The organism is Cohnella nanjingensis (genome assembly GCF_014212125.1).
In the GTDB taxonomy this organism is placed as follows: domain Bacteria; phylum Bacillota; class Bacilli; order Paenibacillales; family Paenibacillaceae; genus Cohnella; species Cohnella nanjingensis.
The window spans coordinates 115,344-173,014 of the sequence record NZ_JACJVP010000006.1; the positions used below are offsets into that span (position 1 = coordinate 115,344).

Here is a 57,671-nt window from a genome sequence, read left to right on the forward strand (position 1 = left end):
CCGCAGCATAAAGACGATTTTCCGAGAGGATCGGGGATAGGTCGCCCCTTCTACCGTTTTATTGGCATTTCGCCAAAGCTCCGAAGCATCTTCGTCCAGTTTACTCATATCCAGCTTCTTCACGTTGCCGAGCGTGATCTGGAGAAGCTGTATAAGAACTTGCCGGAACGAGCTGTTGCTGCCTTGGATTCTGGGTAAGATTTTCTGCAGCAACTGAAAATCAAACGCTTCTTCACGCGTCATCAGCTCCGCTTGCTCATTGTAGATCAGATAGAAGCAGATCGTATCTCGAATCCGAAACCCGACATGGGAATGGATAGACTCTAGGATATTGTTGATCGAGACAAGCTGATTCGTCGTCTCTTCGATAAGAGACTTGTAAGTCGAATCGTAAGCATCAACGAGCTGGAGATAGGCGGATCGTAGAAAAGCATTCGGCGCAGGCTGGGCGCTTGCGATTCCTGTACTGCCAGCTGGATATTGATCCAATTGAATGTAATTGAATTCAATCGTGTTCGCGCGGTCAAGTACTTTTTTGCTGAAAGGATGGGTAGTCTCGTCCATATTCACCGTACCGATCAAATACACGTTGTCGGGAATCGGAAGATTGCCAAACTTCTGAAGATCAGGCTCGTGAATGAGGCTCGACTTCCTTATCATTGCATCAGTGACAATACGTTCGTCCTGTCGCGCTTGCGATTCTAGCAGACTAAGGACATCACTAAAATAATGCTCAACCCGGGCTAGGTTCATCTCATCCAAACAGATGAAATACGGCTTCTGCTGATTGGCCGGTTTAATCGCCTCGAGGATTACTTCCGTCAGTGGACCTGGTCGGAAATGCTGATTGAGATCCTTGTAGCCAATCAGATCAGAAGGATCACTCCAATCAGGGCGAACAGGAATAAGTGCGAATTGCCCGTTCTCGCTCGTTGCGCCTAACGCCTCGGCGAACAGCTTTACGAGCTTGGTTTTTCCGGTGCCGGACACGCCGGCCAGAATGACAAACGGCTTCGACTTCAAGGAGAGATAGAAATTCTCGATGATAAGATCGGGGTAGGCAAAACCTTTCTGCGTGATGTAGGTCTTGACTTCAATAAGACGTTCTTGTGTGGTGAGATTGAGCACGGGTTGTTGCTCCTGTTCAGGGATTGAATTTAGGGCCAGATCCACATATTGATTGTAATTGATCACGAGATTCTCAAGATCCTGAAGCAGTGTTTCCTCACTTGGGAGATTATCTCGTTCGTATTTGTAGTATGCGACCGTGGATACTTGATAATCACGGCCAAGTCCACCCGAAGTTAGGGAAATATCCTCATCTTTACGAAGACCATCTAGCGGGAGGAGATTCCTGATTTCTTGTACTTTTTGGCGTAGATAACGATGCCCTACGACGCGCCCATTCTTATTGGCATCCGTTACACCTTGGGCTAACGTTAAATAGACGGTACTCATATCCTCCGAGAACAGATAGACAATGTATTCTCCACTCTGTGTAGACTCTGTAATTCGACGGTCCATAATAGCGATCCATGGGATCGTAGCCCATACCCCCATCCCAACTGAAGCTAGAACTTTCAGGTTGGGATTTTCCTCAATGAAGGAGAAGCCGCGAACTCCTGTCGGGATCTGATTCCGTACATAGTTGCCTAACGAGTTGTTCTTAAGTGGCTCGCTTTTCGCAGTTAAGTACCGCGACATAAGGGAATGCAAAGCATTCCTCAACGAAAAATCAGTTGTCTGTCGCATATGATATCTTTCAAGCTCTTGCGAAGCGAGATCATATAATTTGGTAAGGACATTACTGTCCCAAGAATTATAGAGATTTTCTCTAAAACCAAGGGTCTGCTGTTCATCGTTAAGAGCCAGGATTTTATCCAAAGCTTGGATAGGTGTCGCAATAGTTGATGAAAGCTGATTCGTGGTTATATCGTTCCAACTCATTGCTTGATTTATTGGCGGGTCAACGGGTAATCCGCGTGATTCCCTGTCCCGAAGGAGAAATAAAAAACGTGACTTGATGTTTTGGAGCCCGATCTCTCGTTGTCCTGATTCGTTCATTTCATGCAATAACGCAAGAATGAGGATCATTTTGTAGGACCTTTGTTTATGATTGAAGATGTTGGTTAGAACAGCAGGTAAACTCATGAAGAACCACCTTATTTGTAAAAAATTTCACGCTATTAATCAAAACTTCGACGACAATAGAAGATTCTCCTGCGCTTCCACTATTACCGCAACAAAATGTCATTTCAAGTTGTTCTCGATCATATTTCCCTAATCTTCACAAAAAAAGCGACACCTCAATCGAATCGAGGAATCGCAAAGCTCTCTAAATATTTGACGTAGATAGTCTCGCTAGTCTTTCTTTAAAATACTCCTCTAAGCCTTTATCCGTACAATAGATGAAGCAACCCTTCTGGCCACGAGTCATAAGGGTACGGTAGGTGTTTCGAATGATTTCGTCTGCCAATCTCTCACCTTTCAGTTTATCTTCCTTTATTAGCTTGGAAATTCCTTTAAGTGATTGATCCGTTTTTGCTCTCTGTTTGAAATCCGTGATGAGTTGCCCATCATTAAACCTAAGATCATTGCCTATAATTACTCCTACATAATCAAACTCAAGACCTTGACAGGTATGGATACAACCAGCTTCATGGACGGAGTTGCCATCAATAGCCCAGGTCGCCGTGTTATTGAGATTCCAGCTCATTCCAAAGCCATATTCTTTTATATAAATATCATGATAAGAGGCATCATCTCGATAAGCGCTAGACCAATCCCAACAATATCCGGCCACGATTCTTGATTTATTTTTCCCAGTATTCAACTCCTCAATCTTAGCCTTCATCTCATGAGGGTCAGAAAACACTCGAAAATCATAGTCTATCCCCATGTCATTGGAGTTAGCCGTATCTCGAATACCCAGCACATCTTCCAGCCAACTAATATATCCATCCGAACCATCACAACGGAATTGTGAAGTAAGCTCAGTTCTCGTAACCGATGCTCCAAGCTCCGCTGCGAATTTCTCAATCAGGTCGATACTTCCGATATCCTTTAATGTCACACGTTGTCTCTCATCAATGAAGAATACTGCAAACTTGGATGCTTGAATGACTTCCTTTATTTGATTTTCTCCCAAGTTCTGAAACATACCGGACTTTTCATTTAATCGATGAGCCTCGTCCACTAGAAGAGCGTCAAACTCATTTGCTGGAGATTCATAGTAGCTGCCTGATCCTTTAAAGAGGTTATCGATTCGCGTTTTGCGGAAATCTCCAGACAACTTTGCCGCATAGATGTTCCTAGGGGCGGAATTGCGAGTCACATACTGTGCTACTAGCCCCTTTTGCGTTAATTGAACCAACAGATTAACAGCAAGAACTGATTTTCCCGTGCCCGGTCCTCCTTCTACAATGAGCACTTGTTTCAGTCCCGTGCGTTGAGCCTTGTTGGCGAGTACCAATGCCTCTTCATATACTACTTTTTGTTCGTCAATCATTCTGAACTCGCGATTACCTTTTAACATGCTGTTCAGTGAATCCTGCAACGATTTGGAGGGACGAATTCTTCCCCTTTCAATACGATAGAGATTTTCCTTATCGTCACCATATTTAATATGCGACTTGATAAAGTCTCTTAGTTTTTCCGCATCACCTTTTGCAAAGATGGGGGCCTGATCTATGTAATAGCTATAAATTGGATCTAGTATGGGGTCATCATTTTGTGAAATAGGATAGTTATGAAGATAGGCACAGGGATAAAGCTCTATTTTCTCGCTCTGAACATTTTCGTTGTAATCTTCAATTAAAGTTGAGTAGGACCACACCTGATACGATGGGTGCGGTGTTTCCCTTATTCCTTTATTTAAGAAAGTTTTGACGATAGCTTCCTTCCCGTCCACCTTCTCTATGGAATCCCACTGTTTAAGTTCAATTACCATGACCGAATCCGAGCGATCGTTTTTGCCTGAGATGAGAAAATCGATTCGCTTCGACGTATATGGAACTTTAAACTCGATGGCCACTCCTGCATTCTCCGGAATTTCCGGATCGACAAGTACCCGATACATGTACTGCAACGAATTGTCCCAAGCCCGCACTTCTCCTTCATTTACTTTACCAATTTTCTCTTTGAAATTTGTACTAATATGCTCAACCACATTATCCATAAATACATCCGTAATAAATTCAAGTTTTGTTGCTTCATATACGATCACTACGGTGCCCCACCTTGTTAAAAGTGTTATCAAGATTGCAACTCTCTGGTTCCTACCCTTTCTTCATTACTAACTGGAGAATTGAACCAGAGGAGCTTTATTAATTCCACAGGGAAAAGAAGAGAAGTAAAGCAAATTTGTCTTGTTTATGTCGCAATCGTAGATCGTCATCAACATTGAGCAACCCAATTCTTTAGAATATAGATATGATTAATTCACATTTTAAGGTAACGGCGATGTCGCACAATTAAAGGATTCTTATAGGTTCCAATTGAAATAGCATATTTATTTTTTGGAACTCTAATTTGTAGAGAGGAACATTAAGGTCGCGTGCTATGCCGCATAAACGTTCAATGTAAAATGGCGAACATTTTTCTCCAGCAAAAATTGCCGAGGGAATTGCTTTCATAAAAGGCATTCCTATGGATGTTCGGCCGGCAACACATCTAAATTCTTGTTCATATTGCCAGCTAGTTTGTTTAATATTCTGTAAAAACACTATTATATAAACTAACGTTAAGTCATTTAAAATTATCTTTTTTCTTCCTTCGCTGATTTGTTTACGTTTTTCTTTCAAAACCAGATCAACATAATTTACTAGGATATTAGTAATATCTATCCTTTGATCTGTATATTGAATCGGCAGGGTAGATCCAGCCAATTCAATATTGCCACTGTCTTGCAAATTGTATGATACGCAGAAACCCCGATGATTATTTGCGTAATGAGCCCACATCGGCATCGAGTTGAATCCTGTTTTTGTGAATGAAGCTGCTCTTGAGGAAAACATTATTTCATCACCAATTTGACCATCAAATGGACCCAGCTCTTCAAATTGACTTAAATCTTCGTTTCTATAATAAAATGCCTTATTATCAAATGGATCATTAAAATCTTTACTATCAGCAAGAAAGATTTTTTTCTCGGAAAGTGTGTTTAGTTTCAAGTTATTTAAATTTTCGTCATCGGTGAAGCTGAAGTATTTATATAAAACATCTGGGATATGCCATCTGGTAATCTGGTATATCCAGTGAAATACTTCATCTTTATTTGAAGAGATATTCAATAAATCGATAGCTTTGATATAATCCATTTGATGCTCCATCCGGTATTGTTCAATATCAAATTCATTATTTGTCATCTCATCACCCCGATCGGTCGGAGATATTGTCGTATCGAATTTGATTAGCACTTCTCATGCCAGTTCCTGTTTTCGAATGCCCAATTCATGGATTTAACTCCACCACGAGCTCTGATCACCAAGTTAATAAGTGAGTAGCTCTGTTAACGTCATAGTTACAAGCAAAAGGGCTGAACCTCTCCTACTCCTACAGATTGATTAGTCTCTGTCCAATTAGCCCTCAATCCATGGAAGTTATTAAGCTAAACCCATAGAAATTGAGGAAGCAACAGTCTCCATATGCATCGAATAAGGGAACATATTATCCTCTGTTATATTATTTTTGCCAAAGGGATTTTCGAGATTCATCGAATGCTACTTCGAATACCAACGCTGAATCAAGATAAATATTTGGAGTAGTTATTCTCGATTCTCCATCTTAATTCGTTCAACATGCAAAATCTATCCAAGTATATTTAGGACACTTACAAAAGGTTCTGTTTCTATATTGAACCGTTCAATTTTTCTCCGTAATAGATCAATTAGTGAAATATCCTGAGTTAGCACCATTCTGAAATCAAAACCATCCATTAGAAAAATTGATTTGTCCGGTTGTTGTTTCATCAAAGGAACTACATGTGGCGACCATCCACCAATTGATAAAAACAGTCCCATTGTTTGTTTGCCAGAACGCGAAACTTTCCCGTATAATGAATCTAATTGTTTCATATCTGTTATTTGACTTGTCCATTTCATTTCAACGAGGTAATGCCATCCATCCAGTTTGAATGCTCCATCGATTTGTTCTCCACCTTCATTGCGGCGAAAACTGTGCATAAGAGCAATATCATAGACATTAAAAAGCATATTCATTAGTTGTTCTAACATTAATCCTCTTTTCTGAGGATTATCCTTCATCATAACAAGTTCGTCATACATCATTAACAGAAGCTTCGATTGGTTTTGAATTTCACGTTCCAACTCTACCTTTGCTGCACGTTTTTCTTCCTCTAATCTCTTTCTTTCCTTCTCCTTTTCTTCTCTCAGAAGTTGTTTCTCCTTTTCTTCCATTATTTCCATAACATTTAGAACTTCCCTAGCTTTTTGGACGGTAGCTCTTGCAAGCATCTCATTTTCCGTTAAGTGAAATTGATTCCAGTTAGCGGCGATTTTTATCATCTCAATTATATTCATCTTGTACTGAGGATTCATATCTAATTCTTGAACGATTATAGCCCCTATGTCTCGTTTAGTAAGTGGCTTCCCTTCAACGTTACGTTTCTTCATTAAACTCGAGAAAAACTTATCACTTACCCCTGCTGGTCGAAGTATCAACTCATACATCTGTGTTTTCTTGTATACTAAAGATGCTATTATTTCTATAGCTAACTTTTTAATCTCAGGATTGTTATACATGATAATTCTCCTTGACTATGCTACTTTGAAACTTACCTCAATAATGTTATATAGTTACGCTCTCTTGTTCGATTCTACGCTAAAATAAAATATTATTAGTCTGAATACGTTCAAGTATAATTAATTCCAAATCTCACGAAAACAAGATATAGGTTATCGTAAACCTAAAAATCTAATATTACTTCTTGAGCTTTTTTGATATCATCTGTCCATCTACTACTTACATTTTTAGCTTTACATCGGAAGTATGCATCTCTCCCCAATAATAACCTGGTCTTTTCAAGATTTTTGGGAGTGACTTTGTTATCATTGGCTTTATTGTCTAGCCAACCCATAAAAAATATTTTGTCGGATTCTTCCACATCTTTTCGATAAACTGCTAGTTCATGTGGTCTGGGAATATTCTTCTTAATAACTTTTTGTGTTATGTTCTTATTAAATTCTAAGAAGAAATAAATTGGCTTAAACTTATTTATTGGATCGTATTGCAAACCGAGTATTCGGCATAATTCAGAATACTTTTCGCGTTCAAGAGTTGGGTCAATAACAAACCCTTTTTTAACATCCTTTTCAAAATAGAAGTTTTCCGCCTTTACACCGAACATTAATTTATAGGGACTTTCATCAAGAAAGAAAAACACATCGAAGGAAACGTTATTGTAAATGAAACCAAATCTGTACCTGTCTAGGTTTAATAGCCGCATATTATTATATAATGGTATAATCCCATCTAATTTCATGTTTCACCTACCGCATTTTCGATTCTTTTCATTGTTTTCGCGCATATTTCAACGTGAAATGACATAGGTCTATCATACCATGTATATGGACAGATTTGGAAACAAATAAAGGCTACCCTAAATGGCAGCCTATAGGCACTAAAAATGTTTGGCAAGTTGCTTCATCGCCCAATGGAAGCAAGAAAAAAACTGTCCAGCTTCAGAGGTATTCCTAGTGTAATATATGCTATGCGAACCCCTGTCGACTTTAGATTCTCAATAGAATTTCTTAGCCCAAATCAAACAGTAATTTTAGTCATTTAGGTTTTTGTTCTATTTGCAATCCCCCTAACGAAATTATCCAATGTACTTTCTTCATCCAACTTGCTGATTGCTTCACCGATGACTTTCGCACTATTATTTTTCCAGTTGAATATTACTTCTGGATCATCACTCTTCGGAGTAGGGTAAGCGTCAAATATTTTAATCACGTCGGAATATCCAAATGCTTCGCCAAGTACAATTGCGTATTGCTTCTCTAGTCCCGGAATAATACTCAAGAGATTTTGATTATTTGTACTTAGGATTTTATTAATAACATCGAAGTCTTTCTTATTAGTGATCCTATGTACTATAAAGGAATTACATTGTGATACTACTGTCGGCGACAATTCAGATGGTCTTTGACTTGAAATAATTAAACTTATACCAAATTTACGTCCTTCTCTTGCTAGTCGCTCTATGTAATAATTGCCCAGTTTATATTCTTCTGCGTCATCCTCATTTATATATCGATGGGCTTCTTCGAAAAGAATAAGAACATGATTTTTATGTTCATTATCTCTGTTCTTTGTTGACCACTCATAAATAAGCTTACTGAATAAAAACATAACAATATCTAATTCGTCTTTATTAAAATCGGCTTGAATTAATATAACCTCATCGTCACTCCGCAAGACTTCTTCAACTGTATTTTGATCAGTTTCAATCATAGAAATCAAATCTTCATCTTCAATTAGCCGCTCTATCCTGTTTATCATGGTTGCATTCCATCCATACCATTGCGAAAAGCTAAAGGTCTTGTTTCTCTCGTTATCCGCCCCTTTTTCCGCTTGAGTCATTAAGTATTTCCTTATTTCTGTGGGAACATCGGATAATTTAAACTTCTTTTCATCATTATTTTTGGCTCTTAACTGCTTTATTGATGCCTTGAGAACAGGAGCCTGTACGCCTTGACTTGCACCCAAAAACTTATAATATTCTGAAAAGTTTAGGTGGTAATGGGGTAATTTAAGTTCTTGCTTTGTGATAATCCTTACTTTGAATTCTTCGCTCGCAAAAGCTCGATCATATTCACTATTAGAGTCGAAAATAATAATTTTGGGATTTATCTCACTTTTAGAACCATCAGAGTTATTATAGATTCTGCGTTTAATCCCTTGAATTACCGAAGCAAGTGTACACGTCTTACCTGTACCGGTGTTACCAAATACCCCTAAATGTTTCCCAAATAAAATATCTGGGTTAGCTGAGATATAAATATTAGGGTCATTAAAACTATTACCCACTTCTATTCTCCACTTTGAACCAATATCCAGTACCGATTTTTGTATTCGTTCATTCACAGCATAAACTTCGCTACCGATAATAGGAAAATGGTTAATTCCAGAATCAAATTTTTTTAAATAATCATCATGAATACCAATCAAATCAGCTTCAATTAAAAACCGATCCGATGCATTAATGAAAATAGAGTTTTGGTCAAACATGTTTCTATCAAATATCTTTGTTATCCTTCCTACAACCTTTTTCCCACTGGGTAAAACTGAAAATAACAATTTATTTATAGATACAGCAAAATCTCCACTTCCCATAAATAACGAAATCTTATTTGCAATGTCTTTCTCTGTAATTTCAATTAGGACATGGATTCCTTCTATTTTGACAATTTTACCAATTACTTTGTCATTATTTAACATGAGAATGATCGCCCTTTAGATTCTTATATGTATTGAACAAGACGGCGTCGAAGTTTGTATCATCTGCATAAGGAATCAGAAACTTTACGATGTATTCAAAATTCCCAAGTATGTTTCCAGAAAAAATAATTATTCTTGAGTCTTCTCTACTTCTTTCAAATAAGCGCTTCTGGTACTCCGATATATATGGGCTATTTTCATCAAGATAAGAAAAGACTATCATATTAAAACTTGGATTTGTAAGTGCGTTCGTTAATATATCATTGACGTGTTCGTCTAAGAAACTATACCCCATAATTAGTAAGGTCGAGCTAGGCTTGTTGACAAATTCAATAAATTGCCTAAACATCTCACTATAGGGCAGATCCAACGAATGTTTCTTTTTACTCTGAACAGGATATATTATGCATTCAGGTAGAATGGTTTTCATATCTCCGTTTTCCGCAAAATCATACTGCTGTTCAGTAATCCCATATGGAGGTTTTGAATCATCAAACCTCCAAGATAACGATCCATGAAGCTTGAATAAATTCATGCTTTTTGTTTGAGATTTGTTCCCATCTGAATTATTAATGTGGAAGTCTTGATGGAAAATAGATGGCATGAATACTCTATAGTGGAAACCTGAAAATCCGTTATTTAAAGATATCCCCATCTCTTCAGCACTTTTCTCTATTAACAAGTCATAATTCAATGTAAATAGATTAACTCTTTTCAGCTTGATACTTCGAGCTAGTAATCTTTTCAAGAACAATTTATGTAAATGGTTCTTTCGATAATCAATCGTATTAACAAATTCTTCAATGAAACTATTTTTATATTGAATAATTAAATCATCTATCCAATGACTAGATTGTTCTTTTTTCAAGACATTAGCACAATACATCTTAATTTCGTATAATCTATCCAAAGCTACTTCAGGTTTTTCATCAACCAACTTCTGGATAATATCTGTGATTTGAGGCTCATCTTGAAACTGTGCATTGCGTAAAAGTGTTTTGCATTTTGACTCATCTGTTTGATTAATCGCCTTTGAGCCAGCATATATGGAACAACCGTTGCTCATTAATACATGTAAGTTTTCACTCAAAAGATACTTTGATAAAATTTCACTTCTAATAACTTCAGTTTTTTGGATAAGAAATTGTTCGAGCGCTTCTAATCCAATTTGTTTAACAGTCGGATAATTACGATGAAACCTCTCCCATGTATTATTAAGGAGTTCAGAAAAATTTTCTGTAAAATCCTTTACTAATTCATCACCGTTTATTGCCATTTCATCTGTTATTTCAAATAATTTATACACTTCTTCTTTTGGGAAAGATATATTATTTTCCATTTGATTATGAATATATTTCAAGATGACCCCTCCAAAGACTCATGCCTTCGTTGACATAACTTCGCAGCATCATTCATAATTTCCCATTATTTTATTCTATCATGGGTAAGGTCGGTTTTGGAAATAAATAAACTGCCGTGAGGGGCAGTTTATTTTTACTGTCGCTCAAAATAATTTTCTTTTTAACGATCAATGCAGAAGACATCCTTATCTTTCATGGCTCTAACTTTACGTGCTTCGCTCACGGTGCCCAGTAATTTGGTATTTGTTGTCGTGGTGAAGTGTCCCCGTTTACCTAGCATAATCGCAAATGTCTATGGCATCAAATGTTTAAATTGACGATGAATAGCATTTTGATTAAAAGCTTGATTAATGCAAAACGAATATTTTCAATATTAATATGTGCCACTGAATAGCCCGGTAGATATTCCGGTGCTTTTTGATTTACTCCGTTATTGAGGTCATAGTGTTTAATTTCAGTAGAAAGTTTGTATTTTGTTCAATGCGGTTCTATAGCCGTAAATATCAAATAATCTATAACGATAATGAAGTTGTATCTATATAACCATCTCCTAACGATTTAGGTATCGACTCACAGGGTCATTAATGATGCCAAAGGAGTTCATTTCGAGATGAAATGAAGCATACGTTCTCTTTAACGCTTATAGACAATTTGATATCTTAGAATAAGGGTCCTTATCTAATAGGAGATGAGGTGATTAAAGTGACTAGAATCTTTACATTATGTATTGTAAGAGATAATAATAAGATACTTGTTCAAAAAAGACATAAAAGTCCATTTAAAGGTTACTGGAACGCTCCTGGAGGTAAGGTAGAAATACAAGAATCCCCTAAGGAAGCCTGTATTCGTGAAGTAATGGAAGAAACAGGCCTTCATTTGGCCGAAATTAGGTTTCGAGGCGTTATGACCGTTTCGAACTCAATTAAAAAATTTGAAACTGGGGTCTTAATGCTGTTTGATTCTAGCAACTTTTATGGAGAATTGATTTCTTCTGACGAGGGAGAAGTTGATTGGATTGAGTTGGACAAAATATATGGCAGTAAACATGTTCCAGAGAGCATGATGTATCTGTTACCATACATAGTAGACTATGAGGGTATTATTACCGGAAAGTTAGTTTACAATAAACATATGCTAGAAGAGTGCGATATATCATTACAAGCTTAGAGGGTTGCTATCAGCAACACCTCTATTTTTTTGATATTTCAGGAAGGAATTTGTATTTATCTGTCTAATATTATGAGCATTAGTAATTAAGGGGGATATATATGGGAAGCTCAGGAATAGGTTCATTTGGTGATTTGAAGACGCCGAGTAACAATGAATTGTGTTTAAGAACCATGAAAGAAGTTCTGCTCGAAGAAGTGTCTCTATCCCAATATTTTGGTAATCATACAGATGTTCCACCAAAGAATCATCCTGTTGAAGTGAGCAGTTCTACTATCAATGGAAGAATTGTAGTAATTAGTTCGAATAATCTGGAGATAATCGGATATATGCCAAGCAGATTTAGTTATTTATTAGGGTGTATGAAAAAGGGGCACAATTATGTTGGAAATGTCATATTCAGCACGAATGTACCTATTCCGAAGGTGATGGTAAACTTGGATGCAAACTAATTTGAAATTTCTAGTAATAGGAGAAGTTTATACAGATGTTCACTTGCAGGCAAAAATTGAAGAAAAAAACATTGTACGATTAGGTGGTATATTTCATAGTGCAAGAGCATTACACGCCCATAAAATTGATTATTCCCTAGCGTATATATCTCCAAGTTACTTATCCAATAGCATCTCTTACTGGGCGGCACATTTATGCGCAACATCATATCATCAAGTAGGGGAAATACTTGACTGTCCAAATGTTATATTTATAGCTGATTCTGTAGAGGCAGGAGATCAAGGTTATAATGATATTTTAAAAGATCAACATAGAGTTGAGCTTTCGTTAGATGCATTAAGGAATGTAATCCAAACAGAATTACCAACAGATATTATTCTTTATCCAGGAAAATTCCCCTTGGACGTTGTTGTTCAGATAATCAGAGAATTTTCATGTAGATTCCATATTGACTGTCAATATGGAAAAGATCAGATATTAGAGTTACTGGATATTGAGTCAGGAATAGAAACGTTTATAATATCAACTTCATCTAGTTATTTTAACGAAGATTGTTTAGGTGAGATCCAAAGAGTGTCACCTCTTGTTGATTCCGGAAAGGTGAAATCAATCTTACTGAAGGAGAACAGAGGAGGGTCTCGGTATTATAAAGACTCTGTTTGGGTAGGAGCCCCTGCTTATCCAGTTGAAACAGCACATTCTGTAGGTGTTGGTGACTGTTTTAATGTAGTATTCCTTTCAAACTACTATAGAGGGAATGCTGTTAACTCCTCTTTAAGACTTGCTTCATACTCATCTGCTTGGTATGCAAGTACATGGAGACATGAAGAATTTTGTAGTCTAATAGATAATCTCCCTAGCGTTTCTGAAATTATGGAACTGAAAGGGAACCAGTTACATTGGGAAGAAAGAAAGTTACAACACATATATATAGCCGCTCCTGATTTCCCAGATATTGATGTTTCATGGATTGAAAAGCTTTATGATGCCCTTCAATATCACAATTTCACACCTCATAGGCCGGTGAGGGAAAACGGGTTAATCAGAGGAGATGAACCTGATTCTCAACAATTAGAATCTTATCATAATGATTTGCTGCTTCTTAATCAGTGTTCTATCTTAATAGCAGTATTATTAAATGATGATCCTGGTACATATGTTGAAATTGGTTGGATGGCGGCCAAAGGTAAGCCCGCTATACTTTTTGATCCAACAAAGTCAGCACGGAATCTGTTTTTAAGAAAAACAGCAAATAGAATTTGTTACACCTTAGGAGAAGTGATTGATGCAGTGTATGAATACACTTCCAGCAAGATAGAAGGTGCCATAACAAATGTATAATTATGACTCTTTATTAATGGCCTCAGGTGGTCTCGATTCTACTGTTATGGCTTATTGGTTGAAACAACAGGGGAAGCGAGTGCTTCCTTTATTTATCGACTATGGCCAACATTTCAAGAATGAAGAATTTAACACTCTAATTAAAGTTATTCCTCAAGAATACAAAGATTCAATTCGAGTTATACGAATAGGGGATGTCTACCGTTCCTCCACTTCACGAATGATTAAAGAACCAGATTTATGGAACGATGATGTAACTGCAGATGACCTGTACTTACCTTATAGAAACCTACTTTTCTTATCAGTGGCAGCTTCAGTTGCACAATCTGAGAACATTTCTGATGTCTATTCTGCTTTTATTAATTCGAATCATGCTAAAGAAATTGATTGCTCTAAAGATTTCTTTGATAGGTTAGGAACAATACTTGAGGACTTTGGAACAATTAAAATAAATATGCCGTTCCGAGATTATTCTAAAACAGAAGTTGCGGAATTGGGAGTTAAGTTAGGCGTCCCAATTGCAATGACATACTCTTGTCAGGCAAACAGTAAAATGCATTGTGGCGTATGCCCTAATTGCGTTGACAGATTAGCTGCACTTAATAGCTTATGATTATTTAAACCCTACGAGCTAATTAGGATAGACTTGACGCATGGATGGACGTATAGGGCTTTAGACGGAGATCCCTAGATGCATTTGATGTAAAGTAACATATTTCACTTCGGGAGTAATAGATTAGTAGCTGTTCAGCTCATTAAGGAAATCAAAAGGTAGAAAGTTAACAAAAAGCCTTTTCCGGATGAACTGCACCCCGTCAAGTAGACAGTACAAATAAGTAAAGTATTAGGCGGCCTTCGTCCTGTATTCCATGGGACTGAGGCCGTTTAATTTCGCCTGCAAACGCTCATTGTTGTAGAAGTGGATGTAGGCTTCAATGTCTTTCTTTAGTTCTTCAAACGTGCTGTATGTATTCAGGTAGTATCGTTCGCATTTCAGGGTCCCCCAGAAGGCTTCCATGGGGCCATTGTCAATGCACCGGCCAACGCGGGACATACTCTGGGTCATTTTCGCTCTTTTCAGCTTCCGCTTGAATTTCTTCGACGTGTACTGAAATCCCCGGTCGCTGTGAAGCAGGGGGGCAGCGCCCGGTTCAACCCTGCGTGCCTTGGCCAGTGTATTAAATACGAGTTTGTTGTTGTTTGAATGTCCCAGCACGGCGACAATAATCGTGTTGTCATGGAGGTCCAGGATCGTGCTGAGGTAGGCCTTCTTCCCGTTGCATACTTAAATTCGGTTACGTCCGTCAGCCACTTCTCATTTGGTACATCTGCCTGAAACTTGCGATTCAACAGGTTTTCGGCGACATGCTGGGGGATGGAGCGCTTGTAGGGCTTTCTCTTCCTGCGGATGACCGACTGAATCCCGGCGAGTTTCATGAGCCGCAAGATGCGTTTGTGGTTAATCGGCTTGTTCATCTTTCGGATGAGCTGGACGGTATGCCGCCGGTAGCCGTAAATGCCTTGTACCTGGGCATGAAGTGCCTGCATGTGCTGCGTCAACTGCTCGTTTTCTTGCTCCCGCAGACTCGGCTTGTGGCTAATCCATTTGTAATAGCTGGACCGCTCAATTCTGGCAATCTCTCTCAGAAAATTTTTTTGAAAATCGCTTAATCTTGCCGCTTCGACATAGAAATATCAAACCTTTGCCTCAATCTCTCAGGTGAGGGATAGTCTTTTTTATTTTTAGGAAAACGAATAGTAGTATTAAGCACTTTAATACTACCGCTATGATTTATAATCTCTCCAATCGGACTAATACAAATAATTCCTGATTCGTAAGCCGTATCGTGAGTAGAACACAAACAAATACCATTATTTACCGAATCATCTCCACAAAGATGTGCAGGGTATATATGAGCGGCTACTAAAGAGCTAAAATCATAAATTTCACACATTGCGCATTGATTTTCGTAGGCAGATAATACCTTTCTTCTAAAGTTTTTATCTCTAACCACCTTCCTGACTACCTCTTCTGTGTATTCTCTATCATCCGGATATGGCTTCCCATTCAAATATTCAAGTATCACTTGCCCTTCGTCGTTTTTTGTAGCAATCGGAAGGTAATCATATCTTTTTTTTGACATGTCTAAAAATCCAGTTGTACCTTTTGCATCAAAAATAATTTGCACCCTAATCTCGCCTTTATTATGCCAGTCTAGAGCCAAGCAAATCGGAAAATTAATATCCTCCGGAAGCCCTTCCAAAAAGTCTTCTCTTAATTGACGATTTCTTTTTTCACGTATTGCCGCATTATTTGCATGAATCAAATCTTTTTTCGTGAATACTTTACCAGTACAGTCGATTTGGTGCATATTACCCCTCACAATTTACTTAAAATATTTTCCGACCTATTTGATTAGTCTACTACAAAAATATAGTAGAGATAAAGTTACTCCCGCCCAGCCCATCGGCAGATGAAGTACTTGTCAAAATCCGCTATGCAACTGTCATTCCGCTTGACTGGAAAATTCGCAACGGATGGATGCAGAACGTATTTCCCAAGACGCTTCCCTACGTTCCAGGGTTTTACGCAACCGGAGTGATCGAATCGACAGGCCCAGGAGTGGCTGAAAGAGGTTGTCCAAGATGTGGATCTGGTCGTCGATACCGTTGGAGGGGATACCGAGACCAGGTCCATGGCCGTTCTGAAGCAGGGCGGAATTCTCGTCGCCTTAACGCAGCCTCCCTCTCAAGAGAACGCTCAGAAGCACGGCATCACTGCTAAATTCAACACCAAGTTTCCAACCTATGCGGACTTGCAGACCATCGCGCAATTGATGGCCGACGGTACGATCCAAGCAGAGATCGACTCCATCTTCCCGCTAAGTCAAACGAACAAGGCGCTGGAGAAAAGCGAATCCAAACATGGCCGCGGAAGAATTCTGCTGCGCATCGACTCCTGATTGCCATGCAATTACAAAGACCCCTTGATCGAGGTCTTTCCTTGCCTATCCGTACTCCCTATCCATCGTGCCGAACGATTAACACCACGTTGCCCTTTTTATGGCCCTGCTCCACATAACGGTGAGCCTCCGCAACCTGCTCCAGCGGATAACGGCGGTCGATGACCGCACGCAGCGCACCGGCCTCGATCAGTTCCTTCAAATAGGTCAAGTCTTCCGCATTTTCGTTTATGGTTCCGCCGACCACCTTCTTGCCGCTCGTCAGGTTGATCCATTTCCCTCGAATAATCGGCAAAGGGCTCACATGGAACGCTCGCAGATAGAAGCCGTCAGGTGTCAGGCGCTTGACGCAAACCTTGAACGGACTCTTCCCGACGGTATCGAAAATGATATCGTAGGCCGGACCGTCATCCGGTAACTGTTCTCTCGTATAATCGATGACTCGGTCGGCTCCGAGCGATCTCGCTAACGCCACATTCGACGTGCTGCACACTCCGGTCACTTCCGCGCCGTAATGCTTGGCCAGCTGTACCGCGTATGTCCCGACGCTGCCGGAAGCGCCATAGACAAGCACGCGGCTGCCGCGCCGGATGTGGCCCTTCCGGAGAAATTGCAAGGCCGTATAGGCACCGACCGGAACCGCGGCCGCCTCCTCGAACGTCATGTTCGCCGGCTTGAGCGCGACGCTGCCGGTCTCGGGCAGGCATTTGTATTCGGCATAAGCGCCGAAGCCCATTCCGCAGGCGGCATAGACGGCATCCCCCGGCTTGAATCGCGTAACGCTGCCGCCCGTCGATTCGACGACGCCCGCTAATTCGAATCCCAGAATCCGGACTCGTTTCGGCCTCCACAAACCGTTGAACAGCCGCGCCAGGAAAGGGTCCGCTTTGCGCATGCGCCAATCCCCCACCGCGGCAGTTGCAGCATGGATCTTAATCAAGATCTCATCATCCTTCGGAACCGGCTTGGCGACCTCCTGCAGCTGCAGCACATTCGGCGGTCCGTACCGCTCGTATACGATCGCTTTCATGCTTTCCTCCTCCATTCTCCCTTGCGGATGGCCCATTCGGCCACCGCGAGATTCATCACCCAGCCCGCTCCCATCAGCAGCGCATGGCTAAGCTCGCTCGGCGGGCCGACGATCAACTCCCCAGCCGACAGGGTCAGCACCTGTGATCCTGCGCCGAGTCCGATCGCGTAGCCGCGCATCATCCATGCGCGGTGCCGGATCACGTCACCCTGCCGGATCCTGGCAAAGCCGAGGAGGATGGACGCGACCATGGCTGACCCAAATAGAAGCCGCAATGCATACAGCAGCTCGCCGGTGCCATCCGGACGGGGATAGAACAGGGTCATCCACAGCCCTGAAAGCCCGACCAGCAGGCCGCATAGAACCAGTAGTTTACCCGCGATGCGGTGCCACCCCGGCCGGCGACGACGGAATCCGTGTACGAACTGGAACGCGCCCAATACGGCATAGGCGCTGGCGCTCAGGATATGCGCCACCACCGGCAAGGGAGACGCAAAGAACCGTGCGTTAGACGGCGTGATTTCCGCGCCGCCGGCCAGCGAGGTGAGGCGCGCGACACCGGCGACGAGCGGAATGACGCTCAGCAAGAGCAGCGCGGCGACAAGCCGTGTTGTCGAACCTTCCATTGCCGACGCTTTGATTTTCCGAGATGCATGTTTCCCTGACTCTGTGTGCTGCTTCATGAAGCTTTCTCTCGCCGCTCGGACCAGAGCGAATATCCGAGCCAAGCCAGACTTAATCCTACCGGCACAGCTAATATCCGATCGTACGGGTGCGGGACCAGCGAAGATAGAAGAAGAGGCAGAATGGTGCCGAAGGCAAGCAACCCGGACGCCCAGCGCGACAGGATGCCGGCACGGAACGTAGCGATGCCAAACAGCAGGCCGCCAAGCAAATACAGTACGCCTGTAGCCGAATAGACCGTTTCGAGGGCTCCGACATCGATCTCGCCGACCGTTCCGCCGGTGATCCCCAGAAAGCCCTCCGCGAACTTCGGCCCTTCAATCGCAAGCGGCGGCAACACAAAGGCTTCAACGAATTGATAAGCCATTGTGAGCGCATAGAAGAGGCTAAACGGGAGATAGCCGGCCAGACCCAGCCAACCGGTCTCTTCCACTTGCCTGGCGTAGATCCCCGCAACGCCGAGCAGGCTCAGCAAGCACATGGCGACGCCCAAGTAGTGGACGATTGCCCATCGAGCGGTGGATACCGACGATAGAACATCCGTTGGATGGATCGTCTGGATGACGATGAACAGGATCCCTGCCGCCATGGCTGCCAAACCTGCGCATCGGATGAGATTGGGGGCTGTTATCGCGGCACGCCGCTTGGCGTGCGGATGCTCGCTGCCTATAACGACTGCGGTTTGTCGATTCGCGTTCATGGGTTTGACTCCTTCTCCGACTTCGAATGATCGTGATCCGTATTCTCGCTGACCTCTGGACGATCCGCCTGCTTGGGGTCAACCTGCATGACCGAGACCAAGGGCAGGCCGAGATCGCGCAATTTCCTTAACAAGCCATGCAAGGCGGGCTGATCGGCCACCGGGCCGGAGAGAATGGTTGTTCCGTCGCATTCGTGGGTAAAGCTCATCCCCTCGAACCAGTAAGCCCACCGGGCTTCAAGGTGTCCCTTGAGGCGAATTTCGTACAGTCCAGGCGCGTGATCGTCCTCCGCTGATACGTGTGTTTCACTCATTCTGTGCCTCCCTCATGTTCTTCCTGCGGATGCATCTCCGCTTCGTTTCATGCGTTCCGTTCTTAATCAAAGGCTCTGTTAAACTGTGTTTTTGATTTTCTTATTGATAATTTAAAGGATCGAATCCAAGCGATTTGCACATTTGTTGATGTGGACAGACATTTAGACGGTTATAAGTAGCTCCCACTTACTTTCTCACATAATGTGATAGCGAGGAGGTGATGAGCATGGCTCAACCGATAACTATTGGGGCGAACAGCATAGCTAAGATCGGCACTCGTTTTTTTCTGATTGTCGAGGTAGAAGCGAAAACAACCGGAGTTGAAATTGATCCGGTTTTTGGCGTGCGAACAACTGCTCAACAAGCAGCGGCTCTTTTTCGCGCAGGGGTAAGACACACGAAATTCGCGGACTCCGATCCGAAACCGACTCGTACAACCAAGGTCGAGTTGAAAGGTGTACTGTTTGCAAGTGGGCGAATTTTCAAGGTTTTCGACGTGGAAAATGCGAAAATGGACATCTCCGTCCTAGTTCAGATTAACCGAGAACAAGCGCAAAGACTTATCCGAAACGGTACACGTATCATCAAGGTTTATAGAAAGCCATTCTAAAACAGTGAAAGAGACTTATACTCAAATCCATTGAAAACTGAAAATGTTGGCTGCGACTGTTAAATTAATCGCCTATCATGGCGGTTTTTTTTTTGATGAAATTCAACAACAAGATTTAACAAAGCCTAATCAAAAGATACACGTTCAAATGGTGAGAAGGCATCACCACATGTGGTGATGAATGTGGTGATTTTTCAATCGGGAGGTCTGGCGGGAAATAAGAGAGCCCCGGCAAAAATGCCAGGGCGGGGTGGTGGTTGCGTGAAATTTTAGAACAAATCGAGTTTCTCAGCCCGGCGGACTGCCGCCCGACGGCTGTTCACTTGAAGCTTATCGTAAATGTTCTTGGTGTGGGTCCGCAGGGTGTTCAGGGACACCTTAAGTTCACGGGCAATGTCTGGGCCGCTCAAGTCGGTTCCGAGCAGCCGAAGCACGTCACGTTCGCGTTCGCTTAACGGTTCGCTCAGCGGCTCGCTCGCATCCTGCTTGGCAGGCGTTCTCCCCTCGGAATGACCGAATGCCCCCAGGAGTCGGCGAGAATAGTTCGGGGTGATCCATCGTTTCACTGCCTCTTCCAGCAGGACTGCCATGGGTCGGCCTTCATCCACGAAGATCCGGACATAACCCTCCGGCTCGGCCAGGTTCAAGGCTCGTTCCAGCGGCACAAGCGCAGCAGGGGTGTCGCCTTGCATACAGCGAGCAAGCGCCTGTACGATCAGGATTTCAATCACGCTTCCCGTTCTTCCGCCTTCTTCCGCCGCTTGGAGGAGACGTTCCAGAAGTTCTGTAGCCTCTAGCAAGAAGTGGTTCGAACGGTCGCTCTTATGCCGGGTCAAGAGCACCCTGGCCAAGGTGATGTGCTCGAATTCGCGCAGGTAGCTAAGATCGTCCTTGGCGGACAGCCCCTGCTCCCGAGCCCAGTCAACGGCTTCGCCCAACCTCCCCTGCGCGACCCATACCCGTGTCTTCAACGCGGCAACAGGATGTACATTTAGGAAAAAGTCGCTCGCATACAGGTGTTCTGCCTCGTGGAGAAAGTCGAGCGCGCCGTTCAAATCTCCTTGGGCCTCCCGTATTCGAGCCATGGCGACGCACCAGCGATACCGGTATTGCGGGAACCCGGTGTGCTCGCCCTGCTCCTCGCTTCTCAGCAGATGCTGCGTGGCGGCATGCAGATCGTCATGCTCGCGGCAAAGTTCGCTCATTCCTACGTAAATATCTGCCGTTCCCCGCAGTGCAGGCTCGCCATGCTCCGCCGCAAGCTGCAATCCTCGCTCATAGGTACGCATTGCCTCGCGGAGTCGCCCCTGCGCAATCCGTATTTCAGCCAGAGCGATAGAGCCGTTGATCGCGTCGGAGATGGCCCCGGACAGCTGCACGCTAGCTATGCCATCGGCAAACATCCGGTGTGCTCCCTCGAGATCCCCGCTCCTCCAGGATGCGAGTCCCAGGAGCGCTGTTGCCGCTCCGCGCGGGAGATGGTCGTCCTCAGGCACCAGGTCGAGTGCCCGTCGGGCGTATGTCATGACGGCGGACACATCGCCCATAACCAGGGCTAGTCCCGCACGGTACACGGCGATCAGTCCCGGGAGACGGCGAAATTCCTCTTCGTCCACAACGACCATCTCAGTCGGCTGGGCTTGCTGTCGCTCACGCATGTCTGTCGTTGTCTCCAGCCACTGTTCGGCGTTGTGCAGTCGGTCCTCAACGGCCTCTAACTTGCCGCCGGCCAGTAACGCCCCGGCATACCAAACGCTGAGCACAGGCCTGCAGCGGACCAGCTCATCGGGGAGCGATATGAGCCACCTCAACATTGCAGCCTCCTGTCTGCTCCTGCGCAAGGCTGGTATGGCCAGTTCGACCAGATCCGCCGCTCGCGCGAAATCCTCGGCGGCCAGCGAATGGCGGATCGCGTCGTCCGCCGAGCCATGCTGCTCGTACCATATGCTCGCGCGCCGATGAAGCGCATCTACCTGATCGGGTTGATCCAACCTTAAATGCGCAGATAGAACCTCGGCAAAAAGATGATGATAACGATACCATTGGCGCCTGTCATCCAGCGGAACGACGAAGAAGTTGCCTCGCTCCAGGGACTGGAGCCGCGCGACGCCTTCTTCCTGGCCGGTGACGGCATCGCATAACGGGCCATGCAGCCGGTCGAGAATGGAGGTCTGAAGCAAGAAGTTCCGAATCGGGTCGGGCTGGCGCTGCAGAACCTCTTCGACCAGATAGTCCATAATGTACCGATTGTCTCCGGCGAATTCCCGAATGAACGCAGGGATGTTCTTGCGCCCCTGCATCGAGAGCGCCGCCAGCTGAAGCCCCGCAATCCAGCCTTCGGTTCGCGTCTCCAGAGCAGTCATTTCGTCTGCCGAGAGCCCCAATCCCATCACCTGATTGAGGAACGCGGCCGCTTCGCCGGGAGTAAAGCGTAGGTCGCTGTCCCGCAACTCGGTCAAGTGGCCCCGGGCCCGTAACCTACCCAAGGGAAGCTGCGGATTCTCGCGGGTGGCGATAACCAGGTGCATCTGTGGGGGGAGATGTTCGAGTAGGAAGTTGAAAGAATCGTCGATCCATTTGGCATCCATCACATGGAAGTCGTCCAGAACGAGGACGAATTTGTACGGGAGAGCCGAGATTTCATTGAGCAAGATCGTTAGAATCGATTCGGTTGACGGCGACTGCGGGGATTTGAGCGCACTAACCGTGCCTCCTCCAAAGTTGTCCTCAATCGTCTGCAGAGCAGCGACAAGGTGAGACAGGAAACGCGTTGAGTCGATATCCCCTTCGTCCAGCGACAGCCATGCGACACGTCGATCGCAACCGGCGACCCATTCGCTAGCCAGCGTAGTCTTGCCAAAGCCGGCGGAGGCGGAGATGAGGGTCAGCTTGCGGTCCAGTCCCTCGTTCAGCCGCTCGATCAGACGCGGTCGGAGAACAACCTTCGTACGCGGCTGGGGTACGTACAGTTTGGTTAATAAAATGGGCATATTCATGGATTTATACTCACATGCAAATGACTTCCGCCCGCATATTTCAACATAATGGATTGCCCCATCCAATGAGTTTATATCTATTATCATATCTTCACTTCAATCTTTTCACCACTGCAAGTTGCTTCAACTAAAGCAGCCGCTTCCACGTCATTGCGCGTAAGTAAATAATCGATGCAGCGCAGCGTTTCAAACACTCGGTATCCTGCCATCGTTTGACCCATGGCCAATAGAAAAGTAGATAGAATTCCGGCGCGACCGTGATATAACCTCTTTTAAATGAAGTGTAGTGTCTCTTCATATTTTCTTTAGTTTTTCTTTCACTAGATCTTAAGTTATATTACTTATGCTGAGAGCAGCTCCTAGATTTCCCTAGCAGTTCTGGACCGATCTTGTCGGCGTTTTTGGAGCTCCTTATGGGCCAAAGGGAAGAGGGATATCAAAATGCCCACAATACTGGTTGTGGACGACGACTTGAATATTCGCGAGCTCGTCTGTTTGTTTCTGCGAAACGACGGACTCTCGACGGTCGAAGCCGCTGACGGCCGGGAAGCGCTGTCTGTCTTTGCCGCGACGACCGTGGATCTTGTTGTGCTTGATGTGATGATGCCGGTAATGGATGGCTGGACGTTATGCCGGGAGCTTCGGCGCGCAAGTCCGGATCTCCCCTTATTGATGTTGACAGCCAAAGGCGAAACGTGGGAGAAAGTGAAAGGATTCCAGCTCGGCACGGATGATTATTTGACCAAGCCTTTTGACCCCATTGAGTTAACCGTTCGCGTCAAGGCTCTCCTGAAACGATACCGGATCGGCACCGCGCAAACCATACGAATCGGCGACGTCACGATCGACCGGCAGACGTATAAGGTGATGATAGGATCTCAGAGCATTTCATTGCCTCTTAAGGAGTTCGAACTGCTCTACAAGCTCGCCAGCACGCCCACTCAAATCTATACCCGCGAACAACTCATCGATCAAATATGGGGACTCGATTACACGGGCGATGAACGTACGGTGGACGTACATATTAAACGGCTGCGCGAACGTTTCTCGGAAATGCCGCATATTCGCATCGAGACGGTTCGCGGGCTCGGCTACCGAATCGAGGCGGATGCATGATCCGATCCTTGTATATACGGATCGTGCTGACCTTTCTGGCCACGGTGATCGTGAGCTTCATCATCGCTGCTTTAGCGGCAACCGCCGTATTTCATAAAAAATTAACCGAAGTTCTTTACAACGATGCCCTCTCGTTCAGCCAGGACGTTTCCCGCATTTACGAGATACTGCCAACCTCTGAAGCTGACTTGTACGTAAGCGGAATGGAGCAGCTTCATTCTTATTACATCCGAATTTTCGGAGAAACGGGCCAGATTGAGACTTACGGGGCGCTGAACGAAACCAATCTGAACGGATACGAAGGATCTTCCGTCACTCCGGAGCAAGTTAAGAGAGTGCTCGGCGGAGAAGTTTATCGCGATCTTCCGAAAAGCACGGCTCCGTTTTTCGTTGGCGTGCCGTTGCGGACGGAACACGGGACGAAAGCGATGTTCGTGCAACCTATCTATTCGACAGGCACCATCCTCATTCAATGGTCAATTACGATATTCGTGTTTTCATTGATAGCCGGGAGTGTATTCATTCTCATCGCCGCCATATTTCTGGTAAGCCCGCTCAAGAAGTTGACGAAAGCAACGAGACAGCTTGCCGAGGGCGACTTCAACGTCAAACTGAACATGAAACAAAAGGATGAGTTGGGCACACTGGCACGCAGCTTCGAGGAAATGACGCACGATCTGCAGCAGCTTGAGCAGATGCGGCGGGATTTTGTCTCCAACGTTTCACACGAAGTGCAGTCGCCGCTCACCTCGATATCCGGTTATGCCAAAGCGCTAAAGTTCGTCGACATCGCAGAGAACGAGAGGAGCCGTTATCTCGATATCATCATTGCCGAATCCGAACGGGTTTCCAAAATGAGCGACAACCTGCTCAAGCTGGCGATGCTGGAAGCGCGGCAGCATCCGTTGAGTACGGTCACATACAGGCTTGACGAGCAGATTCGCAAAGTAATCATCGTCAGCCAGCCCTTATGGTCGGCCCGCAGCATCCATTTGGAGCCCGATTTGCCGAATGCGATCATCACGGCCGATCAAGACCAATTGAATCAGGTATGGACCAATCTGCTTGGCAATAGCATCAAGTTCTCGCCGGATGTCGGCACGATTTCCGTAAGCATCCAACCAGGTATCCAAGAAGTTTCCGTCCGTTTTGTCGACAACGGAATCGGCATTTCAACCGAGGATCAGAGAAGAATATTCGAACGTTTTTTTAAAGCCGACCGCTCGCACAATCGTAAGATCCAAGGCAGCGGCCTGGGACTCGCCATCGTCAAGCAGATCGTATCGCTGCATCAAGGTGATATCCGGGTCGAGAGCGAGCTCGGCCGGGGTACGACCATTGTCGTCACGTTGCCGGTTGTTCCGCCGACCGTATAGCATTTGAAGTATTGACCAAATGAACTCCATCCCTCCATGCTGCGGCGCCGCAGCATTTTTTTGCGTGTTCATATTCCGTTCATGTCAGGGCAACGGGGAGTACATCTTTGAAGTTTATGCTTTCCCTAGCAGCCGGTTCAAGGCAGCCATTAACGAATCTAGCAAAGAGAGGTAATCAAAATGAGAAGAAAACGATTTTCGATACCGGCTTTGGCGCTCGTGCTAACAATGCTCGCTCCGGCCAATGCGTTAGCGAACAACAACGGCAATACGCTCGACTTTGCAGCTACTAGCAAAATGGCTTCGGAGAAGGCAGCACTATTAACAGAGACTTACGGCAACGCAAGCGTGCAGTATGCGCTCATCGATCATGGAAGTATCGTCATTTCGGGACATTCCGGCATCAACGGCATAAAGGAGAATAAATCGCTGACTTCCGATACGATATACGGAATAGGATCAACGAGCAAAATGGCTGTTGCCGCGGCTGTTATGAAACTGGTAGATGAGGGCAAGGTGGATTTAGATCTGCCCATTACGCGGTATATTCCTGATTTTAAAATGAAAGACAACCGTTACCATCAAATTACGTCGCGCATGCTGCTGAACCATTCTTCCGGTCTTGACGGATCTACATATGGCAATATGTTGTTGTTTAACGACAACGATACGTATGCACACGATGCGTTGTTAGAGCAATTGGCGACTCAGAGCTTGAAGGCGGATCCCGGGGCGTTCTCGGTATATTGCAACGACGGTTTCACGCTAGCCGAGATTCTCGTTGAGCGAGTTAGCGGCATGAGTTTTACGGCATTTCTTCACAAATATTTTACGGAGCCTTTAGGAATGAAACATACGAAGACGCCGTTGGATGTGGACCGGACGGAAGTGGCAGGGACCTATTCTCCCGCTTACCAAGGACAACTCCCCACAGAGATGCATAATGCCATCGGGGCTGGAGGCATCTACTCCACAGCTGAAGATCTGGTTACATTCTCGCAGATTTTCACGGGGCAAGTCGATGGCATTCTTTCCAGCAAATCGATCGCGGCCATGGCGCAAGAAGAGTATAAGAAGGGCATCTGGCCGGAGGATGCCGATGCTTCTTTTGCATATGGACTAGGCTGGGATAGCGTGAACTTGTTCCCCTTCAGCGAATACGGCATCCAAGCACTGACGAAGGGGGGAGATACGATATTGTATCATTCCTCGCTCGTCGTGCTCCCGGAATACAACATGGCTGCAGCCGTCCTCTCTTCAGGCGGCGACAGCAAGACGGATCAATTGTTGGCGAATGAACTGCTGCTTAGCGCGCTGCAAGAAAAAGGGGTTATTCAAGAACGGAAACCTGCGAAGTCGTATGGCGTGCCTGTGAGGGCGCAGATGCCGCGGGAAGTATCCCGGTATGCGGGCATATATGGTGCTATAAATTCGTTAATGAAGGTTGATATTAATGCTGCGGGCGAAATGTCCATATCTGCGATTCCCGCTTCGAACAATCCTGTCCAAAAGTATATATATACGTCGGATGGCTCTTTCGTGAATGAGGAAGGCACGTCAAAATTCAAATTTGTTGTTGAGAAAAATGGGCGCACCTATTTGTGGTCCCGAATGTATGGGACAATGCCGGGGCTTGGCCAGCTGGCATTCTCCGAATATTACGCCGAGAAGCTCGAAGCCAATCCATTATCCAAAGACGTAGCTGCCGCATGGAAGAAGCGCGAAGGCAAGAAATATTATGTAGTGAGTGAGAAATATACATCTTTGTCGTATTTTATCTCTATGCCCACCCTTCAAATTCATACGAATGAAGCTTCAGGGTATATGGTAACCAACAAGATTAAAGGGGCAAACAAAGCAGTGAATGAACTGCAAATCCCCACTCTATCCGGCCGAGACACGAAGGAACTCAACTTCTTCACGAAGAATGGAGTTGAGTATATGGAGGTGTCAGGTATCTTATACGCTGGCGAGGAGCTTGTAAAGCCGCTATATTCAAGCAAACAATCTGTGACAACCATCCAAGCGGACGGCCATGCCAAGTGGTTTGCAGTGCCTGCGGCTGCCAAAGGAAAGGTCATGACGGTTAAGATGCCTTCGAACGGTGCCTTTGCCGTATATGATCAAGCAGGGATATGCGTAAACGACTCGGTGGTTAGCGGTAAAAATGAAGTTGTTTTGTCGGAAAACGGCAGAATCGTATTTGCAGGCGAAGCTGGCTCCAAGTTCGCGATTTTATTGAAGTAGTGCAAAATGGTCTGACCCATGCATATTACGAACAATTAGACGGGTATGCAAACTTGACTCGACATAAGTAAAAGCCTAATCCTCTTATGTGAGGTTAGGCTTTTACTGATATCAACGGTTTAAGTGTTCCTTTATTTGTCAATACGATGTATTGATAGATAAAGGGACACTTAAGATTGTAGCTCGCTATCTGAACGCAATCACCGAGCTCCAGGCTTCAGCAGGCGTGCTAATTATTTTTCCCGTTTGGGAATGCGGCTTACTGACCATCTTAATACCATTCAGCAACAATTTGCTATTGTTTGGACTCCATGCCATGTCATAAACATCAATCCCTTTGTAAATCTGCTCCTGCCTCAGCAGCGTGTTGCCGTAGAGGCTTGCTGCAAATACAGCGTCCCCCTGGGTATAAGCGATATATTTTCGGTCGCTCGAAAAGCGGAATCTGCCAACATCGTGAAGCAGTTCTGAGCGCAGCTGATTGCGTTGATCATAAGCATACAAAGTGCCGTCCGCCCCGACAAACGCGATTTGATCCTGGTGAATCCACTCAACCTGCAATTCATGGCTGAGCGTATGCTGATCGTGTGCAACAAATGAATCACCACTCAGCTTGCCCCATTCCAATACCGGCTGTTTTTTTGCCCCTTGCTTGACGATAAGCGCTTCTTCGCCGTTATCTGAGATGCTAACAAACAATATCATTTCGTCTGCCTGCAAACTTGGAATCATAAATCGTTTTTTTTCCTTCTCTACCCTATCATATACAAATAAAACAGGTTCCTGTGTTTCATCGATATCGACATAACCGAAGAAGCGGCTATTAGCTGACCACGTCATTTGTGTGAGGGACACATCTTTGCTTTGTGAGACGGCAATTTTCGTATCCTGCCCTTCAACCAACGAATGCAGCGTCATTTCCCATTCGTTATCGTTTGTTTCCACATAGGAAACATAATGTCCATCCGGGGACAATGATACGCTGTTGTACATGCCCTCCCCTTTGAGTGGACGGAGTCCGGTCAGCTTCTGCTGGACGGCGAACGGCTCGTTCACCCGGGCGAGATAGCCTTCGGACTCATCCACGCTAATACCCAGCAGCGAGCTGTCATTGATCCAGCCGACTGGAATGGATGATTCCCTTACGCCATCAAGTACCGTATAGATGGTTTGGACTGCAAACTTTGAAGTCCCTTCATTAGAGCCCATCTGTGGCGTATCGTCCATAACAATCGTTTCCACCCTGGGGGCACCGAGGCATCCTGTCAGCAACAGACAGAAAATCCCAAATACCGCTACATATAAGCCTGCTTGCTTCCTCATTGTTGTCCCCTTTCTTCAACGATTGTCAACGGCAGATAGATCTCCACATCTGTTTGTTCGTTGTCGCTTGTTATCTCAATTTTGCCTTGATGCTCGTCCACTATGGATTTGCATATGTGAAGCCCAAGCCCCACACTGGCCGCTTCGGCAAGATCATGTCCCGCACGATAATAAGGTTCAAATATCCGCTTCAAGTGGTCAGCATCAATCGTTTCTCCTTGATTGCTTACGATCAGCCTGCCTTGACCTTGCACCAGTTCAGCCGCCACGTCAATCTCGGTATGCGCATACGCATATTTAATGGCATTGTCCACCAAATTGATCACCAGTTGCCGCAGCCGATCCGGCTTGCCATACAGAAGCATTTCGTTGGGCGTTCGGCAGGAAATCGTTTTTTTGTAACGCTTGGCCTTCATTGTCATCGCTTCACATACATCCTGCACAATCCGGGCCATATCGACAATCGCTGTTGCGTCATAGGTATCCGCTGCCCCTGATTTTTCAAGCAGCTCCAATACCATTTCATGCAGACGTTTGCTTTCATTCAGGATGTGATTTATCCCTTTATCCAATAGAACAGGATCCCTAGCTCCCTTCATCCGAATCATATCCGCATATCCGATTATCGTTGTCAGCGGTGTTTTCAATTCATGGGTGACCTGATCAAAAAACCGCTTGCGATGTTGATTAAGCGCATCAAGCCTGTCACGCTCCTGTTCTATAATCGCAAACTGCTCCCGAAGCTTCTCAATCATGCGGCTGAAGTTGGCAGCCAGCCTGCCTACCTCATCCTGCTGCTTCACCCCAATGCGAACTTTAAGATTACCGTTGGCCACTTCTGTTGATGCCTTGGTCAGCTTGCTGAGAGGTATAGTAATATGGCGCGAGAGAAGGGTCGAAAACAGAAATGCCGCAGCAAATACAGCCAGTGCGGTCCAACCGATCGTACGCTGCATCTGAGCGCTGTCACTGTACAGAGGGGTGAAATCTTTGGCGAAACGCACAATGCCGATCTTATCACCCTGAACGACCACCGGATATGCAAACAGCGCAGCTGCTTTCCCATCCGATCGGGTCAGCGTAAAGGCCGTCTTTCCTGTCAGCGCCAAACCCAAATCCTCGCTGTCGGATTCAAAAAGTGCCGGCTTGGAAGCATAAATCAATTCCCCCGATAGCGAATACAAGGCTACTTCACTGGATGTAGCATGGTGCAGCTCCGATCCGAGCTCTTCGGCAATCTGTGTTAAATAAATAGCATCGTTGGTAAAATGGTGTGTCAGAAACGATTGCTGAATGTAGCTGTTGCTATTGTTTTTCAAATCATGCAACTGGCTCTTCACAGTGTTGCGGTTGCTGGATTCAATATTGGCTGTCATCCAGAGATACAGGATGAGGAAAAACACGCCGAAAATAATGAGAAAGCCGACCAGAAACTTGCTTTGAATCGAGCGCTTCAAGTTAGCCACCCGTCTGCTTGATGAATTTGTAGCCGATACTGAAGACCGTTACAATCAAATCGCCGAGATCCAGCTTTTTCCGCAAGCGTTGAATATGTGTATCTACTGTGCGCGTATCGCCGACGTAATCATATCCCCAGATATTGTCCAGCAGCTCCGCGCGGCTGAAAATCTGACCCTGGTGGGTATATAGTTTAAGCAGAATATCAAATTCTTTTGGGGTTAATTCGACCTCCTTGCCACCTTTGGTAACTAGCCGCTCAGCGTTCACGATTTCAATGTCTTTGAATCTTAGTCTTGCTTTGACTGGTTTTTCCATACTTCGGTTAGCCTGATCCACACGCCGCAGGATTGTGCGAATACGAGCGCTGACCTCCCGAATATCAAACGGTTTGGTTATATAATCATCCGCACCAAATTCCAGACCCAGCACCTTGTCGGTAATATCGGACTTGGCAGTAATCATGACAATCGGAATATTGTAAGAAGCGGTTACCTTCTTGCATATATCCAGCCCGCTCATATCAGGCAGCATCCAGTCCAGCAATAGCAGATCAGGCTGAAATTCCGGCAGCATCAACAAACCTTCAATCCCGGTCAGGGCGCTTTGTGTCTGATACCCTTCCTCCTGCAGCCCATATTTCAGCAATTCCGCAATGGCGGCTTCATCTTCAATAATCAAGATCTTGGATAGTTTCATTGCAATCCCTCATTAACGGCTCCATTCGCCTTTCGTTATCTTCTTCATTATACATTATCGAACAAACCACCTTTCATTTAGAATCGAATGCGCTGACCATCCATGAGCGGTTCGCTGCTTTCTACAATAATTTCGGCATCCTCATTCCAAAGCTCCTGGGCAATGGCCGTACGTTGATCATCCTCGCCGATGACGGTCACATAGTTTTTGGAGGCATAGAACTGATTGCCAAGCGGGCCGGGCCTACTCTGAGCCGTAAAAACATAGAAGCCATTCCGATCTTGATGCACCGCTTTGCGCGATAGTACAAACGTATCACCGCCTGCCGATTGGGTCAGCTCGACTTGCACCCGATTCCCTGCGCGCAGCGACTTGTCGTGCATGCTTACCTGAACCTGCACCATTTCTTTGGTCGTCTGTCGTTCCTCTGAAGCCGGATTTTTCGTAGCATCGCTCCCCTCCGGCATGTTGCTTTCCTTCCTGCTGTCTGCCTCCATTTTCGTAATTCGCCCTTCCACCAGACGGCTATCCTTTCCAAGAATGCGTACCTTGATCGCGTCGCCCTCCGTCCATTCAGCAGCCATACCGGCCGGGATCTGAATGTCGAATTGCATGCCGCGCTCCGTATTCAGGAGCCGAATATCCGCCCCATTGGAAGGTATATTTTCGATTGCAAGTATAGCAGTGACCCTACCAGTGAAAGGCGCTCTAAGCTCTGTGCGATCCGTCAGCTCCGTTTGCAGCATCTGAATCCGCTTCTCCTGTGCGGAAAGATCCAGCTTCAAGCTTTCCATAGCATTCCGAGCCGCTTCGATTGCCGCAGCATCATCTCCACGCGCTGCCAGCTTGAAGTCATCCTGAAGCTGCTTAGAGCCTAGTTTCATCTTTTTCAGCGCATTCTGCTCCAGTTCTAACTGCTGCTCCTTTGCGGTACGATCATACCTCACCAACAATTGCCCTTTTTGCACAACATCGCCTTCGCGTGCCAGAATTTCTGTCGGCTTTTCTCCCGAAGGGTTAAACAATTCCACCTCCAATACAGGCTGCAGGCTGGATGTGCCTTGAAAGTTGAAATCCAGCGAGCCTGGTGCTGGCGTCTCCGTAACAACTCTCGGCAATGTCAGTCCAATCATCATGTTGCTAAATAATGTCCAGACAAGAAGTATGCCAATAAACAAGCTTGCGATGACAACCACAATACGCTTTCGAGCATTTCGCTTTCCCGAGCTCAACAGAGCCTCCATTCTACACCCCCTTTTCTATAAAATCCTACCCCTTGATGCCGGAATGCTCGATTCCTTCAACCAGATCCGATTCGGCGTACAGAAACAGCAGCACCATTGGAGTCATATACAGTACAGAAGCGGCAAAAATGACCCCCCGCTCCGATTCCTGAATATAAGCCAAATATAGCGATAACGGGTAATCGAACTCTTCTTTCAAAAAAATCAGCGGCTGCTCAACCATATTCCAGTAATCAACGAACAGCAAAATGACCAGTGCCGCCAAACCGGGTTTTGTCAACGGCAAGATAATCTCCCAAAAAATCCGGCCATGTCCCGCACCATCCATTCTCGCTGCCTCTGTATAAACATAAGGCAGGTTTGCCATAAACTGACGGATCATAAATATACCGAACACGCCGAATACCCCCGGCAAAATAACCGCTCCTGACGTGTTCATTAGGCCCAGTCGCTCAATCATCAGGTAATTAGGAACCAGCGTAACCTGAAAGGGCAGCACCATGGTAATCAAATAAACCATGAATAATACATTACGCCCCTTAAAGCGAAGTCTGGCAAAGGCGTAAGCCGCAAGCGTGGCGACCGCAGTTTGTCCGACTACTATCGGGACAACAAGCTTTATCGAGTTCCAGAACATCTGCAGGAATCTGGGCGTTGAATCCAGCAACTTCGCATATTGGCTCAGTGTGACCCAGTCCGGGATCAGCTTCAAATTAACAAATTTCGCTTGAGCCGAAGCATCCGTCACAACACCCAACAAGCCGTAATTAAAGCTCATCTCTCTCTCTGTCATCAGCGAGTTGGTTACCGTGAGCAGTATCGGAAGTATCATGGCAGCAGCTACAAGCCCCGTGAACAATGAGAGCAAAAGACGGGAGAGATTGCGTGAGATTGTCATGATATATTTTCCAGAAATCGATGTTCAATTTTTAATAATCCGGACATCAATATGACGATAAATCCAGCCATAAATATAGCTGCAGCCGACAGCTTCTGAATATCCAGAGAAAAAAACATGTTGTTCATATAATGCTGAATCATATAGAGACGGTCATATGGATAAGCCCCCGCCAGCATATACGTCTCTCGAAAAACTTTAAACGAATTTACAAGCGAAATCAGAATGACGAAAAATAGAGTAGGCGTCAAATAAACAACCGTAATCCCCCAAAATTGACGGAGGCTGCCTGCTCCCTCAATTCGTGCCGTTTCGTAATAGCTATGCGGAATCGTCTGCAGTCCGGCCAGAAACAAGATCATGTTATAGCCTATATTTTTCCACACGTAAATCAGAAGGATGATCATCAATGCTCCATCCGAGTTGAGCCAGTCAACACGCGGCAAATCCAGCCGATGCAGCCAGGCGTTCAGAACACCGTTCCAATCAATGAAGATCTGCGTGATCATGACGATCGAAGCAATCGGCACGACCAAAGGCAGTACAACCGCTGTTTTCATCGCGTTTTTCAGCCATAGCTGACGATTGAACAGGAGGGCAAGCCCAAGGGACAACAAAATCAACAATGGAACGCCAACCCCTGTAAAGAGCAAGGTATTGCCTGCCGCCTTGCGGAAGGAGCTGCTCTCCAGCAGCTCTCTATAGTTGTCCAGTCCAACGAATGTGCCGTCCGTTACCTGGTCAAAAAAAGAATAATAAACGCTCATCACAAGCGGGACGGCAAAAAACAGGCAAAAGCCGGCAAGGCTTGGCGCAAGGAACGGGATGGCCGCTATCCCGTCCTTGCGCAGCCAGCGCCGAACCCAGGATCTATTCATTCAGATAAGTAGTGACTTTGTTCTGAATAATCTTTGCGACCTCTTGGGCAGATTTCTGTCCGTGGAAGTATGCGGGTGATTCCTTCGCCATAATCTGCAAAATCTCTCCATCAAATATCGGTTTGTTGGCGCTTGTGACTAACGAATCCAGCTTCTTTAGATCCTGCTCTGTGATCTTCACAGGACCGCCCTCTAGCATTTGAAGGGGGCCGGCCTGCACCATGTTATCGGTCTTGGCTGTATACAGGGACTTGGATATCGGAAAGGTTCCATTGAATCCCTGCCCCTCATAGGTCAGATCATTGGCTCCCCATGCTGCAGCTGCGCTCGCTTGTCCGGACATCAGAAATTTTAGAAAATCCCATGCCTCAGGCTGCAGCGAAGACTTTGCATGGATTGCAATCTTTAGATACGGCTCAAAATAACCTCCCGGCTGCTGCCCTTCAGCTTTGGGCTTTTCATAAAAAACAAGCGAGTGCTCTTTTGAGTTTTGCATATTAGCAGCATATTGAAAATATTGATACGGTGTAAGAAGCTCATCTTCCCCAAAATAGATTGGGAAACCCTTTGAACCTTCTGTTTGCTTTAATTCTTTCCCGTAGTATAGGACCGTTTGGCCTTTCATCTGTTTAATCTGCTCCAGCATACCCAGGAAGAGGTCCGAGTCAAAGTGAGCGGTACGGTTCACGGCATCTACAAGTCGGTTGTAGTCTGTTCTGGCCATGTTCAGCAATAAATTATTCTCATCAAATGCCATAAATCCGTAACGATCGTCCCGCTTGGCAGTCAACTGCTGAATCGTATCCAGAAATTCCGTCCAGGTCCACGACTGGTCATTAAAGTGGACACCCGACTGCTCTAATAACTGCTGATCCCCCGTCAACGTATGCAAGGAAAACGACAACGGCAGCATGTACAATCCACCTTCACTTGTCTGCAAGCTGTCCAATATGTTCATATAATAATTCTCTTTTTTGAAGGAAGGGTCGCCCTTCAACATATCCCCTACATTCGCGAGCAAACCTTTGGCGACATATTTATCGGCAGGCAATGCATCCATTACCACCAGGTCCGGGCCTTTGCCATTTAGAAAGTCCGCGATCATTGTGGACTTGAATTTCTCCTGCTTGGCTCTTGATATATCTTCACTTGTATTTTTAACGATGTATTTCACGTTGATTTTGGTATTGGGATGCTCTTTCTCATAGGCTTTAGCCGCTGTCTCAAAATACGAATCCCGCTTATACATACTGAAAACAAGCGTGCTCTGTTTGTTCGGATCGGGCGAAGGCATCGCGGCAGGCTGCGTGGCTTGCGTTGAAGCACCTGGCTGTTCAGTGTGGCTATTTGTGATTTGGTTGTCCGTTCCCCCTTCGCCGCTCGCGCTCGTGCAGCCTGTAAATACGACAATAAGCAAGCAGCTTACAACAAACATTGATATTTTTTTCATTCAATTACCGCCTCCATATCATTAGTTACTGATCCCTATTAAGCATAGAAGATACATGTCATCAACTTCCGGAAAACTTGTAAACAAGTTGTTACAAAGCGGCAACGAACAAAAAAACAAGCCGTAGGTCGACGGACCTTTCGGCTTGTTTTGTATGACCTGAATTATCCCGTTCTCATGAATTGAATCGCTATGATCGGTCCTAGACTCGTTCCCGCAAACAGGATAAACGTATAAACCGATACCGCGATGCTGCGCGATGATCCGCTAAACTGACCCACAAGCGAGAGAACAAGCGCCACCAAATGTGAGCAGGAGGTCTTGCGGGCAAGACGGTTCGGAGGAACGATCGAGCAGGATCTGACCTGTCGGTTGGGAACAAAGGCCGCCCTGCCTACTATTATTGTTGATCTTGCGCTTCCAACACTCTAAGCAGCATGACGACCGCTTCTGCCCTCGTCGCCGGACCGTTCGGGACGAACTTGCTGCCGCCGCGACCGCTAACAATGTCTTGCTTGCGGATCGCTTCTACCGCGCCCCTCGCCCATTTCGGGATGTCTTCGTTATCGGCAAAACTGGTTGTTGCATTCGCATCAAGAGTCACTCTCAGCGCTCTGGCAATCATCGAAGCCATCTCCGCGCGAGTGATTTGCGTACTTGGTCGGAAGCTGTCGTCCTCATACCCGCTGACGATTCCCGCTTGCACAGCGAGCGCAACCGCTCGTTTCGCCCAAGCACCGATCTTATCCCGATCTGTGAAGTTAAGCGCCGCGCCTGTTCCGTCCAGTTTCAGCGCTCCTGCCAGCATAACCGTAAATTCGGCGCGAGTAACCGGATGGTTTGGCTTGAACATTCCATCTGGATAACCTGTAACGATTCCATCGTACACGGCTTGCTTGATGCTGTTTTCCGCCCAATGTCCGGCAATATCACGGAAGGAAATCTCAGGCTTCGCTGGGTCTTGGGCAGGTTCTGTTACTTCCTTATCCTCCGCGAAAACTGCAAATTTCGTAAAGTGATTAACCTCTACGGAGATGCGATTGCCTTCAATTTTGCCCCCGGAGATTTTCGCCCATTCCTTCTTCGCTTCGTCATAGTAGAATACGACGGGAACTTGAGTATCCTTCAACCTAGACGGATCAAATGCGAAGATCAGCGTGACCGGTTTCTTGAAGTTCTCCGGGAAGTTTTTTAGAATCTCGTAAATGGGGCTCGCAAGTTTATCCCTTTCCGTCGGAAGCTCCTGCGTGTCCAATACTTTCTCTATGGTCAGTGTCAGTTCTCTGTCGGAAGCGCCTGTCGGAATGATGACGGTAACGTCTTTCCCCAAACTGACCTCACCCCCTCCACATGTGGGAAGGGTTAACTTACCATCCGTGGAGATGACTTTGGCATCACATGATGGTGAAGAAACTCCTCCATTGCTGCTGCCTCCGCTGTTCGCCGTCCACTGCGCATAAACGGTTATATCTGCGGTGACTGCTGTTGTGGCATTGAACGGATCGCCTTGTCCGGTTGTTTTCGGGTTCCATCCTGCAAACGTATAACCGGTTCGAATCGGCGGCGTCGGCAGCGTTCCAACGTTCCCTCCGTATACGGCTGTAATAACCGCCGGATTGGCGTCCGCATCTCCGCCGTTCTTATCGAAGGTCACGGTGACAGGGTCTGCCGTCCATTGCGCATAAACGGTTATATCTGCGGTGACTGCTGTTGTGGCATTGAACGGATCGCCTTGTCCATTTGCTTTCGTGTTCCATCCTGCAAACGAATAACCGGTTCGAGTCGGCGGCGTCGGCAGCGTTCCAACGTTCCCTCCGTATACGGCTGTTATAACCGCCGGATTGGCGTCCGCATCTCCGCCGTTCTTATCGAAGGTCACGGCGTAATTCATGGCATCCCACTTGGCATACAACATCATAGTCCCTGTTACCGTATCGGTCGCAAAGTCCCATTGATTGTTTAGCGTTTCCTCTTTGTACCAGCCGACGAATGCATAGCCTTCCTTCTTTGGATCAGATGGTTTCATCACCTTTCTGCCGTAATTGACGGTTTGCGCATTGATCTCATCGTCCCCGCCTCCGCCAATATCAAACGCCACTTCGTATGTAACATTATCCCATTTGCCATAAATCGTCATCGGCTCTGGAGCAGTGCCATCCCATTGCCCGATGTAGTCTTCATCCTTATACCACCCGTTAAAAGAAACATTATTTATGGCTTGGTTGGAAAATGAAGATGAGGTTAATGCCGGTTTTCCTTCAAATATAACCTGATATAGCTGATTATAAGCAAATGCATAACTCCCAATGCTTGTAATGCTAGCTGGAATCGCTACACTGGTTAGTTGATTATAAGCAAATACAGCATTCCCAATACTCGTGACGCTAGCCAGAATCGCTATACTGGTTAGCTTATTATAAACAAATACATTATTCCCGATACTCGTAACGCTAGCTGGAATCTCCACACTGGTTAGCTGATTGTTCTGAAATGCAGAATTCCCGATACTCGTAACGCTAGCTGGAATCGCTATATTGGTTAGCAGATTATAAGCAAATGCAAAACTCCCAATACTCGTAACGCCAGCTGAAATCGTTACACTGGTTAGCTGATTGCTAAGGAATGCACGCGTCCCGATACTCGTAACGCTAGCTGGAATCGCTACACTGGTTAGCTGATTATAAGCAAATGCAGAATCCCCAATACTCGTGACGCTATCGGGAATCTTCACACTGGTTAGATTTTTTCTCTGAAATGCCGAACTTTCTACTGCTGTAACGGGTTTGTTATCAATCTCTGGCGGGATCTCTACAGCCTTCACTGAGTCATTGTGATAGCCAGTGATCGTGATATTCGTGCCATCATCTTGCCATTCAAAATCCGATACCGCATTTTCCGCATGGACCGTTAGATTTCCCCATGGCAAACCAAGTAGGAATAGAATAACCAGTATACTGCTGATTTTCTTCACATTGAAACGCCTCCTTTTTCTCCGTTGTTCTTCATCTGTCGATTAGTCGGTACTGTTCCCCATTCCCAACTCGGAGTCCTAAAACAGCGTCTCCGTCAAATCTTCAGGCCGCTATTCCCCTGTCGCAATCAGTTGAAGTTGTCATTAAGCTGCAAGCCTCCTCCCCTACTCTATTCCAATTTACGGCGAAAAAAAATCTCCCGATAGGGAGAGATAAGGGGGGTAGACATAGAGGAAATAAAATCCAAATTTATAACAAATTCAACATTTTCCCTCGCTGAATCGCCTGCAATCGGTTATTCACCTCTAGCTTGCGATAGAGGTTCTTGATATGCGTCTTGACGGTTCCGACCGATACGCTCGTTCGGGCGGCGATTTCTTTGTTCGACAAGCCTTGTTCGATCAGACGCAAAATTTTCGTTTCCTGCTCCGTTAGCGGGAAGATCGCAGCCGGTTCTTCCGTTCCCGCTTGCATCAGTTGCAGCAGCTTCTTGACGTAAGGCAAGGAAATCGGGGCAGAGTTGCGAATGAAACTGCGCTGTCTCAAACCCAAATATAGAGAAAGCAGCTTGGCGAGGCCCGCCCCCTCGTCGGCAAAGCTGCGCGCATAGCCGTGCGGTTCCCCCAATTGAAGAGCCGTCTCCAGCTTGATGATCGCGGCCGGCGTGTCTCCCTGATCTTGCAGCAATATGCTTTGCAGGATCAACGCCTTGATTTGGAAATAAAGCCGGTCTTCCTGGACTGCGAGACGGTAGATCCGCGTGAGCAGCTGCGAAGCCTCGGGGGTGCGCCCGCATGCCGCAAGCGCTCTGGCCACATCCAGATATTCCTCTGCACGCTGCGGCGGAATGCTGTCGGAAGGCTTCAAGCCGCACGATCGCAGCCAGGCGGAAGCTTCCGCAGCGGCGCCCTGAAGCATGGACAAGCGTATTTTCTCCGCATCCAGCTTTCGGAGAAAGGAAAGCTTATCCGGACTGCCGAGCTGCCGCTTGGCCTGCTCCAAAAGCTCGAAAGCCCCCTCCAGATCGTCCCTGGCCCGACTGATCCGGGCAGCGCCGATCGAAGCGTCCGTCATCATCCGCTCATAAGCCGGCAGCGGCTTTTGCCGCAGCGCACGATCGAAGCATCGCTGCGCTTCTTCCAGGCGATTCCATTCGTATAACAGCTTGCCGTATGCGACATAGAAATAACCGACGAACGGATAATTCGCATTGCGCTCCCACACCGCAATTAATTTCTGAATCACGCGTCCCGCCGCGCGCAAATCGTTGACGGACGCCAGCAGTCGATCGAACCCCCCGCCATTCGCGGCATTTCTCATCATCGTCTGCAACACGCTGCCCTCCGGCATATGCCGTTCGAAAAAATCCAAATACGCTTCCGCCTGGTTCAAGTCTTTCTGGTAAAAGGACAGCTCGGCCCGCATCAAATACAACGCGCTTAGCCACGGTTCCCAGCCTGGACCGGTCAGCACGGTTTCGATACTTTGCAGCTTTAATTCCGCCAACGCCCATTCTTCGGTTTCGATCAATGCTTTCACGTGCAAAAATTGCAGCATCGGCTTCTCTGACAGGCTGGCCTCGGGAAGTACGCTCAGCCAACGGAGGAGCGTCGCATACGGCAGCCGGATATCGGAAATCCGCCTCTCGATGAAGGAAGCGGCAGCGGCGTGGAGATTCCCCGCCAGCAGTTGCTCCGCCGCTTCCATGAGCAAGCCGTGTTGCTCCAGCCAACGGGCCGCGTCGGCATGCGACTGCGTCCAACGTTCGGCATGCCGTTGCCGTAGCTGCCGACGCAAAAAATCCGCGAATAAATCGTGATAGCGATACCATTCCCGCTGCTCGTCCAACGGGACAATAAACAAATTCAATTGCTCCAGCAGTTCCAGCCGGGCTTGGCCATCCGTCAAGCCGGTCACCGCGTCGCACAGAGACCCGTTCATCCGGTTTAAAATCGACGTTGCTAGCAGGAAGCCGCGCACTTCGTCGGACTGCTGCTGAAACACCTCTTCCAGCAAGTAATGGGAGATCTCGCGCTGCCGGCCGCTGAACTGGCGGATGAAGCCGGACCGGTCGCCGTTGTTTCTCAAGGACAATGCGGCCAAATGCATGCCGCCGATCCAGCCCTCGGTCTGCCGAACGAGCAGGGCCGCGTCATGTTTCGGCAAAGACAACCTCATACAATCGCGAAAGTAGAGGATGCCTTCTTCCGGCTGAAAGCGAAGCTCCTGCGCTTGAATGGTATGAAGCTGCCCTTTCGCCCGAAGCCGCGCCAACGGCAGGGGCCTGGCGGTTCGACTTGTCAAATAAAGATGAATATGAGGCGGTAAATGCTCCAGCATATCATTTATCATTGCAAGCAGCGAAGAAAGTTCAATCAGATGGAAATCGTCGAGCACAATAACCAGTTCGTCAGAAAATCCAATCAGCTCATTGAGCAAAGCCGTAACCGCCGACTCCAAGGATGCAGCGGAATGGGAGGCGAATCGATCAGGCCATAAGCAAGTTCCGAAGCCGGGCTTCCATTTTTCGATGGCGGCGATTACATGGCTCCAGAACCGTATGACGTCATTATCCAGCTTGTCCAACGAAATCCAGGCGCAGGGCACCTCGTTTCGTCTCACCCATTCGCTTATGGCCGTCGTCTTGCCATATCCTGCCGGCGCGGAGACGACCGTAAGCTTGTACTTCAAACCCTCATCCAAATTCCGCATCAACGCAGGACGCCGGAGCAGTGCGGAATGGGTATGGGGAACATGCAACTTCGTACTTAGAATCATCCTCCGCACCTCGAACACCAGATTGAAATCGATACAATTGACTCATAAAATAAACTTTTTAACGCGTTATCGCTATTTTAACTTACATCGTCAGGCAATAGAGCAATAAAATACACGTCAGAACGCAAAAAGCCCAAGCATGAATTACGCCTGAGCTTCAACAGATAGGTAAATGTGGCCTCATTACATGATTTCTTGATAAGCAACTATGTTTCGGGAATGCAGCAATATTTTGCGAATCTGTTACATAAAACAAATTTGGACACCTGCTACAAATGAATCGCCTAATCCTATCGTATACTGGGGCTTATCGATATACTTGGTAGGAACGATTATTGTCTCTCCAGCATATATACTCTTATCTATTATTTCCTTATTAAACACTCCCTTTTCGCTCAGAGGAAGCTCTATCACTTTTGATATCTCTTCCTTAGAACCATACCAACCAACTTGTGCCCGTCCCCGAGCGATCCCGGTAATAGCAGAATTTTCTGATTTTTAGTGTTCTTCAACGGTAATCACCTCTCTAACATAGAAAACATATAAACGCCTGCCATGGAGAACAGTCCCCCGATGAGAACCATCAGCCATCTTCTCCTGTCCATCGCGTTCATCATCCTGGAGTCGCTGCGGTTTGCGAATTTGGAATACAAGAGACAGACTCCGATCAACCCGGCTACGTACAACATCGTTTCCTTGCCGTATTGGGACGTAAGGATATGAATTTGTTCCCATTTCGATCCGAGGAGCCGCCCGCCCACGAGAAACGTCACGACCCAGAATAAAGCTCCTGAGTAAGTATAGATGGCGAACTTCCGGTAAGGAACGTTCAGCGCTCCCGCCAAGTAACCCGTAAAATGCCTAACGCCGGGAATGAAGAAGGAAAAGAATAACAACTTGCTGCCATATCGTTCGAAGGCATCCGTCGTTTTTGACAGCTTCTTGGCGTCAAGAAAAAACTTCGGGCCGAATTTGCTCAGGAAAGGGTAACCCAGTTTGCGGCCGATCCCGTATGTGACGGTCATGCCGATCGACGTGCCTCCCCAGCTTAAGAGAAGGGCGGGCAGCAAGTGAAGCTTTCCTTGGAAAACCAAGTATCCCGAGTACCCCATCACCAGCTCTCCGGGAAACGGCAATGCGATATACTCCAGCAGGAGACCGATAAACAGAGTCAGATACCCGTACTGTTCCAACCACCACTCAATAATGTGCATGGACTTTTTCCTGTTCTAGGGGAATCGCCTTAGCAACGGGAACGATCTCGAAGGAATCGGTCATCCCGCTAACAACGGAATCGTTTCTCTCATGCGACAGCAAGAAGCGTTTCCTTAACGAATCCCGGGTATGGACGAGCATGATCGGCACCAATTTCTCTTTGCGTCTGTCGATCCGTTTGGATCCTTCCGGATGCATGACGGACAACAGCAACCGGAGGTAGGACGTCGACAAACGCTCGAAAACACCCGATTTCACCTTGTGTTGTTCAAAGCCGAGTCCGTGCGTGATCCCGCGGTGCAGCAGCGTAATGCCGACCAAAGCTTTGATCTGCGACATTTCCGGACATTCTTCCGTGGAGCGTGCGATTTGCTTCATCGAATCGGATGCCATGCGGGCTACCCGGAGAGCCGCGCGGTCTGATCCCCGAGTCTGGAGTAAGTCCAGCACTTTCCCGTTGTCCAAGTGCAGCTCGCCGATCCAATCGCCGTCCTGAACGCGCGTGCCGTCCTGGCACAAGATGCTTTCTCCCCGATGTTTTCTTACCATGACCTTGCAAATTCCGAAATCCGATGTATATACGCTGCGTAGACGCGACAGCAGTCCAAAGCCCCTTTCCCACATCATCCAGAGGGGCCGTATGATCGATTGGCGTATGAAATCATTCAATGTACGTCATCTCCTCGTCTACCCTATCCACTTCCTTCATTCTAACCGGTCGAACCCTACGGACGCCCCAACCCGGGGATGAGGATGTTCGATGGCCTTAGGTCGAGGTTATCCGGCAAGCAAGTCTATTAATAGAAGCTTCTTTTTCTCGTGAACAACCAACCGCCCGCCAGAAAAGCGAGGCTTAAGACCAGTTCCAGCCCGAATCCCTTCCACAGCGAATCGTTGTGCCCGCTCCCCTCGATGAAATATACAAAAAATTTCTGCAAGGGTAGCCCGTCAACCGAAATGCCCATTCTGCCTGCCTGCAGCCGCTCGTCTTCTCCGATCCTGTCGTATACGGCCGCCAAGCTGCCTTTCCCGTAAGACTCCTTGTAGATCACGCATTTGCCTCTCGTGAATTGCTCGAGCGCTTCATTGCTGCCTGTCAGCATGAAAGACCGGGTCCGGATGTTGTCCACGTCATCGTGCAGGAGGATGTTGCCGGCTTCCAGAATATAGACGCGTTCGACCACTTTGGAGATCTCGTCGATCAGATGCGTGGACAGCAGGATCGTCCGCGGATTCAACGCGTAATCTTCCATCAGGACGCTATAGAACTTCTCCCGCATCAGCACGTCAAGCCCAAGTACCGGTTCATCATAGATCGTAAGCGGCGCTCGGCTCGCCAGTCCGACGATATTGCCGACGAGCGACTCATCCCCCTGGAGAGCTGCCGCATTTTTTTGTTCGGGTTCAGTTTGAACGTACGGACCAGTTCATTCGCGAAATCCCAATCCCAGTTCGGATGGAACGCGGAAGCGATCTGCAAGATCTCGATCACCTTGGCTCCGCCGAAATGAAAGTTCTTTTCCCGGATGTAACACGTGTCTTTCGGCGTTTCCCCCGGGCCCAGAGGCGCTCAACCGACTTTGATCGTCCCGGAGCCGGGGAAGATGCCTTTGTTTTCGTACTTCTAAAGTCGATTGCGCTGCCAAGCGCACCAAAAGCCCAAGCTATTTTTAGCTTGAGCCTCTTACCCGATTTTTGATCCGACTTTTTCTGTCACGACTTTAGTGAACACCAATCTCGTCCAATCCCAGGATTAACGGTTGTCAATTCACCAACATACGTCCAAACCGACTCAGAGAATTAACGAGGTAGATTAGACAAGTTGAATTTCTACATCTATACTTTACCCAGTAACGATCAATGAATTACATGAACCATTTCCTTTAACGAGTAGAAAGTTCCGTATTTTCATTATGGAAAGGTGTGTTCAACATGGATAAGAAAGTGTACAAAGGTGAAGAAATCGAAATCTATTTTGATTCGGAGAAATGCATTCATTCCGGCGTTTGTGTAAAAGGGATGCCCGAGGTATTTGATCTGAGCAAGCGGCCATGGGTTAATGCTACAGAATCACCTGCGGACAAGATCGCTGCCCATATCGACACTTGTCCAAGTGGAGCACTGACCTATAAGCTGACAAACAAGACTGATAAGGAGTGAAATATATGAATAAGGTTCAACATCATGCGGATGGACATCAATTTTATATTCAAAAAGACGGAAAGCTGGTGGCCGAAATGACATATAGTGTTACCAGTGAAACTCTCTTTATTATCGACCACACCTATGTGGATGAGAATTATCGCGGACAAGGATTGGCTGAGGAGTTAATGTCTGAAGTCGTTGATTATGCGCGGCAGAATAAGGTCAGGCTACTCGGGCTTTGTCCTTTTGCTAAGAGACAATTGGAGACAAGACCGGAATACGCGGATGTGAAATATTAATCCATATAGGCAGAAGAAAGGGCGGGTTCAGTTGCTTTGGACTTGCCTTTTTTGATATGACAGATTGAAAAAAAGAGTCCCCTGTGACACATCCAACTCCCGATCCCTTGAAAAGACAAAAATACCCTCTCATTGAAGGCTTACCTTAGACATAAAAATTCCATTATCGGTCGCATAAGTGACAAGTTGAGTACGATTCGTTAATTTCAACTTAAAAAGAATATCATTCAGTATAAGTTTCACTTTATTTTCCGGTATTACTAACCGATCGGCGATTTCTTCGATCTTGAATCCTCTGCACAGATTTCTTAATACTGCCGTTTCCATTACGCTAAGAATGGGTTGTTCTCCATGTGGGATACTCTCAGTAACAAACTGCTTTAAAATTTGATATCCAAGCTCTCTCGGCAGAGTCGCATCCTCGATCAAGAGCGATCTCAGATACTCGTGAAAAGAAGCAGGATGCAACGACTTGAGCAAGTAACCTTGCGCCGCGGCCCGTCGAACGGTCATAGGCGGAGTACCCAAGCGAGCGGGCGATCGCTTTGACGTCGCGGACGGTGTCCTCGTTCTCTTGCTGCTGGATGAGGCAGGCCTCCATGTCGACGATGTCGTGGCTGCCCTGCTCGTAGAAGCCGCCAACCAGTCCGCCCTCGCCCGTGCCGATCGGCACCTGGGCTTTGTTGCGGTAGCGCCAAGGCTCGTCCATTCCGATGATCGGATGGACGACGACGGGTGGCAGCCCGTCCGGCGCACTATCGCCACCACCCACCACAGCAGCGCCGCATAGTCCCAATGCTGCAGCTGGCAGCCGCCGCACGCATCGAAGATCGAGCACGGCGCGGCATAAAATATGCGAGACATATTATGTACTAACGTCGAGGGGAGCTCAATAGACAAGAAACTTTGTTAGACGATGTTTACGTACCTATTTCATCAATTAAGCTTTCTATTAGAATCCCATTCCTTTTTAATAATGCTAAAAAGGAAATGACATATGATAAAAATGATTTGCGCAGTTCCAATATAGATAGGCACACTCCATTCCCACAATAAAAAATCCCAATGACGGATAATATTCCAACCATCTAAATCTTCTGGATTAAATTCATCAAACAATTTTTTCACTTGTGAAATTCCATATACAGTAGATGATAAATACCATGCAACAAAAAAAAGGAATCCAAGTATTCCTTTGTATCTATTGATTATTCTTGAAGATAGATATAGAAGTAATGCAAGGGCTAAATGGGTAACAATAAAAAATGCTGGCACACTACCTTCAATACCGTGATTAAAGGGCCATGTGTTAAACATGAATACACCGACACTAATATAAGTCAAATAGATAAGAATCGCTCCCAGTATTCCTTTCATTACACCTCTCCTATCTTCACCTATTCTTTCCGCCCCAAAGAGTAGAATCACATTATTTTTCCAGATTAACACAATTAGATAAACATCGATTGTGTATCCGCTTCCATTTATTTGTGCGAGTTTGCGCAACTCAGTAAAATCTATTCGACAGCAAAAGATATACCCCTCCAAAATCCGATAAATTTCATCAAGGACTGATCCAATCTGGACATGATTGTTGCTCCAAAATAAAATCCCCTCCCACGGTAAAAGTTCGTTGAACTTACCGTAGAAGGGGATGGTTTTCAATAACAAGTTTCGGTTCGTCATAGGATCTGGATCTGAGCTCCGTGCAGGCATCGCATCATGACCAGACTCGTCTAAACCAATCGTAGGCTACTTTTCCCGATATCTCATGATCGCCCTCGAAGAGATCTAATTCCAGCTTTTCTTCTTTTCCCAACAGCCGGTAAACGTCCCGAATGTTCTCGAATGCTTCCAAGGTGGCTTGAACAGGGAAAATCGGGTCTCTTGTCCCGGCTTCGACTAGAAGAGGTTTTGGAGCAATCAATCCGAGTAAATCCGGCATTTCCGCAACTAGCGAAAGACCTGGAACATAATTGTCGATACAGTGGCGAATGGATAAAATGCTATCTTGAAAGGTATTAGTAAATCCGCTGACGACAGCTGCGGATATTCGATCATCTATTGCCGCGGCAAACGAGCAGACAAGCCCTCCGCCTGAAATCCCCATACATCCGATTCGATCCGCATCCACGTCATTGCGCGTAAGTAAATAATCGACGCAGCGCAGCGTTTCAAACACTCGGTATCCTGCCATCGTTTGACCCATGGCCAATAGAAAAGTAGATAGACGATGACAGGAATTGTGTTCCTGCGCTTCCTCGTCCTCGACCAGCTTTCGATCGCCAAAACCCAGTAATTCCGGCGCGACCGTGATATATCCTCTTTTAACCAGTTCGACGGCAAAGTTTTTTTGGTAGCCGATGTCCCCGGTCTTCTCCTCTCCGCTCGCGGTTAATCCGACGATATCCCTGCTTCCATAACCGTGGCCGTGACAGGCGATTACGGCTCCCGATCGCTCTTTGCTTTCTTTTGGAACGAGGACATAGACCGGCATATGGAGCCCGGGATACGTCTCGATTTGAATCCTTTGGCGGATATAATCACCGCAGTCTTCGGACTCAAGAAGAACCGGAGCAAGTTCTGAACTCTCCGGTGCAGATCCGCCTAACAATTCCACAAACCGTTGCCGCAGACGCTCTCTCCACTCGCTCCATTCCTGTTGTGAAGATGCCTGAAATTTCTCGGAGGGATTCACGCTCCCGTATAACCGCTTAAAATAATGATCCGGATGCCACATCTAGGACTCCTCCTCGATATTAATTTACATTCAATAACGATTCCCCTTTATGAAGGCAGCGGATTTGATCTTCTTCGCCGTAGTTATCAAGCCTTCTCTTGGAGATCGGATCAACGGTGAACATGCCAGATCGACCGAACCAACCGAATGATTTCCATGCTTCCCTTCAGTGCCAAAAGCGCAGTCATTATCTTCAGCCAAAGGATGACGTCCGGCTGATAGATTGTTGCAATATGCCATACCGGCACAACTTGCGTCATACTCAAAATCAGGATGATAATCAGCCCCGCAAAATGAATAACAATATTTGATATCGCTTTGATCGATATTTCGGAACGGCCCGAATGGTCAGGATTCAGCGGCCCAAGGCAGCGCTTCGCCGTTCGAACGATCGCGTATAATAACCATGCGCTGAGAAGGAGAATCAACCCGTTTACAAGCCAGTATTTCTGCGAAATGCTGAGACCGGATCCTCCTGTCGGTTGATCATTCAGCAAGTTGATGACCCCGGTAGCGATGTGGGTCGTCGTGATGATGTGCGATTTGAATAAAGTGGAATCGATCGCGTCAAGTACATTGGCGAACACGATGACTCCCAGTTGTTGTTCCGGCACGATATAAGTTTGAGCTTGAAAGCCGATCGAGCCGCCCGGCTGGCCGATAACCGGTAAACCGTTAATGCGGGCTGTCATCCAACCCATGGCGTACGTTCCCGGAACAGGTTCGGTCTGCATAAGTCGAATGCCATCCGAAGAGAGCACGGAATGGTCTTCGAATCGGCCGCCGTTCATTTGGGCGATCAAGTAATGGCTCATGTCCTCCGCACTGGTATAGAGATAGCCCGCCGGCGCATCCCCCGCAATATAAACATAGGGGCCATTGTAGGCAACGTTGTCTCCGAATATCCGACGGTAGGGCGTAGCGAGTCCGTGTCCAGCCGCTTCATCGAGCGTAACGAAGCTGTTTTGCATAGACAGAGGGCTGAAAATATGCTCCTTCACATAGTCGCCATAGGACTGGCCGGATACTTGTTGCACGATATAGCCGAGCAGTACATAATTCGCGTTCGAATACCTGTAGGGATGTTCGGATTGCGTGGGTTGCGTTAAAAACTTATCCGCATATGACATGGCGTTTTTCTCCAGCGCATCTCGATATTTATCGTTGACGCTTGACAGCGTATTGCTAAAAGTCGAGATTTGGGTGAACCCGCTTGTTTGGTTAAGCAACTGACGTACAGTAATGGACGCTGCACCGTTATACTTGGTGGGGATATAGCGTTGTATAGGCGCATCCAAGTCGATTTTTCCTGCTTCGGCAAGTTGCAGAACGGCCATAGCCGTAATCGACTTGCCGATCGAACCTAATCCGAAAGGGGTTTCAGGTGTCACAGATCGGCCCGATGAATCGGCTTGGCCATATCCCTTCAGGTAAAGAATGCGATCCCCCTGTACAATCCCGAGAGCAAGCCCCGGAAGATGTTGTCGTTTCATTTCGCGAGCAATATACGCATCCACTTCGGAGAAGACTGAAGTTCCAGATTGCTCAACTTGTATGCTACCATCACTTCCCGCTGAACTGAATAGGGGGAAGATAAACAAACCACACAAGACTATTGCTATCATACTCATTCTCGTTCTCATTCCATCCCACCCCTAGTTTATTTTTCTGTAAACTATCTGATCTGTTCGATCCAACATGTGGTGGGCATGTGCCGCCATATACCGATCAACCGGCCTCGAATTGCTTTTCGATCGATGTTAAATCAGTGCCTAAAACGGAGTTGCGGCGCCCGGGCCAGAAAGCCCATCTGCCCAGAAGCAGCGTAATGGCCGGTACGAGGAATGGACGCACAACGAACGTATCGAGCAGAATCCCGAGCGCGACAATGACTCCCATTTGCAACATCAACTGAACCGGCATCGTGATCAAAACGGCGAACGTACCCGCAAGAATGAGGCCTGCCGATGTAATGACGGATCCCGTCTCCCCCACGCCTTCCAAGACCGCTTGTTTCAACGGCATGCGCTTGCTTTTTTGCCATATGGAAGATATCACGAAAATGTTGTAATCCTCGCCCAGCGCGATTAAAAATACAAACGAATATAGCGGTATCGTGCCTTGAATCACGTCCATGCCCATGATGTGGTGTAAGACGAGCCACCCTAACCCCAAAGCCGACAAATACGAGAGCAATACGGTTAAAATAAGGTAAGTCGCGGCGATCAAAGAGCGTAGATACACGATCAGGAGCGTTGCGATCATGATAATGATCATAGGCAAAATGATGCGCATATCCCGTATGTTCGTTTCTTTCGTGTCATACTGCTCCGCCGTCTCTCCGGAAATCCATACATGTTCCGCAGCGTCCGTGTCGCCAGACTGACGCAACGCGACTTCGATCGTTTGGCGAAGTTCCGGAATGAGATTCATCGCATCCATCGAATAAGGGTTCAAGTTAAGGGATACGTCATATGCCAATAGTTCCGGATTCGTCTGCCCGGCCAGCGGCGCGGATACTTGCGCCACGTAAGGAAGCAAAGCCAAAGTCTGTGCAAAGTCCCGATCCTTGCCGTCGGAATCCACGATCACTTTAACGGGAGCGAGTTCGCCGGGCGAGAACTGCTCGCCGATGACGGAGAATCCTTCGATGGATGCCATCGTTTTTGGGAACATGGCCAACTTATCAAACGTGAACTTAACCTGAGTCGAGAATACGGCAAATCCGCCAAGCACCAAGCAAGTCAGGACCATAATGAGCCAAGGCCGACGTACGACAAGAGAACCGATCAAATTGCGCGAGGGCTTGTTTGAAGTCGGGGCCGGATGTCCATTGCGCTTGGCTCGTTCTGCCAGCATGCCCGGCGTCCTCGGAATGAACGGCCAGAAGGAAGCGCGCCCCATAATAGCAAGCAAAGCAGGTACAAGCGTCAAGCTGGCTATTCCTATAATGAAGATGGAAATCCCAAACGGTGCGGCGAGTAGTCGGAACGAACCGTACTCCGCTGCGATCATCGTAAGGAGCGAGAGAATGACGGTTAAACCGCTCATCGCGATAGCGCCTGACGATTCGGTAATAGCGCCGCGAAGTGCCTTGCCCTTGTCCGGTTCGGTCTTGAGCAGTTGACGGAACCGGTAAATGAGGAACAAGCAATAATCCGTGCCGGCGCCGAACAATAATACCGTCATGATATTGGTTCCTTGCTTTTCCACCGTTATTATGCCGCTGTGCACCATCCAGCCCAAAATCGGACTGATGACGAAGTAAGCGATGCCTACGGCAACCAGCGGGAGCATAGCCAGAATCGGCGAGCGGTAAATGAGCAGCAGCAGCACGAGCACAAGAAGTACGGTACCGAAGAGCAACGTTTTGTCGGCCTGTCCGAATACTCCGGTTGCGTCGATCTGTATGCCGACCGGACCGGTAACTCTTGCGTTCAAGTCAGCCGGAGAATCGATGGCGACGGCGAACGGATCTGAACCGAATAGGACGGTTGCTTCTTCTTTCGCTTGATCTACGCCTTCCTTCCACTCATTCGATTGCGCGCTTTTACTGAAGAATACGGGCGAGACGATGGTGCTGCCGTCCTCCGACAGCCTCGTTTTCAAATCCTGAAGCGGCATTTGATGCAAAGGCGGTACGGATGTCTGATACGGGACGGGATGCGTCGACAATCTTTCGGTAAATTGTTGGATGCGCTGCAGATCGGTATCGGTCAGTCCTCCTTGGCGGTGCCATACGAACAGAGCAGAAGCATCTTCGGCATTCGGATATTCTCTCGTAACCAATTCGCGTGCTTGCACGGATGGCTTGGTGTCAGGCAATGGGGGAGCATTATTTACGACTTCATTGCTAATGGGCGGCGCTAGCGTGTTTAACAGCCATGCAGCGACTAACCAAATCAGCAAAGTAACCCATCTGGTTTTTGGGCCTGCCACCCATTTACCGATTCCAATTCGATCCTTCATGACTTTTCTCCTTTTTTAACAACATCACGGTATTCTGATTACCGCTAATGCTGTTCAAATCCGATACCCTAACCATTTCGCAAGTTTTGCCAATCCCCCTAAAAATACCTTTTGTATAAATTTTGGAGGCCCTACTATATAGCCATCAATACACTCCCAAGCAACTCCTAGCCACAACGGATTTCGTGGAACTCCCTTTGCCGACATCTTCCCTTCACATTCCAGTTTATGAACGAGAGCAAACATTTTCCAATGCCGCCCAGGTGGACGAATCTCATGGGTCACCACCGTATGCTGTTCGCTGATACTCCAAAATTGATGCACCTGGTTCGGGTAGACGGTGATCTCTTCACCCGGCTCAAGAATGATTTCCTTTTTGTCCACAAGGAAGCGCATCCGTCCTTCTATCACTAGAAAAGATTCCGTCAGTTCCGGATGCCAGTGCGGACCATTAAGGGCCCCCCGCTGCGACATGCGATGCTCGACGATCAAAAAATCCCCTTTTTCGTCCGTTTCGCATTTCATAAAGGTGACGGTTCGGCCATCAGGATGAACGAGTTTTTCTCCAATCTTGATTTCATTTTCGTTTCTTTGAGGTTTAGTGACCTCCAATTCGTTCACCTCATTACCGATTCTTTGTTCATTCGACCGGGACGTAGCTCTAGCCGGCCCCTGCGCGGGTCAGCTGGCGCGGCGGGACCGGGCCAGAGTTAGCCCAGCGAGGATTATGCCGATCAGCCCTATCACCGCGGCCACGATGGCCCCGGCTCGCCCGTTGCCGGTGCCGAAACCACCGGTGGAGTTGGCTAGATGCAGCACAGCGAGGATTATGCCGATCAGCCCTACCACCGCGGCCACGATGGCCCCGGCTCGCCCGTTGCCGGTGCGGCGGGAGCGGGTCAGAGACAGCCCGCCGATGACCACGCTGATAAGCCCCACCACCGCGGCCACGATGGCCCTGAGTCGCATTGGGGTTATATATCCGTATTCGATATTACCGTTGGTCACTTCAGCAGAGGCAATAGCTGGCACAAGTAGAAGTGTACAAAGTATTACGAATGAAACTAGCATCATTTTCATTTGTTAATTACACCTCTTTGTTGTTTTTGCAAAACTGAATAAATATCAGTGCTGGTTAAATGCAAATGAGGTCATGTTCTTTCCATCATTTGCTTGGAGGCTCGAAGAGTTCGATAGGATTACCTGCTGGGTCATCTAGTAAGATCTGCTTACCACCAAAGCCTGTGACAATATCATTGCGGAAGCGTAGGCCTGCTTTACGCAGGGTTTCGACTAAGCCGCCCAGGTCATCGACCTCGATTTGAATCCGATTCCAGCCGCCCGGTTCCGGTTTTCGCCCATCCGACATGGCTTGAGCGGCTCCACCTGGACCATTTTTCGCATTCACAAGAAGATTCAAGTCACCTCGCTGCAAAACGGCAAAACCGGGTGCAGGATGTGCTTTGACAATGAAGTCAAGATGCTGTGTGTAGAATGCGATTGTCGCATCTACATCGTCGACAATGTAACGTACCCTGATAGGGGCCATTCTTTCCCCTCCTTCATTCGCTTTTCTGGCGTAGGCGTTCCAACTCAAAAAGTTCTTGGCTGTCTTTAATCATTGTCTTGGAAAAATAATAAAGAGAACAAGAATACCGGACGTTCCATATAGAACAATTACAATGATTCGAAACCAATGGGTTCTATTCTCATATTCATGCGCAACCAGATGCAGCGATACTCCGGACGCGATAAGGAATAGAAAGACCAATAGATAATCGGATAAATTAGGGTGGCATCGTTCCTCTCCATCCATGTTGAAGATTGTGATCAAAACTTAATTCAACCGCTTTGCTCCGCAGATTCTTGCTTTTTTTCTTTTTTGAGGTCATCGGTCTTCCGTACGAGGGACACCGTTCCAAAAAACAGCATCAGAGCGAGTACCGGATGAAGAGCAGATAAATATCCAATTCCAGATGGTAATTTGGCGCTGACCGCTATCAAAATGATGATGCCGAACAAACCCGCACTACGCAGTCGAAGAGAAAGCGGCAGCCGAGCGATGAAAGATATTACGAGTACCAGAATCGAAACAATGATCACCGCTATGGCAAAGCCCGTATGGCTCGCCCACTGGGCCGAATTCCAAAACAGTGCGAGACCGGCAAGAAACACCTGGATCATAATGCAAAGCGCAAATATCCTTACCATTGCCTTAAACACCAAACGCGCTCTAACCACGAGCGGTGAAAGATTGGTCATTTCCACCGCGCGATCCCCGACTTCAGGTTCACTGCGGTTTACGGATAGGTTGCTCATCTTTGAATCCTCGCTTTCGTTAAAATAAGTCCATCTCTCCCGTTCACTTTCCCGTTTACTTATCCTTTCTTGTTCTTCGCGGCTATTTCTCTCGTTTCACAGTCAGTTTAAACAATAAATGTCGAGAACTTATGCAGATCTTCCTCTTTTTGCTTGGATTCCTTCAAGAGCCTGTTCAATCACGGTATAATTTTCGGTAAGTGGTGTATTCTCGCAATGGAAGCAGACTAAATTGGAAGGATGTGATTGGAATGGAACCGAAATTGTTGCTTGTGGAGGACGAACCGGGCATGCTTGAGGAGATGCACGCCTATCTGCAACGTGAAGGGTTTCGGGTATTGACCGCCTGTACCGGCAAGGAAGCGCTCGCGATTGCCCGGACTGAACGGCCTGAACTCGTCGTGCTTGATTGGATGCTCCCCGAGAAAAGCGGCATCGACGTATGCCGCGAAATAAGGCAAACCTCGCATTGCGGTATTATTATGGTCACGGCCCGATCGGATGAATCGGATAAAATCGTCGGCCTGGAAATCGGTGCGGACGATTATTTGACAAAGCCGTTCAGCTTGCGCGAGCTCGCTTCGCGCATCCGAGCTTTACTTCGCCGCTTGCGCGGTCCTGAAGACAGGTCGATGTTGTTGGAAAGAGACAACCTGGTCATTTCCGAGGCCAAATGTCAGGTATTCAAGGACGGCCAGGAGATCCAACTGACACCGACGGAATTCAAAATTTTGTACACGTTGGCTGCGCGTCCCGGAATCGTTTTCAGCCGCCTTCAATTAATAAAAGCCGCACTCGAGGACGAATATATGGGATACGAAAGAACGATGGATTCCCATATCCGGAATCTTCGCCGAAAACTGGGAGACGATCCGGCCAACCCTCGATATATTCTGACGGTATACGGCTTCGGTTACCGATTCGGTGAACAATCATGAAGTTGACGGTACGCCAAAAAATATTTATTTGCATGGGACTGGCAGTTCTTATTATCGGCGGCGCTCATGCCGTAACCAAACAGGTTTACATGGAGTCTCTATTCGATCAATTTCGTAAGGAAGAAATCAGTGCATCTTATTTGAACGCACCGCCCGGGGAACAAATCGAGATCTTGAAAACTTACGTTTCAGGTAAGATGCAGAAATTTGGGTTTGAAAATTGGATCATTTTCATAGCAATCGGGCTGCTCATCAGTTTATGGATTTCGGGGATGCTGACGATCCCGCTTCGAAAGCTCGTTGCGGCTATCGAACGCGTTGCGAAGGGGGATCTGGACGTGAATGTTCCTGTACAATCTAGAGACGAATACGGTAAAGTCATCCAGACATTCAACGATATGACGCTTCGCCTCCGGGAAGCTGAGGACGCCCGCAAGCGGTTGGTAGCGGATGTCGCTCATGAGCTTCGAACTCCGCTGTCTATCATGCAGCTAAAATTAGAAAATGCTCAACAGACCGGTCAATACGTCCCTCCGGAAATGCTGCTTAGACTCCATGACGAAGTGATCCGCTTAGGCCTGTTTGTGGAAGATCTTCATGTCTTGTCGTTAGCTGAGGCGGGCCGGTTGGCATTGGATTGCAAACCGCTCGATCTGTCGGCAAGACTTGAACAAGTCGTTGATGATGTGAAAATGGAGGCTGAGGAGAACGGACTGGAAATGCGCTTCTATTCGAATACGCGGCCGGTAACGGTGATGGCCGACGCGAGACGGATCACGCAGGTGTTCATCAATTTGTTGACTAATGCAATCCGCTACACGCCGGAAGGCGGAAAGATTTCGGTTGTAATTGAAGACAAGGTCCTGGATCGGAATGCAGTCTATACATGTGTCTCAGTGATAGACACCGGCATCGGTATTCCAGCCGAAGAGTTGGCCCACTTATTCGATCGTTTTTATCGCGTGGAAAAGGCCCGTTCGCGGCATACAGGCGGAACGGGGCTCGGATTATCGATCGCTCATCATCTTGTCAGAGCCCACGGCGGGTTCATCCGCGTCGTGAGCGAGCCTGATCAAGGTACGACATTTACCGTTTATTTGCCTTCGCTTCTGATCGTCATCGCCGACAATAATTAGTTTGGCTCCGCCCATGCTCCAGCGCTTGTTCGAAAGCCTGCTTGGGATGCGCAGACGTTCGGATCAACAACCCCTACTTGAATCTCATATCGTGCTCGCCTGGCCCGAGCTTCACGACGGCTGTCGTTTGGGAAAGGCGGACTTCCACCCTCGCTTCGATTTCCGGAGGAATGGACGCCGTTACTCGAATCGCTCCGTCGGAAAGCCTCTCCCAGCCGGCGCTCAAGCTGCCCTGAACGGTCCATACCTTCGCCTCCGCAAAGGTTAAAGACTCGGGGAAGTAGGGGCGGATGACCGCTTTGCGGAAGCCCGGCGCTTCGGACCGAATGCCGACTACGTACTCCTGCAGAAGCCGCGCCGGGTAGCCGTTCCATGCATGGGAATGGCTCTCGATGTCCTCCCAGCCTTCCCACATCGTCTTTGCGCCTTGTGCGATCATATAGCCCCATCCCGGATACGCTCTGCGGCTCAATATAGCGAAGGCCTCCGCTTCTCTGCCGTTGTCGAACAGCATGCGGAGCAGGGGCAGCGACAGCACGGTGCGGCATTCCCATGGCTTATCCGCTACATAACCAATCGCCCTTTCCCGGTCCTTCTCCGGAACCGCATCTGCATACAGAGCGATTGCCGTAACGCCTTGATGGGCCTGGGCAGCGTCCGAGCTGTCCTTGAACCGCCCCGACTGCTCGTCATAGAGCTGCTTAACAATATTATCCAGAAGCCGTTCAGCCCACTCCAGGTAGCAAGCACGATCCTTCTGCTCGCCGATCAAGGCCGCTGCCTGGCTTGCGATTCTGAGCGCCTGAAGCAGCTTGATCTGCTGCACGGTCAGAAATTCGCCCGCATGCTCTACGGACGGATAAGGCCAGTCGCTAATATGCCAGCCTTTGTCGAGCGGGACGAGCCCGGTTGCCGGGTCCAGCTTATCGATGAAGTAGCCGATCATCCGTCGCAGCGGCTCGTAATACGTCTCCAATAGCGCCTTCCGGCCAGTTGACTCATATAGCTTCCATAGCAAGGTCGCATAATGCAAATCCCATTCCGGGATCTGAATATGAAAATCGGGATTGGCGTAATTGGTAGGCGCAACGAAAGGAAAAGTGCCGTCTTCCAGCTGCGCATCCGCGAAATCGCTCAGCGTTTTTTCGAGAATCGCAGCCGCATCGAAATTGTACAGCAGCGTCTCCGCCTGCAAGTCCGTGTCCGCGAGATATTGCGCTTGTTCGCGGTGAGGGCAATCGACGATCTGCCCCAGCATATTGTTTTTCTGTGTCCGGATACACGCTTCATATAAGGCGTTCAGATGCTCATCGGAACAACGGAAGGCTCCGGCGTCTTCCATCCCCGTGTGCGCCGCGCATACCGTTAGGTGTCCCGATTCGATCGGGAAGG

51 protein-coding genes and 3 pseudogenes (2 of these 54 cut by a window edge) are annotated in these 57,671 nt (G+C 47.1%); 14 read left to right on the plus strand and 40 right to left on the minus strand.

What is annotated here, in order from left to right:
- The 7 genes from H7C19_RS05095 to H7C19_RS05125 all read right to left on the minus strand — a co-directional run.
- Positions 1-2,151, minus strand: the 5' portion of a protein-coding gene (locus tag H7C19_RS05095) for an McrB family protein (protein WP_185141493.1). Its footprint begins 42 nt before the window's first position; only the first 2,151 of its 2,193 coding nucleotides appear in the window; its start codon is at positions 2,149-2,151; the stop codon falls past the left edge of the window.
- Between the two features lie 184 nt (positions 2,152-2,335).
- Positions 2,336-4,225, minus strand: coding sequence for a DUF2075 domain-containing protein (locus H7C19_RS05100; RefSeq protein ID WP_185141494.1), 1,890 nt, complete (start codon positions 4,223-4,225; stop codon positions 2,336-2,338).
- A gap of 247 nt (positions 4,226-4,472) precedes the next feature.
- Positions 4,473-5,366, minus strand: a complete 894-nt coding sequence (locus H7C19_RS05105; RefSeq protein WP_185141495.1) for a DUF2971 domain-containing protein — start codon at positions 5,364-5,366, stop codon at positions 4,473-4,475.
- Between the two features lie 441 nt (positions 5,367-5,807).
- Entirely contained in the window at positions 5,808-6,761 is a 954-nt protein-coding gene (locus tag H7C19_RS05110) for a hypothetical protein (RefSeq protein ID WP_185141496.1), read from the minus strand.
- A gap of 164 nt (positions 6,762-6,925) precedes the next feature.
- Entirely contained in the window at positions 6,926-7,501 is a 576-nt protein-coding gene (locus tag H7C19_RS05115; protein WP_185141497.1) for a DUF6037 family protein, read from the minus strand.
- Positions 7,502-7,800: 299 nt separating this feature from the next.
- On the minus strand, positions 7,801-9,459 hold the full coding sequence (locus H7C19_RS05120; RefSeq protein WP_185141498.1) for an ATP-binding protein: 1,659 nt from the start codon (positions 9,457-9,459) through the stop codon (positions 7,801-7,803).
- Positions 9,449-10,819, minus strand: coding sequence for an SIR2 family protein (locus H7C19_RS05125; protein WP_185141499.1), 1,371 nt, complete (start codon positions 10,817-10,819; stop codon positions 9,449-9,451). Before H7C19_RS05125 ends, H7C19_RS05120 begins: the two co-directional genes overlap by 11 nt.
- Before the next feature lie 694 nt (positions 10,820-11,513).
- Between H7C19_RS05125 and H7C19_RS05130 the strand changes: the two genes are divergently transcribed.
- The 4 genes from H7C19_RS05130 to H7C19_RS05145 all read left to right on the plus strand — a co-directional run bounded on the left by H7C19_RS05130 (position 11,514) and on the right by H7C19_RS05145 (position 14,394).
- Positions 11,514-11,987 (plus strand): NUDIX hydrolase, encoded by a 474-nt coding sequence (locus H7C19_RS05130; RefSeq protein WP_185141500.1) that lies wholly within the window; start codon positions 11,514-11,516, stop codon positions 11,985-11,987.
- A gap of 173 nt (positions 11,988-12,160) precedes the next feature.
- Positions 12,161-12,439 carry a hypothetical protein gene (locus tag H7C19_RS05135; protein WP_221469041.1) on the plus strand — a complete coding sequence of 93 codons (279 nt, stop codon included), beginning with the start codon at positions 12,161-12,163 and terminating at the stop codon, positions 12,437-12,439.
- On the plus strand, positions 12,429-13,781 hold the full coding sequence (locus H7C19_RS05140; protein WP_221469042.1) for a nucleoside 2-deoxyribosyltransferase: 1,353 nt from the start codon (positions 12,429-12,431) through the stop codon (positions 13,779-13,781). The genes H7C19_RS05135 and H7C19_RS05140 overlap by 11 nt, the downstream gene beginning before the upstream one ends.
- Entirely contained in the window at positions 13,774-14,394 is a 621-nt protein-coding gene (locus H7C19_RS05145) for a 7-cyano-7-deazaguanine synthase (RefSeq protein ID WP_185141503.1), read from the plus strand. The genes H7C19_RS05140 and H7C19_RS05145 overlap by 8 nt, the downstream gene beginning before the upstream one ends.
- Before the next feature lie 231 nt (positions 14,395-14,625).
- Here H7C19_RS05145 and H7C19_RS05150 read toward each other — a convergent pair.
- The 3 genes and pseudogenes from H7C19_RS05150 to H7C19_RS05160 all read right to left on the minus strand — a co-directional run.
- Positions 14,626-15,048, minus strand: a pseudogene (locus tag H7C19_RS05150) (transposase); the annotation flags it as partial.
- Between the two features lie 188 nt (positions 15,049-15,236).
- Positions 15,237-15,329: pseudogene (locus H7C19_RS35645) on the minus strand (hypothetical protein); the annotation flags it as partial.
- A gap of 119 nt (positions 15,330-15,448) precedes the next feature.
- Positions 15,449-16,153: an HNH endonuclease gene (locus tag H7C19_RS05160; RefSeq protein WP_185141504.1), complete on the minus strand. Its 705-nt coding sequence runs from the start codon at positions 16,151-16,153 to the stop codon at positions 15,449-15,451.
- Between the two features lie 276 nt (positions 16,154-16,429).
- Here H7C19_RS05160 and H7C19_RS05165 point away from each other — a divergent pair, with 276 nt between their 5' ends.
- On the plus strand, positions 16,430-16,744 hold the full coding sequence (locus H7C19_RS05165; protein ID WP_185141505.1) for a zinc-binding dehydrogenase: 315 nt from the start codon (positions 16,430-16,432) through the stop codon (positions 16,742-16,744).
- Positions 16,745-16,802: 58 nt separating this feature from the next.
- On the opposite strand, the gene H7C19_RS05170 is transcribed toward H7C19_RS05165, so the two are convergent.
- From H7C19_RS05170 to H7C19_RS05185, 4 genes are read right to left on the minus strand one after another with little or no spacing between them, the layout of a single operon-like run.
- Positions 16,803-17,774, minus strand: coding sequence for an NAD(P)-dependent alcohol dehydrogenase (locus H7C19_RS05170; RefSeq protein ID WP_185141506.1), 972 nt, complete (start codon positions 17,772-17,774; stop codon positions 16,803-16,805).
- Positions 17,771-18,457 carry a DUF2306 domain-containing protein gene (locus H7C19_RS05175; RefSeq protein WP_221469043.1) on the minus strand — a complete coding sequence of 229 codons (687 nt, stop codon included), beginning with the start codon at positions 18,455-18,457 and terminating at the stop codon, positions 17,771-17,773. Before H7C19_RS05175 ends, H7C19_RS05170 begins: the two co-directional genes overlap by 4 nt.
- On the minus strand, positions 18,454-19,158 hold the full coding sequence (locus H7C19_RS05180; protein WP_221469044.1) for a hypothetical protein: 705 nt from the start codon (positions 19,156-19,158) through the stop codon (positions 18,454-18,456). The genes H7C19_RS05175 and H7C19_RS05180 overlap by 4 nt, the downstream gene beginning before the upstream one ends.
- The gene (locus tag H7C19_RS05185; RefSeq protein ID WP_185141507.1) at positions 19,155-19,472 is read right to left on the minus strand and encodes a DUF8691 family protein; all 318 of its coding nucleotides are present in this window, start codon (positions 19,470-19,472) and stop codon (positions 19,155-19,157) included. The genes H7C19_RS05180 and H7C19_RS05185 overlap by 4 nt, the downstream gene beginning before the upstream one ends.
- A 227-nt stretch (positions 19,473-19,699) precedes the next feature.
- Here H7C19_RS05185 and H7C19_RS05190 point away from each other — a divergent pair, with 227 nt between their 5' ends.
- A complete protein-coding gene (locus tag H7C19_RS05190; protein ID WP_246469311.1) occupies positions 19,700-20,083 on the plus strand; it encodes a hypothetical protein in 384 nt (127 codons plus the stop codon).
- Positions 20,084-20,352: 269 nt separating this feature from the next.
- Here the strand turns inward: H7C19_RS05190 and H7C19_RS05195 are convergent, their stop codons facing one another.
- Together H7C19_RS05195 and H7C19_RS34165 are read right to left on the minus strand one after the other, a co-directional pair.
- Positions 20,353-23,079, minus strand: coding sequence for a winged helix-turn-helix domain-containing protein (locus tag H7C19_RS05195; RefSeq protein ID WP_185141509.1), 2,727 nt, complete (start codon positions 23,077-23,079; stop codon positions 20,353-20,355).
- A gap of 83 nt (positions 23,080-23,162) precedes the next feature.
- Positions 23,163-23,300, minus strand: a complete 138-nt coding sequence (locus tag H7C19_RS34165) for a hypothetical protein (RefSeq protein ID WP_221469045.1) — start codon at positions 23,298-23,300, stop codon at positions 23,163-23,165.
- Between the two features lie 220 nt (positions 23,301-23,520).
- Here H7C19_RS34165 and H7C19_RS05200 point away from each other — a divergent pair, with 220 nt between their 5' ends.
- From H7C19_RS05200 to H7C19_RS05210, 3 genes are all read left to right on the plus strand, one after another.
- On the plus strand, positions 23,521-24,195 hold the full coding sequence (locus H7C19_RS05200) for a response regulator transcription factor (RefSeq protein ID WP_185141510.1): 675 nt from the start codon (positions 23,521-23,523) through the stop codon (positions 24,193-24,195).
- The gene (locus tag H7C19_RS05205) at positions 24,192-25,571 is read left to right on the plus strand and encodes a sensor histidine kinase (RefSeq protein ID WP_185141511.1); all 1,380 of its coding nucleotides are present in this window, start codon (positions 24,192-24,194) and stop codon (positions 25,569-25,571) included. The genes H7C19_RS05200 and H7C19_RS05205 overlap by 4 nt, the downstream gene beginning before the upstream one ends.
- 180 nt (positions 25,572-25,751) lie before the next feature.
- Positions 25,752-27,818, plus strand: a complete 2,067-nt coding sequence (locus tag H7C19_RS05210) for a serine hydrolase domain-containing protein (RefSeq protein WP_185141512.1) — start codon at positions 25,752-25,754, stop codon at positions 27,816-27,818.
- A gap of 186 nt (positions 27,819-28,004) precedes the next feature.
- On the opposite strand, the gene H7C19_RS05215 is transcribed toward H7C19_RS05210, so the two are convergent.
- The 10 genes and pseudogenes from H7C19_RS05215 to H7C19_RS05255 form a co-directional block, all read right to left on the minus strand.
- Entirely contained in the window at positions 28,005-29,141 is a 1,137-nt protein-coding gene (locus tag H7C19_RS05215) for a hypothetical protein (RefSeq protein ID WP_185141513.1), read from the minus strand.
- The gene (locus H7C19_RS05220; RefSeq protein ID WP_313731387.1) at positions 29,138-30,607 is read right to left on the minus strand and encodes a HAMP domain-containing sensor histidine kinase; all 1,470 of its coding nucleotides are present in this window, start codon (positions 30,605-30,607) and stop codon (positions 29,138-29,140) included. The genes H7C19_RS05215 and H7C19_RS05220 overlap by 4 nt, the downstream gene beginning before the upstream one ends.
- Positions 30,600-31,298 (minus strand): response regulator, encoded by a 699-nt coding sequence (locus tag H7C19_RS05225; RefSeq protein ID WP_185141515.1) that lies wholly within the window; start codon positions 31,296-31,298, stop codon positions 30,600-30,602. The genes H7C19_RS05220 and H7C19_RS05225 overlap by 8 nt, the downstream gene beginning before the upstream one ends.
- Positions 31,299-31,375: 77 nt before the next feature.
- Positions 31,376-32,542: an efflux RND transporter periplasmic adaptor subunit gene (locus H7C19_RS05230; RefSeq protein ID WP_185141516.1), complete on the minus strand. Its 1,167-nt coding sequence runs from the start codon at positions 32,540-32,542 to the stop codon at positions 31,376-31,378.
- 25 nt (positions 32,543-32,567) lie between these two features.
- Entirely contained in the window at positions 32,568-33,440 is an 873-nt protein-coding gene (locus tag H7C19_RS05235) for a carbohydrate ABC transporter permease (RefSeq protein ID WP_185141517.1), read from the minus strand.
- On the minus strand, positions 33,437-34,318 hold the full coding sequence (locus H7C19_RS05240) for a carbohydrate ABC transporter permease (protein WP_185141518.1): 882 nt from the start codon (positions 34,316-34,318) through the stop codon (positions 33,437-33,439). The genes H7C19_RS05235 and H7C19_RS05240 overlap by 4 nt, the downstream gene beginning before the upstream one ends.
- On the minus strand, positions 34,311-35,768 hold the full coding sequence (locus H7C19_RS05245) for an ABC transporter substrate-binding protein (RefSeq protein WP_185141519.1): 1,458 nt from the start codon (positions 35,766-35,768) through the stop codon (positions 34,311-34,313). The genes H7C19_RS05240 and H7C19_RS05245 overlap by 8 nt, the downstream gene beginning before the upstream one ends.
- A 167-nt stretch (positions 35,769-35,935) precedes the next feature.
- Positions 35,936-36,070, minus strand: a pseudogene (locus tag H7C19_RS34620) (MFS transporter); the annotation flags it as partial.
- Positions 36,071-36,168: 98 nt separating this feature from the next.
- Positions 36,169-38,739 carry an InlB B-repeat-containing protein gene (locus H7C19_RS05250; protein WP_185141520.1) on the minus strand — a complete coding sequence of 857 codons (2,571 nt, stop codon included), beginning with the start codon at positions 38,737-38,739 and terminating at the stop codon, positions 36,169-36,171.
- A 250-nt stretch (positions 38,740-38,989) separates the two neighbouring features.
- On the minus strand, positions 38,990-40,906 hold the full coding sequence (locus tag H7C19_RS05255; RefSeq protein WP_185141521.1) for a winged helix-turn-helix domain-containing protein: 1,917 nt from the start codon (positions 40,904-40,906) through the stop codon (positions 38,990-38,992).
- A gap of 265 nt (positions 40,907-41,171) precedes the next feature.
- On the opposite strand from H7C19_RS05255, the gene H7C19_RS34170 reads away from it, so the two are divergent.
- On the plus strand, positions 41,172-41,627 hold the full coding sequence (locus tag H7C19_RS34170) for a hypothetical protein (RefSeq protein WP_221469046.1): 456 nt from the start codon (positions 41,172-41,174) through the stop codon (positions 41,625-41,627).
- A 409-nt stretch (positions 41,628-42,036) separates the two neighbouring features.
- Here the strand turns inward: H7C19_RS34170 and H7C19_RS05260 are convergent, their stop codons facing one another.
- The 3 genes from H7C19_RS05260 to H7C19_RS05270 all read right to left on the minus strand — a co-directional run bounded on the left by H7C19_RS05260 (position 42,037) and on the right by H7C19_RS05270 (position 44,019).
- Positions 42,037-42,732, minus strand: coding sequence for a DedA family protein (locus tag H7C19_RS05260; protein WP_185141522.1), 696 nt, complete (start codon positions 42,730-42,732; stop codon positions 42,037-42,039).
- Positions 42,719-43,402 carry a YkoP family protein gene (locus H7C19_RS05265; RefSeq protein WP_246469312.1) on the minus strand — a complete coding sequence of 228 codons (684 nt, stop codon included), beginning with the start codon at positions 43,400-43,402 and terminating at the stop codon, positions 42,719-42,721. The genes H7C19_RS05260 and H7C19_RS05265 overlap by 14 nt, the downstream gene beginning before the upstream one ends.
- A 128-nt stretch (positions 43,403-43,530) precedes the next feature.
- Positions 43,531-44,019 carry an ATP-binding cassette domain-containing protein gene (locus H7C19_RS05270; protein ID WP_221469047.1) on the minus strand — a complete coding sequence of 163 codons (489 nt, stop codon included), beginning with the start codon at positions 44,017-44,019 and terminating at the stop codon, positions 43,531-43,533.
- Positions 44,020-44,665: 646 nt separating this feature from the next.
- On the opposite strand from H7C19_RS05270, the gene H7C19_RS05275 reads away from it, so the two are divergent.
- Both H7C19_RS05275 and H7C19_RS05280 read left to right on the plus strand, forming a co-directional pair.
- Entirely contained in the window at positions 44,666-44,893 is a 228-nt protein-coding gene (locus H7C19_RS05275) for a (4Fe-4S)-binding protein (protein WP_185141524.1), read from the plus strand.
- Positions 44,894-44,898: 5 nt separating this feature from the next.
- Positions 44,899-45,177, plus strand: a complete 279-nt coding sequence (locus H7C19_RS05280) for a GNAT family N-acetyltransferase (protein WP_185141525.1) — start codon at positions 44,899-44,901, stop codon at positions 45,175-45,177.
- Positions 45,178-45,306: 129 nt separating this feature from the next.
- On the opposite strand, the gene H7C19_RS35650 is transcribed toward H7C19_RS05280, so the two are convergent.
- The 10 genes from H7C19_RS35650 to H7C19_RS05325 all read right to left on the minus strand — a co-directional run bounded on the left by H7C19_RS35650 (position 45,307) and on the right by H7C19_RS05325 (position 54,205).
- A complete protein-coding gene (locus H7C19_RS35650; protein WP_221469048.1) occupies positions 45,307-45,504 on the minus strand; it encodes a response regulator transcription factor in 198 nt (65 codons plus the stop codon).
- Between the two features lie 37 nt (positions 45,505-45,541).
- On the minus strand, positions 45,542-45,886 hold the full coding sequence (locus H7C19_RS35400; protein ID WP_221469049.1) for a hypothetical protein: 345 nt from the start codon (positions 45,884-45,886) through the stop codon (positions 45,542-45,544).
- Positions 45,887-46,113: 227 nt separating this feature from the next.
- Positions 46,114-46,893 carry a hypothetical protein gene (locus H7C19_RS05290; RefSeq protein ID WP_221469050.1) on the minus strand — a complete coding sequence of 260 codons (780 nt, stop codon included), beginning with the start codon at positions 46,891-46,893 and terminating at the stop codon, positions 46,114-46,116.
- 4 nt (positions 46,894-46,897) lie between these two features.
- On the minus strand, positions 46,898-47,917 hold the full coding sequence (locus tag H7C19_RS05295; protein ID WP_185141528.1) for an alpha/beta hydrolase family protein: 1,020 nt from the start codon (positions 47,915-47,917) through the stop codon (positions 46,898-46,900).
- Positions 47,918-48,027: 110 nt separating this feature from the next.
- Positions 48,028-49,560 carry a serine hydrolase domain-containing protein gene (locus tag H7C19_RS05300; protein ID WP_185141529.1) on the minus strand — a complete coding sequence of 511 codons (1,533 nt, stop codon included), beginning with the start codon at positions 49,558-49,560 and terminating at the stop codon, positions 48,028-48,030.
- An 85-nt stretch (positions 49,561-49,645) separates the two neighbouring features.
- On the minus strand, positions 49,646-51,886 hold the full coding sequence (locus tag H7C19_RS05305) for an MMPL family transporter (RefSeq protein ID WP_185141530.1): 2,241 nt from the start codon (positions 51,884-51,886) through the stop codon (positions 49,646-49,648).
- A gap of 54 nt (positions 51,887-51,940) precedes the next feature.
- Positions 51,941-52,507 carry a cupin domain-containing protein gene (locus tag H7C19_RS05310; protein WP_313731389.1) on the minus strand — a complete coding sequence of 189 codons (567 nt, stop codon included), beginning with the start codon at positions 52,505-52,507 and terminating at the stop codon, positions 51,941-51,943.
- A gap of 60 nt (positions 52,508-52,567) precedes the next feature.
- Positions 52,568-52,966, minus strand: a complete 399-nt coding sequence (locus tag H7C19_RS05315) for a DUF6223 family protein (protein ID WP_185141531.1) — start codon at positions 52,964-52,966, stop codon at positions 52,568-52,570.
- 85 nt (positions 52,967-53,051) lie between these two features.
- Entirely contained in the window at positions 53,052-53,435 is a 384-nt protein-coding gene (locus H7C19_RS05320) for a VOC family protein (protein ID WP_185141532.1), read from the minus strand.
- A 293-nt stretch (positions 53,436-53,728) separates the two neighbouring features.
- Positions 53,729-54,205, minus strand: coding sequence for a DUF6220 domain-containing protein (locus H7C19_RS05325; RefSeq protein WP_185141533.1), 477 nt, complete (start codon positions 54,203-54,205; stop codon positions 53,729-53,731).
- A 251-nt stretch (positions 54,206-54,456) separates the two neighbouring features.
- Here H7C19_RS05325 and H7C19_RS05330 point away from each other — a divergent pair, with 251 nt between their 5' ends.
- Both H7C19_RS05330 and H7C19_RS05335 read left to right on the plus strand, forming a co-directional pair.
- Positions 54,457-55,143 (plus strand): response regulator transcription factor, encoded by a 687-nt coding sequence (locus H7C19_RS05330; RefSeq protein ID WP_185141534.1) that lies wholly within the window; start codon positions 54,457-54,459, stop codon positions 55,141-55,143.
- Complete coding sequence (locus H7C19_RS05335; RefSeq protein WP_185141535.1) at positions 55,140-56,279, plus strand: sensor histidine kinase; 1,140 nt, start codon at positions 55,140-55,142, stop codon at positions 56,277-56,279. The genes H7C19_RS05330 and H7C19_RS05335 overlap by 4 nt, the downstream gene beginning before the upstream one ends.
- A gap of 73 nt (positions 56,280-56,352) precedes the next feature.
- Here the strand turns inward: H7C19_RS05335 and H7C19_RS05340 are convergent, their stop codons facing one another.
- A protein-coding gene (locus tag H7C19_RS05340) for an alpha-L-rhamnosidase (protein ID WP_185141536.1) crosses the window boundary here: on the minus strand, positions 56,353-57,671 show its 3' portion. The gene runs 916 nt beyond the window's last position; only the last 1,319 of its 2,235 coding nucleotides appear in the window; the start codon falls outside the window, past its right edge; it ends in the stop codon at positions 56,353-56,355.

Excerpts from the sequence above, each read along its gene's own strand:
- H7C19_RS05295 (WP_185141528.1), bottom strand. The coding sequence starts at position 47,917 with ATGTGGCATCCGGATCATTATTTTAAGCGGTTATACGGGAGCGTGAAT.
- H7C19_RS05190 (WP_246469311.1), top strand. The coding sequence starts at position 19,700 with ATGGCTCAACCGATAACTATTGGGGCGAACAGCATAGCTAAGATCGGC.
- H7C19_RS05230 (WP_185141516.1), bottom strand. The coding sequence starts at position 32,542 with ATGGAGGCTCTGTTGAGCTCGGGAAAGCGAAATGCTCGAAAGCGTATT.
- H7C19_RS05280 (WP_185141525.1), top strand. The coding sequence starts at position 44,899 with ATGAATAAGGTTCAACATCATGCGGATGGACATCAATTTTATATTCAA.
- H7C19_RS05105 (WP_185141495.1), bottom strand. The coding sequence starts at position 5,366 with ATGACAAATAATGAATTTGATATTGAACAATACCGGATGGAGCATCAA.
- H7C19_RS05180 (WP_221469044.1), bottom strand. The coding sequence starts at position 19,158 with ATGAACGCGAATCGACAAACCGCAGTCGTTATAGGCAGCGAGCATCCG.
- H7C19_RS35650 (WP_221469048.1), bottom strand. The coding sequence starts at position 45,504 with ATGGAAACGGCAGTATTAAGAAATCTGTGCAGAGGATTCAAGATCGAA.
- H7C19_RS05235 (WP_185141517.1), bottom strand. The coding sequence starts at position 33,440 with ATGACAATCTCACGCAATCTCTCCCGTCTTTTGCTCTCATTGTTCACG.
- H7C19_RS05335 (WP_185141535.1), top strand. The coding sequence starts at position 55,140 with ATGAAGTTGACGGTACGCCAAAAAATATTTATTTGCATGGGACTGGCA.
- H7C19_RS05135 (WP_221469041.1), top strand. The coding sequence starts at position 12,161 with ATGAAAGAAGTTCTGCTCGAAGAAGTGTCTCTATCCCAATATTTTGGT.
- H7C19_RS05245 (WP_185141519.1), bottom strand. The coding sequence starts at position 35,768 with ATGAAAAAAATATCAATGTTTGTTGTAAGCTGCTTGCTTATTGTCGTA.
- H7C19_RS05185 (WP_185141507.1), bottom strand. The coding sequence starts at position 19,472 with ATGAGTGAAACACACGTATCAGCGGAGGACGATCACGCGCCTGGACTG.
- H7C19_RS05120 (WP_185141498.1), bottom strand. The coding sequence starts at position 9,459 with ATGTTAAATAATGACAAAGTAATTGGTAAAATTGTCAAAATAGAAGGA.
- H7C19_RS05315 (WP_185141531.1), bottom strand. The coding sequence starts at position 52,966 with ATGAAAATGATGCTAGTTTCATTCGTAATACTTTGTACACTTCTACTT.
- H7C19_RS05225 (WP_185141515.1), bottom strand. The coding sequence starts at position 31,298 with ATGAAACTATCCAAGATCTTGATTATTGAAGATGAAGCCGCCATTGCG.
- H7C19_RS05140 (WP_221469042.1), top strand. The coding sequence starts at position 12,429 with ATGCAAACTAATTTGAAATTTCTAGTAATAGGAGAAGTTTATACAGAT.
- H7C19_RS05300 (WP_185141529.1), bottom strand. The coding sequence starts at position 49,560 with ATGAGAACGAGAATGAGTATGATAGCAATAGTCTTGTGTGGTTTGTTT.
- H7C19_RS05260 (WP_185141522.1), bottom strand. The coding sequence starts at position 42,732 with ATGCACATTATTGAGTGGTGGTTGGAACAGTACGGGTATCTGACTCTG.
- H7C19_RS05110 (WP_185141496.1), bottom strand. The coding sequence starts at position 6,761 with ATGTATAACAATCCTGAGATTAAAAAGTTAGCTATAGAAATAATAGCA.
- H7C19_RS05195 (WP_185141509.1), bottom strand. The coding sequence starts at position 23,079 with ATGAATATGCCCATTTTATTAACCAAACTGTACGTACCCCAGCCGCGT.
- H7C19_RS05200 (WP_185141510.1), top strand. The coding sequence starts at position 23,521 with ATGCCCACAATACTGGTTGTGGACGACGACTTGAATATTCGCGAGCTC.
- H7C19_RS05210 (WP_185141512.1), top strand. The coding sequence starts at position 25,752 with ATGAGAAGAAAACGATTTTCGATACCGGCTTTGGCGCTCGTGCTAACA.
- H7C19_RS05320 (WP_185141532.1), bottom strand. The coding sequence starts at position 53,435 with ATGGCCCCTATCAGGGTACGTTACATTGTCGACGATGTAGATGCGACA.
- H7C19_RS05305 (WP_185141530.1), bottom strand. The coding sequence starts at position 51,886 with ATGAAGGATCGAATTGGAATCGGTAAATGGGTGGCAGGCCCAAAAACC.
- H7C19_RS05330 (WP_185141534.1), top strand. The coding sequence starts at position 54,457 with ATGGAACCGAAATTGTTGCTTGTGGAGGACGAACCGGGCATGCTTGAG.
- H7C19_RS05205 (WP_185141511.1), top strand. The coding sequence starts at position 24,192 with ATGATCCGATCCTTGTATATACGGATCGTGCTGACCTTTCTGGCCACG.
- H7C19_RS05325 (WP_185141533.1), bottom strand. The coding sequence starts at position 54,205 with ATGAGCAACCTATCCGTAAACCGCAGTGAACCTGAAGTCGGGGATCGC.
- H7C19_RS05240 (WP_185141518.1), bottom strand. The coding sequence starts at position 34,318 with ATGAATAGATCCTGGGTTCGGCGCTGGCTGCGCAAGGACGGGATAGCG.
- H7C19_RS05290 (WP_221469050.1), bottom strand. The coding sequence starts at position 46,893 with ATGCCTGCACGGAGCTCAGATCCAGATCCTATGACGAACCGAAACTTG.
- H7C19_RS05160 (WP_185141504.1), bottom strand. The coding sequence starts at position 16,153 with ATGCACCAAATCGACTGTACTGGTAAAGTATTCACGAAAAAAGATTTG.
- H7C19_RS05215 (WP_185141513.1), bottom strand. The coding sequence starts at position 29,141 with ATGAGGAAGCAAGCAGGCTTATATGTAGCGGTATTTGGGATTTTCTGT.
- H7C19_RS05175 (WP_221469043.1), bottom strand. The coding sequence starts at position 18,457 with ATGAAGCAGCACACAGAGTCAGGGAAACATGCATCTCGGAAAATCAAA.
- H7C19_RS35400 (WP_221469049.1), bottom strand. The coding sequence starts at position 45,886 with ATGGACGAGCCTTGGCGCTACCGCAACAAAGCCCAGGTGCCGATCGGC.
- H7C19_RS05145 (WP_185141503.1), top strand. The coding sequence starts at position 13,774 with ATGTATAATTATGACTCTTTATTAATGGCCTCAGGTGGTCTCGATTCT.
- H7C19_RS05275 (WP_185141524.1), top strand. The coding sequence starts at position 44,666 with ATGGATAAGAAAGTGTACAAAGGTGAAGAAATCGAAATCTATTTTGAT.
- H7C19_RS34165 (WP_221469045.1), bottom strand. The coding sequence starts at position 23,300 with ATGGGTCAAACGATGGCAGGATACCGAGTGTTTGAAACGCTGCGCTGC.
- H7C19_RS05170 (WP_185141506.1), bottom strand. The coding sequence starts at position 17,774 with ATGAAAGCGATCGTATACGAGCGGTACGGACCGCCGAATGTGCTGCAG.
- H7C19_RS05115 (WP_185141497.1), bottom strand. The coding sequence starts at position 7,501 with ATGAAATTAGATGGGATTATACCATTATATAATAATATGCGGCTATTA.